Below are 55,602 nucleotides of genomic sequence, written 5' to 3'. Positions count from 1 at the left end.
TGACGCTAATTAACATCACGCCGGTTGCGGAGCAGTTTGGTCAGTTGCTGGGGCTGGGCGTGGGCAGCACCATTGCCGGAACCACCGACACCACCACCAAAGAGCGTGAACCGACTGATCCGACGTTGATGGAGGACGCGGAATATAAATGCGAGCAGACCAACTTTGATACGGTGCTGACCTACGCCAAGCTGGATCTGTGGGCCAAATTCCAGGACTTTCAGGTGCGCATCCGCGACGCCATCGTTAAGCGTCAGGCACTGGACCGCATCATGATCGGCTTCAACGGCGAGAAGCGCGCCAAAACCTCCAGCCGTGCTGATAACCCACTGCTGCAGGACGTTAACAAGGGCTGGCTGCAGAAAATCCGCGAAGACGCGCCCGATCACGTAATGGGCAGCGCAACCAAAGACGGCATCACCACCAAAGGCGCGGTGAAGGTAGGCAAGGGCGGCGACTATGCCAACCTGGACGCCGTGGTGATGGATGCCGTCAACGAGCTGATCGACGCCGTTTATCAGGATGATGACGATCTGGTTGTTATCTGCGGGCGCGAGCTGCTGTCCGACAAATATTTCCCGCTGGTCAACAAAGAGCAGGAAAACAGCGAGAAGCTGGCAGCCGATCTGATCATCAGCCAGAAACGTATGGGCGGCCTGCAGGCCGTGCGTGCGCCTTACTTCCCGGCGAATGCCCTGCTGATTACCCGTCTGGATAACCTCTCCATCTACTGGCAGGAAGACACCCGCCGCCGCTCTGTTATCGACAACCCGAAACGGGACCGGATTGAAAACTTTGAATCGGTTAACGAGGCGTATGTGGTTGAGGATTACCGCTGCGCGGCGCTGGTTGAAAACATCGAAATCGGTGATTTCAGCACGTCTGTGGCCTCGTCAGAAACGCCTGAAACAGAAACCGGAGAGTAACCATGAGCCTGAGTCCGGCACGGCAGCACCGCCTGCGTATTCAGGCAGAGCAGGCCGCTCGTGAGGGCGGCAGCGTTCGCCACGCAATGGGCTATGACCTGATGCTGCTGCAACTGGCAGAGGACCGTCGCCGCCTCAAGGGTATCCAGTCCACGGTGAAAAAGGCGGAAATCAAGGTGGAGCTGCTGCCGAAGTATGCCGCCTGGGCTGATGGCGTGCTGGCTGCCGACGGCACGCAGCAGGACGACGTGCTGATGTACGTGATGCTGTGGCGTATCGATGCCGGCGATTATGCCGGCGCGCTGGAAATCGGCCGCCATGCGCTGCGCCATGGCTGGGTGATGCCGCTGGGTAATCGCAATACACAAACCGTGCTGGCAGAAGAAATGGCAGACGCCGCGCAAAGCGCGCTGCTTGCCGCTACCGCTTTTGATGCCGATTTGCTTCTTCAGGCGCTGGATCTGACAACGGATTTCGATATGCCGGACCAGTCGCGGGCGCGCCTGCATAAAGCCATCGGATTGGTACTGAGTGAAAGCAACCCGGCATCGGCTCTGAATCACATTACCCATGCGCTACAGCTTGATCCTCGCTGCGGTGTGAAAAAAGAAAAACAGCAACTGGAGCGCAGACTGCGCAACGACCGCTAAAGAACGTGCCCCGCGCACGGGCGGCACGGGGTGGCGAAAGGCATTGCCACATCAAAACTCCGTCCACCGCCCACTTATTCAGGAGAAACCCGCATGAAGTTTGTTGCCCCCGAACAGGCACCGGAACAGGCGGAGGTCATCAAAAATACGCCGTTCTGGCCTGATGTGGATCTGTCGGAGTTTCGCAGTGTGATGCGCACTGACGGCACGGTGACGCAGCCACGTTTAAAGCAGGTGGTGCTGACGGCAATTTCAGAGGTGAACGCTGAGTTGTACGACTTCCGCCACCGCCAGCAGATGCTCGGTTATCGGTCGCTGGCTGAGGTTCCGGCGGAAATACTCGACGGCAAAAACGAACGAATCCGGCACTACCACAACGCCGTTTATTGCTGGGCGCGCGCCGTGCTCAATGAGCGCTACCAGGATTATGACGCCACCGCGTCCGGTGTTAAGCGAGGGGACGAGCTGGCAGAGGCCAGCGGTGATCTGTGGCGTGATGCCCGCTGGGCAATCAGCCGGGTGCAGGATGCCGCGCATTGTTCGGTGGAGCTTATCTGATGAAAGTGCGTGCGCACCAATATGACACGGTGGATGCGCTCTGCTGGCGGCATTACGGGCGCACCCAGGGCGTTACGGAACAGGTACTGCGAGCCAATCCAGGGCTGGCAGAGTATGGCCCACTTTTACCGCACGGGCTGCAGGTGGAACTACCGGACATTACGGCAGCCACCACGGCGCAGACCGTCCAGCTATGGGACTGAATAATGACGCTTGAAAGAATAAGTGCCTTTACTACGTACTGCATCGCCGTGGTGCTCGCGTGGCTGGGCGATCTGTCGCTCAAAGATGCCTCTACGGTCGGCGGTGTCCTGATTGGTGTGCTGATGCTGGCGATCAACTGGTACTACAAACATAAGACATACCTGCTGCTGCGCGCGGGTCAAATCACGCGGGAGGATTATGAATCCTTCAATCGTTAAACGCTGCCTTGTTGCTACGGTGCTGGCTATCGCCGCCACCTTGCCCGGTTTCCAGCAACTCCACACCTCTGTGGAAGGGCTGAAACTGATTGCCGATTACGAAGGATGCCGGCTGCAGCCTTATCAGTGCAGCGCGGGCGTATGGACTGACGGAATTGGCAACACGTCCGGCGTGGTGCCCGGTAACATCATCACGGAACGGCAGGCGGCGCAGGGGCTGATCGCCAACGTGCTGCGCGTGGAGCGGCGGCTTGAAAAGTGTGTGATGCAGCCGATGCCGCAAAAAGTCTATGACGCGGTGGTGTCGTTCACTTTCAACGTTGGCACCGGCAACGCCTGCGGCTCCACGCTGGTTAAATTACTGAACCAAAAGCGCTGGGCAGATGCGTGCCGCCAGTTACCGCGCTGGGTGTACGTCAACGGTGTGTTTAATCGGGGGCTGGAAAACCGCCGGATGCGGGAAATGGACTGGTGTCTGAAGGGTGCCAGCACGTGACGCGCACTCTGGTGATGGTATTGATGCTGCTGGCCGCGCTGGGCTGGCAGTCGTGGCGGTTCAAGAACGCCAGCCACACCATCGAGACGCAGGGCGCGACGCTGGCAAGCCAGGCGCAGGAGCTGGCGAAGAAAAACAGCCAGCTGATCGGCCTGTCCATTCTGACCGAAACCAACAGCCGGGAGCAGGCGCGGCTTTATGCAGCAGCGGAACAGACCACCGCGATGCTGCAAAGTCGCCAGCACCGCATTGAGGAGTTGAAACGTGAAAACGAAGACTTACGCCGCTGGGCTGACGCTCCTTTGCCTGCTGACATTATCCGGCTGCGCGAACGTCCGGCCTTCGCCGGAGGTGCAGCTTACCGTGAGTGGCTGTCCAAAAGTGACGCAGTGCCGCCTGGAAAGGTCAGCGCCGCGCAATAACGGTGATCTGAATGCGCTAATGGATGAAACAGAGGCCGCCTGGGCGCGCTGTGCCGACAAAGTGGACACCATAATTGCGTGTCAGGAGCGAAACAGTGAACAAGCCGCAATCCTTACGCCACGTGTTGAATAAAGCGGTGCCTTATGTACGCGATAACCCGGACAAACTGCATCTTTTCGTGGATAACGGATCACTGGTAGCAACTGGTGCCGGTTCCATGTCATGGGAATACCGCTACACCCTGAATGTGGTGATCGAAGATTTCAGCGGTGACCAGAATCTGCTGATGGCTCCGGTGCTGCTGTGGCTCCGTACCAACCAGCCGGACGCCATCAACAACCCGGAGCTGCGCGAAAAGCTGTTCACTTTTGAGATCGATATTCTGCGCAATGATATCTGCGATATCAGCCTTAACCTGCAGCTTACCGAGCGCGTGCTGGTCAATGCCGATGGCGCGATCTCAACGGTTAAGGCGGAGCAGGAACCCGACGAGGCAGAAGAAATGTGGACGGTAAAGCGTGGATAATCTGCATAAGGTGGATGACTGGCTGGCGGCTCTGCTGGCGAATCTGGAACCGGCAGCGCGTAAACGCATGATGCGTGAACTGGCGCAGGAATTACGCCGGAACCAGCAAAACAATATCCGGCTGCAGCGCAACCCGGACGGAACCGCTTACGAACCGCGCCGGGTAACAGCCAGAACCAAAAAAGGGCGCATCAAGCGCCAGATGTTCACCAAACTCCGCACAGCTAAATACCTGAAAACTGCCGCCAGCGCGGACTCCGCCACAGTGCAGTTTGCAGGGCAGGTGCAGCGTATTGCGCGGGTACATCATTACGGATTGCGAGATCGGGTTAGTCGCACAGGACCAACATTACGCTATACACAACGTAGATTGATAGGTTTTAACAGAGAAGTTTATGAAATAATTGGGGATTTGGTATGTTCATACATAAGGAACATCTAATAATGGCCTCCGAAAAGGATGATTGACAAGAGTGAAACTCTGATCGATGATTTAAGAATCGAAAAAGGTCGAGTTAAATATTGTGAAAGAATGGATACAAATACTTCAAGTTGTCCTCACATGGCCTACAGCTTTTATTTTGGCATTATGTATATTATATCGACCAATTGCCCAAATATTAAAACGTATTGTTGAAAGTAACACTGCAAAAGCTAAATTGGGATTTTTAGAACTAGAGATCGGAGAATTAGCAAAGAAAAGTAAGGAAGCAGTTGATAATTTCAACGAGCTTTCTATTACCATGGCCAAAACAAGACTTCTTGAATTAGAAGTTACTAAGGAAAATTTTTCTCGCAGTTTTTCATCGCAACAACAGGTGAAGCTTAATGGATTGATGTTAGAGCTTGAGAGAAAAATATGTCAACTGGAAGGAGGCGATAATGAAACTTTATCTTTTGAAAAATAAGATTTTCATTATTTTTTCGCCTTTGATGAATGTTGTTGTTAAAGTGTATGTTGAAAATGGATTGGTGTTTTCTGATATATATCATGGGAATAATGTTCAAAGAAAGGAATTGGATTGCGGTATTCCTATTTTCAATGAAAATATCATGGGTAATAATGCCGTCGAACATTTGCTTAATATGTTAAATTCAAACATAAATGACAATGTTTGGGACCTGCTTAACTACAATGATGCACAGACAGAAATGTATAATTCATTGGTGGTAAGCTCATCTCTTAGAGAACTTTTTCTCAGCTGTCCTAATTTGGCTTGGGCAATTATAATACATAACTATTATGATATGGGGTTTCATGTTATCGAATATTATTCTAGGATGAAAAGACGCCAACTGCTTTCAATTTTGACAAGATCTCCCACAGAAGAAAAAATTGTAACTATTATTAAAAAAACAGAAATGTTAGCCGGAAGAAAAGATGAGTTTTCTTGGTTGTCTCGCTGCCTAAGAGAAAGTGATATAATTGATGCCTATAAACATAAAGACAAAATAAAAGTTCAAGAGTTATATTTAGCATATAGATATCGTATATTTGCCGGTTCTGTATTATTGGGAAACATATGTAGTAAACAGAGAGAGTTTTTACGGGAATATAAAAAAGGAATGTGTACTCTTCATAAAATAGTTATGGATAGCATTCGAATTGGGGAAAACATTGGAATTAAAGATTCACGAAGTATAATTATGAGTTGTACTGATAGTGATGCTGTTATGTATTACCATGATAAATGGGCTTTGAAGTTGAGGGAGACGACTAAGTTGTTGCGTGATGATATATTTCTTGAGCGTCCTGCTTTGCTCGAGAATGAAGGGATTTATTTTATTGATTCAATTAATGCATTGATTATTGAAGGTAGAGAAATGGAGCATTGCTTAGCTTCTTATAAGGATAAAGTTATAAATAAAGAAAGTTATATTTTTAAGGTTATTTCTCCGGTAGGTGAGAGAGTGACTTTGGAAATAGGCTTTTCAAAAGGAAAGTTTTTTATCAAGCAAGCTAAAGGTTATCAAAATTGTGAACCTTCGAATTTCGTTCGAGGCTTTTACAATACTTGGCTGAAAGATGAAAACGCGAGACTGGAAAAGATCGAGGAAGATATAAAAATGTCCAAGCTTAGTTTACAAAGAGCCTGACAGGTTTTTTGTACCACAAGTGATACAAGTATAGGTTCTCCCTCTCTTTTTTGCGTTCGTTCATTATCAATAAATGAACGCACAACTTACCGAAATTATGCGCCTTATCACCAATCTGATCCGCACTGGCACCGTGACCGAAGTGGATCGGGAAAACTGGCTGTGCCGGGTGAAAGTGGGCGAACTCGAAACCAACTGGATTAACTGGCTGACCCTGCGCGCCGGCGGTGCCCGGACATGGTGGTGTCCGTCGCCGGATGAGCAGGTGGTGGTGCTGAGCATGGGCGGCAATCTGGAAACCGCTTTTGCGCTGCCCGCGATTTATTCCAATCAATTCGCACCGCCGTCGGATTCCGTGGACGGCTGCGTGACGCAATACCCGGACGGCGGCTGGTTTGAATACGAACCCGCCACCGGGCGCTGGTTCGTCAAAGGCATTAAATCCATGGTGATCGAGGCGGCAGATAATATCACCCTGAAAACCGGCGAGTTCTTAGTGGAAGCCAATACCACGCGCATTAACAGCGAGGTGGTAATCAATGGCGGCATCACCCAGGGCGGCGGCGCCATGAGTTCCAACGGGATCGTCGTGGATAATCACGCCCACATAAAAGTGAAAGCGGGCGGTGATACATCGGGAGGCCCGGTATGACGCTCTATATCGGCATGAGCCGGAATGACGGGCAGACGATGACTGACACGCAGCATCTGCGCCAGTCGGTGCGCGATATTCTGCTGACGCCGCAGGGCAGCCGGCTTGCCCGCCGGGAGTACGGTTCTTTGCTCTCCGCACTGATTGACCAGCCGCAGAACCCGGCGCTGCGCCTGCAGATCATGTCTGCAGTCTATGTGGCGCTGACCCGCTGGGAGCCACGGCTTACGCTGAATTCCATCACTGTCAATAGTAGCTTTGACGGCGCCATGCTGGTTGAGCTTACCGGTCAGCCTAATAGTGGCGCACCTGTTTCCTTTTCCGTATCCACAGGAGCAGCCAATGCCGGTCATTGATCTTTCCCAACTCCCCGCGCCGCAGATTGTGGACGTACCGGATTTTGAGACGCTGCTGGCTGAACGTAAGGCAGCATTCATTGTGCTTTATCCTGCTGAGGAACAGGCCGCCGTTCGGCGCACGCTGTCGCTTGAATCGGAACCCGTCACCAAGCTGCTGCAGGAAAGCACCTACCGCGAAATCCTGCTGCGCCAGCGTATCAACGAGGCCGCGCAGGCGGTCATGGTGGCGTATGCCATCGGCGGCGATCTCGAGCAACTCGCTGGCAACTACAACGTCAAACGCCTGACGGTAACGCCTGCTGACAACAACGCCGTGCCGCCGGTTGCAGCGGTGATGGAAAGCGACGAAGCCTTACGCCTGCGCGTTCCCGCTGCGTTTGAGGGGCTGTCCATGGCTGGCCCGACGGCGGCTTACGAGTTTCATGCCAAAAGCGCGGACGGGCGCGTGGCGGATGCCAGCGCAACCAGCCCGGCTCCGGCTGAGGTGGTGCTTACGATTCTAAGCCGCGAGGGTGACGGCGCGGCGGAAAACGATCTGCTGGCGTTGGTTGAGCAGGCGCTTAACAGCGAGAACGTGCGCCCGGTTGCAGACCGCCTGACGGTACGCAGTGCCGAAATCATCCCCTATAGCGTGGATGCGACGATCTTTCTTTATCCGGGGCCGGAAGCTGAGCCGGTGATGGCGGCGGCAAAAGCCAGCCTGCAGAAATATATCGCCAGCCAGACGCGGCTGGGACGTGATATCCGGCGCAGCGCCATTTATGCCGCGCTGCATGTTGAAGGTGTGCAGCGTGTGAAGCTGGCGTCACCGCTGAATGACGTAGTGCTGAATAAGACGCAGGCGGCATCCTGCACAGATTGGCGTGTTACCAACGGGGGCACGGATGAATAGCCTGCTGCCGCCCGGTTCGTCACCTCTTGAGCGCCGACTGGCGCAGAGCTGCAGTGGAATTACCGATTTGCAGGTACCGCTACGTGACCTGTGGAACCCGCCAACGTGTCCGGTCAGCTTTCTGCCGTATCTGGCGTGGGCCTTTTCCGTTGACCGCTGGGACGAAAGCTGGACGGAGAGCGTCAAGCGCCGGGTGGTGCAGGATGCTTTCTATATCCATCAGCACAAAGGGACAACCAGCGCCGTGCGGCGCGTGGTGGAGCCGTTCGGTTTCCTGATCCGCATCATTGAGTGGTGGCAGACCGGTGAAACTCCGGGGACGTTTCGCCTGGACATTGGCGTGCAGGACCAGGGCATTACCGAAGAAACCTATCTCGAGCTGGAACGCCTGATCAGCGACGCCAAACCGTGCAGCCGTCATCTTGTCGGCATGTCCATCAACCTGCAGACCAGCGGGCCGTATTTTACGGGCGCAGCCAGCTACAGCGGCGAAGAAATCACCATCTATCCGTATATCAACGAAACCATTATTTCCGGCGGCACTGCTTACGAGGGTGGCGCGGTCCATGTTACTGACACAATGAGAGTGCATCCATGAGCCAAAAATTCTATACCCTGCTGACGGAGATCGGCGCGGCGAAACTGGCAAGCGCCGCGGCGCTCGGCGTGCCGCTAAAAATTACCCAGATGGCAGTGGGCGACGGTGGCGGCGTGCTGCCAACGCCCAGCGCACAACAAACCACGCTGATTGGCGAAAAGCGCCGGGCTGCGCTGAACATGCTGTATATCGATCCACAGAACAGCAGCCAGATTATTGCAGAGCAGGTAATTCCAGAAACCGAAGGCGGTTGGTGGATTCGCGAGGTCGGGCTATTCGATGAAACCAACGCGTTGATCGCCGTGGGCAATTGCCCGGAGAGTTATAAGCCGCAACTGGCGGAGGGAAGCGGGCGCACGCAGACCGTGCGGATGATACTGATTACCAGCAGTACCGATAACATCACGCTGAAAATTGACCCCTCCGTGGTGCTGGCAACCCGTCAGTATGTGGATGATAAGGTGCTCGAGCTAAAGGTGTACGTGGATGACCAGATGGCGAAACATCTTGCCGCTGCTGATCCGCATCCACAGTATGCACCCAGGGAAAGTCCAAAGTTCACCGGCACACCAAAAGTGCCGACGGCGGCGGCAGGAAACAGCACCACGCAAATTGCCAGCACCGCCTTTGTACAGGCAGCGATTGCAGCGCTGGTTGGCTCCTCGCCTGGGGCGCTGGACACACTCAATGAACTGGCATCCGCGCTGAGTAACGATCCTGACTTTGCCACCACGATGACAAATGCGCTGGCGGGTAAACAGCCGCTGGACACCACGCTGACGGCGCTGTCAGGCAAAAGCATCGCCGGGATACTTTCATATCTTGGTTTAGGCGAAGCGGCGGAGCGGAACGGGATTACGGGGATTATCGCGTCACCAGGATATTTAAAAATCCCGATAAAGGATGGCGGCAATATGAAAACGCTCATATTGCAGTGGGGGATAGTTTCCAATGGCGGAACCGGACTGACTGGAGAGACAACTTATCCTGTGGTTTTCCCCGGTGGGATTTTAGGGGGGCTTCTTACCGCTCTCGATACTGTAAATGGAGGGTTTAACGTCTCATTCGGTCCTCGCTCATTAGCCGGTTTTACGGCAATTTTCCGCGATATTTCAACTACCGTTTATCCACACGTGCCTACGCGTTTACAGTCTGCAACTTACTGGATGCTGGGATACTAAAATGCCTAAATATATGTATAGTCCTTCACGAAATTTATTTTATGACGCTGATTTAGAGCGCGGATATTCTGATTCAGGAATATGGCCTTCTGATGCAATTGAAGTATCAGAGACTACTTTTTTGTCGTTTACCGGTTTACCTCCTGAAGGGAAAAGACGCCTTTCTGATAATGACGGGCTGCCCTGCTGGGGGGATTTACCGGGCCTGACGCAGCAAGAACAGGTCGCTATTGCAGAGGCGCAAAGACAAGAGCTAATAAACCAGGCCAATGACTATATCAACCGTAAGCAATGGCCCTATAAACTGGCACTGAATCGACTGTCGGAAAACGAAAAGAGAGAATTTAATATCTGGATAGATTATCTCGATGCGCTTGGCGATGTAGATACATCTCTCTCCCCCGATATTAACTGGCCTGTACTTCCCAACGATTAATCCAGTCCTCGCATCTGCGGGGATTTTTTTACCCCGCCCATTGTGCCATTTCTTAAACAAAGCCTGCCGCGTGCGCCGCGCGTATATCAACCAGAACATAGGCGCATCCCAGTAAACCAGAGAGACTGCCTTATGGCTCAGGATTACCACCACGGGGTGCGCGTTGTTGAAATCAACGAGGGCACCCGACCGATTACCACGGTGAGCACTGCCATCGTGGGCATGGTCTGCACCGGCGATGATGCCGATGCGTCCGTGTTTCCCCTTAATAAGCCGGTACTGCTTACCGATGTGCTCACCGCCAGCGGTAAAGCGGGTGAGTCCGGCACGCTGGCCCGTTCGCTCGATGCGATTGCCGACCAGGCTAAGCCCGTCACCGTCGTTGTGCGCGTGGCGCAGGGCGAAAGCGAAGCGGAAACCACCTCAAACATTATCGGCGGCGTAACGGCTGACGGTAAAAAAACGGGAATGAAAGCGCTGCTGTCGGCGCAGTCGCAACTTGGCGTTAAGCCGCGCATTCTCGGCGTGCCGGGGCATGACACGCAGGCGGTAGCCACGGAGCTGCTGAGCGTGGCGCAAAGTCTGCGCGGGTTTGCCTATCTCTCCGCGTACGGCTGCAAAACCGTGGAGGAAGCCATTGCCTACCGCGCTAATTTCAGCCAGCGTGAGGGGATGCTGATCTGGCCTGATTTCATCAATTTTGACACTGTGCTGAATGCAGACGCGACGGCTTACGCCTCCGCCCGCGCGCTCGGTCTGCGCGCCAAAATCGACGAGCAGACCGGCTGGCACAAAACCCTGTCTAATGTCGGCGTGAATGGTGTTACCGGCCTTTCCGCCGATGTGTTCTGGGATCTGCAGGACCCGGCAACCGACGCCGGGCTATTGAACCAGAATGACGTGACCACGCTTATCCGTAAAGACGGCTTCCGCTTCTGGGGTTCCCGCTGCCTCAGCGATGATCCTTTATTTGCCTTTGAGAACTACACCCGCACGGCGCAGGTACTGGCTGACACCATTGCAGAAGCGCACATGTGGGCGGTGGATGGCGTGCTTAACCCGTCGTTAGCCCGCGACATTATCGAAGGTATCCGTGCCAAACTGCGCAGCCTGAAATCGCAGGGCTACATCATCGGCGCAGACTGCTGGCTGGATGAGTCAGTGAACGATAAAGACTCCCTGAAAGCCGGCAAGCTCACTATCGACTACGACTACACGTCGGTGCCGCCGCTTGAAAACCTGATGCTGCGCCAGCGCATCACCGATCAGTACCTGCTGGACTTCTCCAGCCAGGCCAGCGCGTAAGGGGACACCATGGCTTTACCACGCAAGTTAAAACACCTGAACCTGTTCAACGACGGGAACAATTGGCAGGGCATCGTCGAGTCGCTGACGCTGCCGAAATTCACCCGCAAATTTGAAAAGTACCGCGGCGGCGGCATGTCGGGCGCGGTCGATGTGGATATGGGGCTCGATGACGGTGCGCTGGACACGGAATTTTCCATTGGCGGGATGGAGTCGCTGATCTTCAAGCAACTGGGTAAACCGACCGCTGACGCCGTGCAACTGCGTTTCACCGCCTCCATTCAACGTGATGATACTGGCGAAGTGCAGGCCGTTGAGCTGGTCACACGCGGACGCCCCAAAGAGGTTGATTCCGGCGAGCTGAAAACAGGGGAGAGCAACGCCAGCAAAGTCAGTTTCACCAACAGCTACGCCAGGCTGACCATCAATGGTGAGGTGCTGTACGAGGTTGACCTGATCAACATGATTGAAATCGTCAACGGTGTGGATTTGATGGAAGCACACCGCAACGCCCTGGGCCTCTGATAACACTTAACGGCGCGGGCTTCCGCGCACTGTTCCCGATTTAAGGACATAACCATGAGTGACAAAGCAAACGAAAAAACGGTGGTGCTGGATACGCCCATTCAGCGCGGAAAAAATCAGATCACAGAGGTAGTGCTGCGCAAACCGCAATCCGGCGCGCTGCGGGGCACCCGCCTGCAGGCCATCATGGATATGGATGTGAGCGCCATGATGACGGTGATCCCGCGCATCTCCACACCGACACTTACCCCGCAGGAAATGGCAGAACTGGACCCGGCGGACCTCACCGCAATGTCCGTGGAGGTGGTCACTTTTTTGTTGAAGAAATCGGTGCTTGCCGATTTGCCGACAGTCTGACCGTTGATGACCTGGTGGCAGACATTGCCACCATTTTCCACTGGTCGCCGTCCGTCACTGATGCTATGCCGCTGGCTGAGGTGCTGGAGTGGCGGCATAAAGCGATCCTGAGAAGCGGGGCCAGCGATGAGTGACAACAACCTGCGTCTGCAGGTGGTGCTTAATGCGGTTGATAAACTCACCCGCCCTTTCAAAAGCGCGCAGGCCAGCACAAAAAAGCTGGCTGCTGCGCTGAAATCCAGCAAAGAGACGCTTAAATCGCTGAGTGAGCAGGCCGGAAAAATAGATGGATTCCGCAAAGCGCGTTCACAGCTTTCCCTGGCTGAAAGGGATCTTGCAGCCGCAAAACAAAAAGCCGCAGCATTAGCGATTCCGCACGCCGCGAATACACGTGAAATGGCTCAGCAGATCAGGCAATTTGCACAAGCTAAAGCCCGCGTTAAGGAGCTGCAGAGCAAATATGATGGCCTGCGTCAGTCCGTTCACCTCCAGCGTAAGTCGCTTAAAGAAGCCGGCATCGACACGAAAAACCTAAGCAGTGAACAGAGGAGGCTGCGTAAAAGCGCGGACAAAACCAGACAGGCGCTGGACAAGCAACAAAAATCGCTGAAACGGCTGGGTGAGCAGCAGGCGCGCATGAATGCTGCGCGCGCGGACTATTCCCGCCGTCTCGAGGTTCGGGATCGCATTGCCGGAGCAGGAGCCACCACCACCGCAGCGGGAATGGCAATGGGCGCGCCGGTCATGGCGGCAGTGAAAAGCTATGCCAGCATGGAAGATGCGATGAAAGGTGTGGCAAAGCAGGTTAATGGCCTGCGTGATGATAACGGCAACCGCACGGCCCGGTTCTATGAAATGCAGGATGCCATCAAAGCTGCCAGCGAACAGCTACCCATGCAAAACGGTGCGGTGGATTTTGCCGCACTGGTCGAGGGGGGCGCCCGCATGAACGTGGCGAATCCCAGTGATTCATGGGCCGATCAAAAACGCGATTTATTAGTCTTTGCTGCCACGGCTGCCAAAGCCTCCACGGCGTTTGAACTTCCGGCGGACGAGCTCTCTGAAAGCCTCGGAAAAATTGCCCAGCTTTATAAAGTACCGACCCGCAACATCGGGCAATTAGGCGATGCGCTGAACTACCTGGACGACAATGCCATGTCCAAAGGGGCGGACATTATCGATGTTCTGCAGCGCATGGGCGGTGTGGCTGACCGTCTGGATTATCGCAAAGCCGCAGCCCTTGGTTCGACGTTTTTAACGCTGGGTGCCGCGCCGGAAGTGGCAGCCAGCGCCGCTAACGCGATGGTGCGCGAGCTGTCGATTGCGACCATGCAAAGCGACCGGTTCATGGATGGCTTGGATCTGCTGCAAATGAAGCCGGAAGTGCTGGAAAAGCAGATGACTAAGGATGCCATCGGCACTATTCAGCGCGTTCTGGCAAAGGTGAATAAGCTACCGGTGGATAAGCGCCTTTCTGTTATGACCATGCTGTTTGGCAAAGAGTTTGGCGATGATGCCGCGAAGCTGGCAAATAACCTGCCGGAGCTGCAACGCCAGCTCCAGCTCACGTCCGGTAATGCCTCCAGCGGCTCCATGCAAAAAGAGTCCAGTATCAATAAGGATTCGTTGTCCGCTCAGTGGCTGCTGGTTAAGACCGGGGCGGAAAACGCCTTTAGCAGTCTCGGTGAAACCCTGCGCGAGCCGCTGATGGCGATCATGGGCACCGTGAAGCAAGTAACCGGCGCATTTCGCCGCTGGATTGAAGAACACCCGAAGCTCGCCGGGGCGCTCCTGAAAGGCGTGGCTGCGCTGGCAGCTATTGCGGTTGTGCTGGGTTCGGTGATGCTGGCGGTATCCGCTGTGCTTGGCCCTCTGGCACTGATGCGCCTGCAATTCTCCATCCTGGGCATAAAAGGCGGTGGTGCGTTTGGCCTTATCACCAAAGCTCTTGGCGGCGTGGGTAAGGGGATTGTGTGGCTGGGCCGCCTGATGTTCGCCAATCCGATCCTCGCGGTGATTGGTCTGATTGCCATGGCGGCTATTTACATCTGGCAGAACTGGGACACGCTGGGGCCGAAATTCAAAGCCATGTGGGATGCCGTTTGCACTGCCACCACGGCAGCGTGGGAATGGATTAAACAGACTGCCAGCAACGCATGGGAGGGCATCAAGTCCCTGTTTTTCAATTACACCCTGCCGGGCCTGATTGCCAAAAACTGGGAGGCCATCAAGAGCGGAGTGTCGCAGGCGTGGGCCATTATCAGACAAGCAATCAGTGATAAGTGGGCCTCGATTCTGGCTGACGTTGCCGCGCTGCCGGCAAAATTCCAGGAGATGGGCAGCGCCATCATCGACAGCATTCTGAACGGCATCAATGCGAAATGGGAAGCACTGAAAAACAAACTCGCTTCCGTCTCGGGGTACCTGCCGGACTGGATGACCGGAAATGATAGCGTAGCGGGCAAAACGCAGGTGCGGGTAGTTGGCGGTGCGGCAGCCGCTGCGGTTCCGTTTGCCGGCATGTATGACAGCGGCGGTGCCATTCCGCGCGGGCAGTTTGGCATTGTGGGAGAGAATGGCCCGGAAATTGTTAACGGCCCGGCACAAGTGACCAGCCGCAGGCGCACGGCGGCGCTTGCTTCCGTGGTTGCCGGCATGATGGGGGTGGCAACCGCACCGGCAGAAGCCGTGCCGTTCCATCCGATGAGCCTGCCCGCAGCGGCGTACCGTGCGCCGTCTGAGCCAACGACCCGCCAGCCGCCATCGATGCATTTTGAAACCCATGCGCCGATCACTATCTATGCACAACCGGGGCAGAACGCACAGGACATTGCCCGCGAAGTGGCAAGGCAACTGGATGAACGGGAACGTCGCACCAGAGCGAAAGCACGCAGCAACTTCAGTGACCAGGGGGGATACGATTCATGATGATGGTGCTGGGGTTATACGTATTTATGCTGCGTACCGTGCCCTATCAGGAATTGCAGTATCAGCGCAACTGGCGGCACGCGACCAACAGCCGGGTGAACCGCCGCCCGTCGACACAATTTCTTGGCCCTGATAATGATTCCCTGACCCTTTCTGGTGTCCTGCTGCCTGAAATCACCGGCGGCAGGCTGTCATTGCTGGCGCTGGAGCAAATGGCAGAACGGGGTAAAGCATGGCCTTTAATTGAGGGCAGCGGCACCATTTACGGCATGTTTGTGATCGAGAACCTGAGCCAGACCAAAACAGAGTTTTTCGCCGGCGGTGAAGCGCGGCGGATTGAGTTTTCGCTGACGCTGAAACGCGTCGATGAGTCGCTGACCGAAATGTTTGGCAACCTGGGCGATCAGCTTCGTAATCTGCAGGAGACCGCCGCATCGACGATAGGCGATATCAAAAACACGGTGGGAGGATTACTGCCGTGAATTATGACCCTCATAGCAAAACGCCGGCTTTCAGCATCACCATTGCCGGCAACGATGTGACGGAATTGCTCGATGCTCGCCTGATGAGCCTGACGCTGACAGATAACCGGGGCTTTGAAGCGGACCAGCTTGATCTGGAACTGGATGATGCCGACGGGAAAATTGTCCTGCCGCGACGCGGAGCGATTATTAATTTGTCGCTGGGATGGAAAGGGCAGCCGCTTTTCCCCAAAGGGGCATTCACGGTGGATGAGATTGAACATACCGGCGCACCCGACAAGCTGACCATCCGCGCGCGCAGTGCCGATTTCCGCGAAACCCTTAACATTCGCCGGGAAAAGTCATGGCACCAGACAACCGTGGGGGCGGTGGTAAACGAAATTGCTGCCCGGCATAACCTCAAAATGGCGCTGGGTAAAGACCTGGCGGACAAAGTGCTGGATCACCTCGACCAGACCAATGAAAGCGATGGCAGTTTCCTGATGCGGCTGGCGCGCCAGTTTGGGGCGATAGCGTCCGTAAAAAATGGCAACCTGCTTTTTATCCGCCAGGGACAGGGAAGAAACGCCAGCGGTAAACCGCTGCCGGTTATCACCATAACTCGGCAGGCTGGTGACGGTCACCGGTTTACCCTGGCTGATCGCGGCGCGTATACCGGCGTGATCGCCAGTTGGCTGCATACCCGCGAACCGAAGAAAAAAGAGACAACCAAAGTTAAGCGCCGGCGAAAGAAAACCGCTGCGGCAAAAGAGCCGGAAGCAAAGCAGGGGGAATATTTAGTGGGTACGGATGAGAACGTGTTGGTGTTAAGTCGTACCTACGCCAACCGCAGCAATGCGGAGCGCGCCGCAAAAATGCAGTGGGAACGTCTGCAGCGCGGGGTGGCGTCATTCTCCGTGCAGCTCGCAGAGGGCAGGGCAGATCTCTACACCGAAATGCCGATAAAGGTGAGCGGCTTTAAGCAGCCGATTGATGATGCAGAGTGGACCATCACCACGCTGACGCACTCCGTCAGCCCGGATAATGGATTTACGACCAGCCTGGATCTTGAAGTGAAAATAGATGAGTTCGAAATTGAATGATTGGTTCCATAGTGAGAACAATAAGGTATCATTATTGCGAACTGGTTAAGAGTGAGGGCTGAAAATAATGATGAATTGTCCATTGTGCGGGCAGGCCGCGCATACCCGCAGTAGCTTTCAGGTTTCCAGCGAAACCAAGGAACGATACAACCAGTGCAAGAATATTGAATGCGGGCATACTTTCGTCACGCATGAAACCTATGTTCGCTCTGTATGCCGCCCGCAGAAAATCAGCGCGGCTCCGCCTCATCCAAAAGGGACGCAGGGGCAATTAGCTTATTGATTCTGACCCGCCGCTGGCGGGTTTTTTATTGCTTGAAGCTGCCATATTCAAACGCTGTCGGATTGTATTTTAGGCATATACTCTCAAATAAGAATTATCTCAAACAGCAAAGACTGAGGCTGGTCACTACAATTTTTTTTGATTAATCTTTCCCGATGCATATTACGTGAGATGGATTTTATGGATGCAAAAATGATAGCGAAGGGCATTCTCGATGGCCTGGCTTCAATTCCAGAGAGTGCTTATTTATCAGGAGTGAGAACGTGGGATTCACTGGGCGTTATAGACCGCAAGACCAGAGCCCGCAATGAAATTGAAAACGAGCGTTTTTTTCTTGTGCTCAAAAGTATGGCAACAAACGAGTCACCGCTCAGACAACTTGTGTCCACTGTAATAACTGATTTTTATAAGAAGTTGGACGAAAAAGGCAAACAGGCCATTAATGACAAGTTGCATTATGCTGATGCGAAATTGGGTAGTCGGGTAGGTGCTCAGGCTTTTATAACCCAGAAGATCGCAGAAATGATAATCCACCGTGTGCGCATGAAAAAAATCACACAGCGTCTGGTGCGTGTCGGTTCCGCTTTTACTTTCAACATTATTATGATTCAGGGGCTGATTGAGGAATCAGCAAGAGCATCGCGGCGGATGCAGTCCAGTTATCCAGAGACATATTACAAAGTATCTCCCATGAATCTGGATATGGTTTATTTTCTCGCTGAAAAAGAACTGGAACCTTATCTGATGTATATCCACAGTCACCCGATTCAGTGCAAAGGAATTGAAAATGAAATCTGCAAAATCCTCTCCCGCTAAGTTTTGCAAATTCATCGGGCTTCAATCTGCCAGTCTGGTTGAAGGGGTTTCGACCTGCATTTGTTCCTTTGCTGCTTTCGGTAGCCTGTTTGTTTTGGATGGCTGGTTTAAGTTGGCTGGATTTATAGGGTTCTTTATCCTGGCCTATCTGATCGCGTGGTTAATGGATGTTCTGAAAGGCGATGCGTAAAAGCATTTCGGCACAGAGGCGACACACAAACCAAAGGGGTTGCGTATTGATCCTGACCCGAAATCCTGTGCCATCCAGAAACAGAATGCCGGCATAATCTACACTCCCTGAACGGAGGTGGTGCCGTTGAAAAGCCTCCCGAACCATACCTCATGAACACTCACAGTCACCCCATGCAGTGTAAAGGGAGACAGGATGAAATCTGCAAAATCCTCGCAAAATAGCGTTTCTGAAAAAATATGGGTGCATGCGGTCAACATGTTCGATGCCCTGGGTACGGGGATCTTATCTATCGCGGCTTTTGCTTGCCTTGTAGTTCTTGATGACTGGGTTCTAAAGTTGGGCGGGTTTTTAGGCTGCTTTGCATTAATTTGCCTTGTTATCTATCTGTCGGACAAACTCAAAGGCAAGGGGAAGTAATTTTTGTATGTCGCCACTTTGTCGCCTTTTCTAAATTTCCACGACTGAAAGTGCTTGATTGCAAAGACAATAAAATTAAGGCAACAAAAAACCCATCAACCTTGAACCTAAGCGGCGGGGTTGATGGGCTCCACAAAATGGGGACATCAAAGAAAAGCAGTGGCACTAGTTATGACTGACGCCCCACAAAAAAGTTCTGCGCATAACTGAAATATTTCTCAGCTTCAGACTTATCCGAGACCCGGCCAGATAATGATGATCAATGTCCCCGCAAGCGTCAGTAGAACGTTAGCGATGGCGTAGGTTCCCGCATAGCCCAGCGCCGGGATATTGCTGCGCGCTGTATCGCTGATGATCTCCATTGCCGGGGCGCAGGTGCGTGCGCCCATCATCGCGCCGAACAGCAAAGCACGGTTCATTTTCAACACATACGCGCCAAACAGAAAACAAATTAACACCGGTACCAGGCTGACAATAAGCCCGGCAATCAACATCTGACCGCCCACTGCGCCAAGACCGTTGCCGATGCCGCTACCGGCGCTTAAGCCCACGCCCGCCATAAATACCATCAGGCCAAACTCTTTCACCATCATCAGCGCGCCCTGCGGGATATAGCCGAACGTCGGGTGGTTGGCACGCAGGAAGCCGAGCATGATCCCGGCGAACAGGAGGCCGGCGGCGTTACCCACGCCGAAGCTGAAAGAGCTGAACTGGAAAGTGATCATACCGATCATCAGGCCGACAATAAAAAACGCGCAGAAGGCGAGCAGGTCGGTGACCTGGCTGTGAATAGAGATAAAGCCGATGCGGTCGGCAATGGTTTTTACACGACGCGCGTCGCCGCTGACCTGCAAAACGTCGCCTTTGTTGAGCACAATATTGTCGTCAATCGGCATCTCGATCTGGCTGCGGATCACGCGGTTGAGGAAGCAGCCGTGATCAGTCAGCTTTAACTGCGCGAGACGACGACCGACCACGTTATGGTTTTTGACCACCACTTCTTCGGTGACGATACGCATGTCGAGCAGATCGCGGTCGAACACCTCCTTGCCGTTGCGAAAGCTCGGGTCAAGGCGCGCGTGCGCATCCGGGTAACCGACCAGCGAAATTTCATCACCCATTTGTAGCACGGCATCACCGTCGGGGCTGGCGAGAATGCCGTTGCGGCGAATGCGCTCGATATAACATCCTGTCTGGCGGTAGATCCCCAGCTCGCGAAGGTTTTTACCATCGGCCCATGCCACCAGCTCCGGCCCCACGCGGTAGGCACGGATCACCGGCAGATAAACTTTGCGGTGCGCATCGGTATCCAGACCGCGTTCACGAGCGATCTGCTGGGCGCTGGTCTGTAAATCCTGGTGCTGTAATTTCGGTAAATAACGTGCGCCGAAAATCAGGCTCACCAGACCAATCAGGTACGTCAGGGCATAACCGAGGCTCAGGTTATCCAGCGCGCTGGAGAGTTGTCCGTTTTCCATACCGGAATGGCGAAGCGTGTCGCCTGCGCCCACCAGAACTGGTGTCGAGGTCATCGAACCGGCCAGCATACCCGCCGTCAGGCCAATATCCCAGCCGAACAGTTTGCCAAGACCTAAAGCGATCAACAGCGCGCTGCCCACTAATACCAGCGCCAGCATGAGGTAATTCTTACCGTCGCGAAAAAAAATAGAGAAAAAGTTTGGTCCGGCTTCAACACCAACGCAAAAAATAAACAGCATAAAGCCAAGATTAAGTGCATCCGTGTTAATGCTGAAATGTTGCTGGCCTAATAATAATGAAACCACTAAAACGCCAATGGAATTACCAAGTTGAACAGAACCCAGTCGTAATTTACCGAGACAAAGTCCGAGTGCCAGAACGACAAACAATAACAGTATGTAATTCCCGTTTAACAAATCTGCGACGTTTATATTCACGGAGGCTAACTTCTTGTTTACTTGTAAGCTGTTGAAAGAAATGGTTATTTGAGCTAGTGTTTTGCTCATGCGCTGGCGTACGAAAAAAGCGGTGCAACACCAGACACTCCTCACAAAACAAAAACAGGCCGCTAGTTTAATCGTATTAGATTACAACGGCTAGTGAGAATCGCGTATTTACGTGGGTGCTTTTCTGGCACGGATTGCCGCAACGCTTTATCTGTCCGGACATTCTTTTGAACGAGTTGTTAGTGCGATAGAGAAAAAGTCAGGAGGCGTGTTTGAAGAACAGGCGAAGTCGGGTCGGCGTTATTTGCTGCGCATTACTTTTTATTGCGGTGTGTTTGTTGCTGGTCATAAATATGAAAGGCGCGCTACCCGTGTCCGGTAATCCTGAATTAGGCTTACTGCTTTTCACGCTTCCCGGTATTGTCGGTGGGCTGATTGCTCGCCGACGCAAAGCGATCGTGCCGCTTTTCGGCGCCGTGCTGGCAGCTCCATTCTGCTATGTGCTGATTTACCTGCATTTAGCCTCTTCGCAGTCGAACTGGCAGGTTATTGCCTGGTTGTTCAGCGCGATTTTCTGGTGCGGAATGGGCGGGTTATTCTATCTTTTCGTGCGCAAAATTCTGCGCTGTAAAAAATAAAACGCCCTCAGAAAGAGGGCGTTGCTCGGCTCAGGCAAACAGGCCGAAATGTTCTTTGGCGTAGGCCTCGAAATCGGTGCAGCCACCAATGTGTTTCTGGTCGAGGAAAATCTGCGGCACAGTTTCAACCGGTTTCCCGACGGTTTTTTCCAGGTCGGCTTTGGTGATGCCTTCCGCGTGAATATCCACGTAGCGATAGTTGAAATCATCACGCTCGGCGGTCAGTTTTTCTGCCAGTTCTTTTGCGCGTACACAGTATGGGCAGCCAGGGCGGCCAAAAATTACAGCAAACATACTCTCTCCCAAATCTGAAGGTAACTGCCGGTTATCATGACCATAACTGCGCGTAATGAAAAGCAGGTTATGCCTGTTGCTTTAATCTTTACAACCTTTCAGCGCAAATTGCGGATACTGCGACGGCGCAGGCTTCGCCTATACTGAGGGACTTGTTTATTTGGGAGATTATTCATGACACCAACTATTGAATTGCTGTGCGCCCATCGCTCCATTCGCCATTTTACCGATCAACCGATTACCCAGGCGCAGCGCGAGGCGATTATCGCCAGCGCGCAGGCGACATCCAGCTCCAGCTTTTTACAATGCAGCTCGATAATTCGCATCACCGATCCTGCGCTACGCCAACAACTGGTGACGCTCACCGGCGGGCAACAACATGTGGCGCAGGCGGCGGAATTTTGGGTGTTCTGCGCTGATTTCCATCGGAATTTCCAGATTTGCCCTGAGGCGAATCCAGGGCTGGCGGAGCAGTTGCTGCTCGGCGTAGTCGATACCGCGCTGATGGCGCAAAACGCCTTCACTGCGGCAGAATCGCTCGGGCTTGGCGGCGTTTATATTGGCGGAATTCGTAACAGCATTGAAGCCGTAGGTGAGTTATTGCAGGTGCCAAAACATGTGCTGCCGCTGTTTGGCCTGTGCCTTGGCTGGCCGGCGGATGCGCCGGATAAGAAACCGCGTCTGCCTGTGCAACTGGTGGTGCATGAAAACCGCTATCAGCCGCTGGATAAAGAGGTGCTGGCGCAATATGACGAGGAGATCGCCCACTACTATATGACGCGCGACAGCAATACGCGGCGTGACACCTGGAGCGACCATATTCGCCGCACCATCATTAAAGAGAGCCGCCCGTTTATTCTCGACTATTTGCATAAACAGGGATGGGCGACACGCTAATTCCCATTCATCCTGCACGTCGCTGCGTGTATCATACGCCTGCTTTGACAGGTCTTTTTAGAGAGGTGCAGGGTGAAAATTGCCATATTGTCCCGGGATGGAACGCTCTATTCGTGTAAACGCCTGCGCGAAGCGGCGATGCAGCGCGGTCATCTGGTTGAGATCCTCGATCCGCTTTCCTGTTATATGAATATCAGCCCGGCGGCCTCGTCCATTCATTACAAAGGCCGCCAGTTGCCGCATTTCGATGCGGTGATCCCGCGTATCGGCTCGGCCATCACCTTCTATGGCACCGCCGCGCTGCGTCAGTTTGAAATTCTTGGCAGTTATCCACTCAATGAGTCAGTGGCGATCACTCGCGCCAGAGACAAGCTGCGCTCGTTGCAGTTACTGGCGCGTCAGGGGATTGATCTGCCGGTAACCGGCATTGCCCATTCACCGGACGATACCAGCGATCTGATTGATATGGTCGGCGGCGCGCCGCTGGTGGTGAAGCTGGTGGAAGGAACGCAGGGCATCGGCGTGGTGCTGGCGGAAACCCGCCAGGCAGCGGAGAGCGTAATTGACGCTTTTCGCGGTCTGAATGCGCACATCCTGGTGCAGGAGTTTATTGCCGAAGCGAAGGGAACCGATATTCGCTGTCTGGTCGTCGGCAATGACGTGGTCGCCGCCATTGAACGCCGGGCGAAAGAGGGCGATTTTCGCTCCAACCTGCATCGCGGTGGCAAGGCGCTGGTGGCACATATTACCGAGCGTGAGCGTGAAATCGCGCTGGCTGCCGCGCAAACGCTGGGGCTGGATGTGGCTGGCGTCGACATCCTGCGCGCCGAACGTGGCCCGCTGGTGATGGAAGTTAACGCATCGCCCGGGCTGGAAGGCATCGAAAAAGCCACCGGCATTGATATTGCGGGTCGCATGATCCAGTGGATTGAACGCCAGGCAACGCCGGGTTTTTGCCTGAAAACCGGCGGTTGAGGCGATTTTCCCGCGCAATTAATGGTACGTTCTGGCCTTTTTGCGTAAGCTATGGCCAATTTTTTCGCTAAGAGAGCACTGCTTTATGGATTCACTCGTCGTTCCGGGTCTGGACACGCTGCGTCACTGGCTGGATGAACTGGGCATTAACTTTTTTGAGTGCGATAACTGCCAGGCGCTGCACCTGCCGCACATGCAAAATTTTGATGGCGTGTTTGATGCAAAAGTCGACCTTGTTAATGACGTTGTGCTGTTTACCGCTATGGCGGAAGTCAAACCGTCAGCACTGCTGGCGCTGGCCGCCGATCTCTCCGCCATCAATGCCAGCTCGTTGACCGTGAAAGCGTTTCTCGATATTCAGGATGATAATCTGCCGAAACTGGTGGTGTGCCAGTCTTTATGCGTCGGGCCGGCCATTACGTTTGAACAGTTCGCCTGGTTTATGCGCCAGAGTGAAGAGCAGATTTCAATGGTCATTATGGAAGCCAACGCACATCAACTGCTGTTCACGCCAGGCGAAGAAGAGATGGTGGCAGATGAAGAGTCACACAATTTTCTCCACTGACTCTGTGCAGCATTAACGCAGTCGCTGCCACGGCGGCTGCATAATAAATATTTTTATTCTGCTATTAACCTTTCCTTAAAGAATTTTTCACCGCTATTCCTCGCGTAACGGCTTATCACATAGACGTATCCTGCATAAAAAATTGATAAAAGGCGTTTTTTAATCTGACCTATAGCCTCAAACCCTGGCTACAGTTATTCTTGCGATGCTTAAAACAGCATGCGGTGTCAGCCGGAAGCGTTTTCTTCTCCGGGGCTGTGCAGAGTGACAAAATATGCATGATTCTTGCATATCTTATGATGCGTACATTTAGTTCGTATGTTAACGGACTTTCCAGAAGGAATGAGATATGACCGCCTTGAGCAAAAAATGGGTATCAGGTCTTGTCGCGGGTGCGTTGATGGCTGTCTCTGCCAGCACGCTCGCAGCCGAGCAAAAGACACTGCATGTTTATAACTGGTCTGATTATATTGCGCCGGACACCGTCGCGAATTTTGAAAAAGAGACGGGCATCAAAGTCATTTATGACGTGTTTGACTCCAACGAAGTGCTGGAAGGCAAACTGATGGCGGGCAGCACCGGCTTTGACCTGGTGGTGCCTTCCGCGAGTTTCCTTGAGCGCCAGTTGGCCGCCGGGGTGTTCCAGCCGCTGGATAAGAGCAAACTGCCGAACTGGAAAAACCTCGATCCGGACGTGCTGAAAATGGTCGCTAAGCACGACCCTGACAACAAATACGCTATCCCGTACCTGTGGGCGACCACCGGTATTGGCTATAACATTGACAAAGTGAAAGCCGCGCTCGGCAAAGACGCGCCGGTAAACAGCTGGGATCTGGTGCTGAAGCCGGAAAACCTGGAAAAACTGAAAAGCTGCGGCGTCTCATTCCTTGATGCGCCGGAAGAGATTTTTGCCACCGTGCTGAACTACCTCGGCAAAGATCCGAACAGCAGCAAAGCGGATGATTACAGCGTTGCCGCGACCGACCTGCTGTTAAAACTGCGTCCGAACATTCGTTACTTCCACTCTTCTCAGTACATTAATGACCTGGCAAATGGTGACATCTGCGTGGCTATTGGCTGGGCGGGTGACGTGTGGCAAGCGGCAAACCGTGCGAAAGAAGCGAAGAATGGCGTGAATATCAATTACACCATTCCGAAAGAGGGCGCGTTGGCGTTCTTCGACGTCTTCGCGATGCCGGCTGATGCCAAAAACAAAGACGAAGCGTATCAGTTCCTCAACTACCTGATGCGCCCGGATGTGATTGCCCATATCAGCGATCATGTGTTCTACGCCAACGGTAACAAAGCCTCGGTTCCGCTGATCAGCGCAGAAGTGCGTGATAACCCGGCTATCTTCCCGCCGCCGGATGTTTTCGCCAAACTCTTTACGCTGAAAGTCCAGGATCCGAAAATCGACCGCGTAAGAACCCGCGCGTGGACTAAAGTTAAAAGCGGCAAATAATTCAATCACCTGACAGGTGATAAGGCTGCACCGTGGCGGTGCGCCTGCCCCAAAAATGGACAGAGGTGATGCCGCCTCTGTCCAGTCATTTGTACGACAACTCGTTGAAACGGGTTGATGTTTTTGCCGGAGAGCACTTGAGTGAATGACGCTATCCCCCGCCCACAGGCGAAGAGCCGCAAGGATCTGACGCCGCTGCTGGAAATTCGCAATCTGACCAAATCCTTTGATGGTCAGCACGCCGTTGATGATGTCAGTCTGACGATTTATAAAGGTGAAATTTTTGCCCTGCTTGGCGCGTCCGGCTGCGGTAAATCAACGTTGCTGCGCATGCTCGCTGGTTTTGAGCTGCCTACCCACGGGCAAATCATGCTCGATGGCGTAGACCTGGCGCATGTGCCGCCTTATTTGCGCCCGATCAACATGATGTTCCAGTCCTATGCGCTCTTTCCGCATATGACCGTGGAACAGAACATTGCTTTCGGTCTTAAACAGGACAAGTTGCCGAAAGCGGAAATCGCCAGCCGCGTGGCTGAAATGTTGCACCTGGTGCATATGAGCGAATACGCCAAACGCAAGCCGCACCAGCTTTCCGGCGGCCAGCGCCAGCGTGTGGCACTGGCGCGCAGCCTGGCGAAACGCCCGAAACTGCTGCTGCTGGATGAACCGATGGGCGCGCTCGATAAAAAGCTGCGCGACCGGATGCAGCTCGAAGTGGTGGATATTCTTGAGCGCGTTGGCGTGACCTGCGTCATGGTGACCCACGACCAGGAAGAGGCGATGACCATGGCCGGGCGTATCGCCATCATGAACCGCGGTAAATTTGTGCAGATCGGCGAACCGGAAGAGATCTACGAGCACCCGACCACGCGTTACAGCGCTGAGTTTATCGGTTCGGTGAATGTGTTCGAAGGGCTGCTGAAAGAGCGTCAGGAAGATGGTCTGGTGATCGACTCCCCGGGGCTGGTGCATCCGCTGAAAGTGGACGCCGATGCGTCGGTCGTGGATAACGTGCCGGTGTTCGTGGCGCTGCGCCCGGAAAAGATCATGCTCTGCGAAGATCCGCCGGCCGACGGCTATAACTTTGCCGTCGGGGAAGTGGTGCATATCGCCTACCTTGGCGACCTCTCTATTTATCACGTGCGTTTGCAAAGCGGGCAGATGATCAGCGCCCAGTTGCAGAACGCGCATCGCTACCGTAAAGGCGCGCCAACCTGGGGTGATGAAGTTCGCCTCTGCTGGGATGCCGATAGTTGTGTGGTTCTGACGGTTTAAGGAGCGGCGATGAGTACACTGGAGCCACCGTCCCGCGTCGAAAAACCGGGCGGTTTCACTTTATGGCTGGGGCGCATGCAGATGCGTCACGGGCGCAAACTGGTTATTGCGCTGCCCTACATTTGGCTGACTTTGCTGTTTCTGCTGCCGTTTTTGATTGTGTTCAAAATCAGCCTTGCAGAGATGGCGCGGCAGATCCCGCCGTATACCGATCTTATCGAGTGGGCGGACAGCCAGCTGACGGTCACGCTGAATATCGGCAACTTCCTGCAACTTACCGACGATCCGCTCTATTTTGAAGCCTATCTGCAGTCGTTACAGGTGGCGGCGATCTCAACGCTTTGTTGTCTGCTGCTGGGGTATCCGCTGGCCTGGACTGTGGCGCACAGCAAACCGTCGACGCGCAATATTCTGTTGCTGCTGGTGATTTTGCCGTCATGGACCTCGTTTCTCATCCGCGTGTATGCATGGATGGGGATCCTGAAAAATAACGGCGTGTTGAATAATTTCCTGATGTGGCTGGGGGTTATCGATCAGCCGTTGACGATCCTGCATACCAATCTCGCGGTATATATCGGGATTGTTTATGCCTATTTGCCGTTTATGGTGTTGCCGATTTATACCGCGCTGACGCGTATCGATTATTCACTGGTAGAAGCCTCACTGGATCTCGGGGCGCGTCCGCTGAAAACCTTTTTCAGCGTGATTGTGCCATTGACCAAAGGCGGAATTATCGCCGGTTCGATGCTGGTGTTTATCCCGGCGGTTGGCGAGTTTGTCATCCCGGAACTGCTCGGCGGCCCGGACAGCATTATGATTGGCCGCGTGTTGTGGCAGGAGTTCTTTAATAACCGAGACTGGCCGGTGGCATCGGCGGTGGCGGTGATTATGCTGCTGTTGCTGATTGTGCCGATCATGTGGTTCCACAAACATCAGCAGAAACAAGGGGAGGACCACGCATGAACAACTTACCGGTAGTGCGCTCTCCGTGGCGCATTTTGATCCTCGTGCTCGGTTTTACGTTCCTGTACGCACCAATGCTGATGCTGGTGATCTACTCCTTTAACAGCTCAAGGCTGGTCACCGTATGGGCTGGCTGGTCGACGCGCTGGTATGGCGAGCTGTTTCACGACGACGCGATGATGAGCGCGGTGGGGTTAAGCCTGACCATCGCCGCTTGTGCGGCGACGATGGCGGCGGTGCTGGGGACTATCGCGGCGGTGGTGATGGTGCGTTTTGGCCGCTTTCGTGGCTCAAACGGTTTCGCCTTTATGATAACGGCACCGCTGGTGATGCCGGATGTGATCACCGGCTTGTCGCTGCTGCTGCTGTTTGTGGCGCTCGGCCATGCGATTGGCTGGCCTGCCGATCGCGGGATGCTCACTATCTGGCTGGCCCATGTGACCTTCTGTACCGCGTATGTGGCGGTAGTGATCTCTTCACGCCTGCGTGAACTGGATCGCTCCATCGAAGAGGCGGCAATGGATCTTGGAGCGACGCCGCTAAAAGTGTTCTTCGTTATCACGCTGCCAATGATCATGCCGGCGATTGTTTCCGGCTGGCTCTTGGCCTTTACCCTGTCGCTGGATGACCTGGTGATCGCCAGTTTTGTTTCGGGGCCGGGAGCGACGACATTGCCGATGCTGGTTTTCTCCAGCGTGCGCATGGGGGTGAACCCGGAAATCAACGCGCTGGCGACACTTATCCTTGGCGTGGTCGGGATTGTTGGTTTTATCGCCTGGTATTTAATGGCGCGGGCGGAAAAACAGCGGATCCGTGATATCCAGCGTGCAAGACAAGGCTGAACTTATTAGAATCGTGAAATTGTGTTGCTGATGCCGCGCTTGTCGCGGCATTTTTCACAGGGAAATCATCGGATTGGGGTTCTTCAAGAAAACCGCTCATCACGCGAAATTGAATGTGCCGGCACTGGTGCAGGTGGCGGCCATCGCCATTATTATGATTCGCTGCGTTGATGTATTGATGGTGTTTAATTTGCTGGGATGGCGCGGCCTGTTCGATTTTGTGCAGCGCAGCGCGCAGACCTGGAGCCTGACGCTGGTTTTCCTTGGCAGCCTGTTTTTAGTGTTTGTCGAAATACTCTGTGCTTTCTCGGTGGTGAAAGGGCGACGCTGGGCGCGCTGGCTTTACCTCGTCACACAGGTGGTGGCGACCGGTTATTTATGGGCTGCTTCGCTCGGGTATGGCTATCCGGAACTGTTCAGTATTGCGGGTGGTTCCCGGCGGGAGATTTTCCAGGCGTTAGTGATGCAAAAACTCCCCGATCTGCTGGTGTTATTCCTGCTGTTTGTTCCCGCGCCCAGCCGACGCTTTTTCCGCCTGCAATAACGGTGGTACAATCCCGGCCCCGCAAAATGAAAGGCTTTACTATGCAGTGCGCTCTCTTCGATGCTGGTCGTTGTCGTTCCTGTCAATGGATAGAACAACCGGTTTCACAGCAACTTACCGCGAAAATGGACGATCTCCACACGCTGCTGGACGGCTTGCCTGTCGCGCAGTGGTGTTCGCCAGTGAGTGGCCCGGAGCAGGGGTTTCGTAATAAAGCCAAAATGGTGGTCAGCGGCAGCGTAGAAAAACCGCTGCTTGGCATGTTGCATCGCGACGGTACGCCCGAAGATTTGACCGACTGTCCACTCTACCCGCAGACTTTCGCTCCGGTTTTTGCCGCGCTCAAACCGTTTATTGCCCGCGCCGGGTTAACGCCTTACAACGTGGCGCGTAAACGCGGTGAGCTGAAATACCTGCTGCTGACCGAAAGCCAGCAGGATGGCGGCATGATGCTGCGCTTTGTGCTGCGCTCGGAGGCGAAACTCGCCCAGTTGCGCGCGGCGTTGCCTGAGTTACAAGCACAATTACCGCAACTTAAAGTGATTTCCGCCAATATCCAGCCGGTACATATGGCGATCATGGAAGGTGAGACAGAGATTTTTCTCACCGGGCAGCAGGCGCTGGCGGAAAACTTTAACGGCGTGCCGCTGTGGATCCGCCCGCAGAGTTTTTTCCAGACCAACCCGACCGTTGCCAGCGCGTTGTACGCGACCGCCCGCAACTGGGTTCGGGCGCTGCCGGTTAACCATATGTGGGATCTGTTTTGCGGCGTCGGCGGTTTTGGTCTGCACTGCGCAACGCCGGAGATGCGCCTGACCGGTATTGAAATCGCCCCGGAAGCGATTGCCTGCGCCACGCAATCGGCACAAGCGCTTGGCTTACAAAATCTGCATTTCCAGGCGCTGGATTCCACCCAGTTTGCTACCGCTTCGCACGATATTCCTGAGCTGGTGCTGGTTAACCCGCCCCGGCGCGGGATTGGCGCGGCGCTGTGCGACTATTTAAGCCGCATGGCACCGCCGTACATCATCTACTCCAGCTGTAACGCCAGTTCGATGGCGAAAGATATTCGCCTGCTGCCGGGTTATCGCATTGAGCGCGTTCAACTGTTCGATATGTTCCCGCATACCGCGCATTACGAGGTGTTGACCTTGCTGGTTCGCCATCCCTAATTTTCGTCAATGCCATAACCGGACCCTAATGGCATAATGCTCTGGCGTAAATAAACAATGGATAATACGATGAAAATAAAAATGTTATTGCCGCTTATTGCGTTCGGCCTCGTGGGATGTACGTCTGTTAGGGTAACGCCGTTAGCGAAAACAGAAGCCATTAACCGGATCTGTATTCAAAAAAATGATGCAGTTAAAGTCAGCGATCTGCTGCCAGTTGTGCAGCAACGATTGGCTTATCATCATATCCAGTCGGTGGTGTTCAATGGTGAGCGCCCGGATAACTGCCCCTACATCATGAACTATACGGCGCGCCGTACCTGGGATGTGGTGCCATATCTATCCTCTGCCGAGTTTTCCATTAATCGCGACGGTGTGATTATTGCGTCGGCCGAATTCCATTTACGCGCTGGTGGCGGATTATCGCTGATGAAATGGCGCGGAACAGATTACAAAATCAATCCCGTTATCGACCGCCTGGTTGGCGCCTCCGACTGACGCTGCCTCTCCTACAGCCACATCACTTTAAAGGTGTGGCTATTTGAAATCGCGCATTCTGCCGATTATTTACGTTTATACGAGATTATATTCCCACTCTCTGCCGCAATTTTTGGTTTTTATACCAGGCTTAAGCATTAGCAGGTCAACTGATAATGCGGGGCAACATGAAAGATCAAAATCGGACAACGGGTATCGCGCCTTATGGCGGTTCGGCAGGTGGCTGGGGCGCGCTGAAAGCAGTCGCGGATGCACTGCGCGGGCAAATGTCGGTGAAACAGGACGTCATTGCGCTGTTCAAGGTTAATCAACCGCAGGGGTTCGACTGCCCCGGCTGCGCGTGGCCCGATCCGCAACATACCTCGTCGTTTGAATTTTGTGAAAATGGCGCGAAAGCGGTGTCGTGGGAAGCCACCAGTAAACGCACGACGCCGGAATTCTTCGCGGCGCATACGGTCAGTGAGTTATGGAACAGGAACGCGTTTGAGCTGGAAGGCGAAGGGCGTTTAACCCACCCGATGAAGTATAACGCCGCCAGCGATACTTATCAGCCCATCGACTGGGCTACCGCCTTTCGCGAGATTGGCGAACTTCTGCGCGGCTACGACGATCCCAACAGCGTCGAGTTCTATACCTCCGGGCGCGCCTCTAACGAAGCTGCTTTTCTGTGGCAACTGTTTGCCCGCGAATATGGCACCAATAACTTCCCGGACTGCTCCAATATGTGCCATGAGCCGACCAGCGTGGGGTTGCCGGAATCTATTGGTGTCGGTAAAGGCACGGTGGAGCTGGAAGATTTCGACTACTGCGATCTGGTGTTGTGCATCGGCCACAATCCTGGAACCAACCACCCCAGAATGCTTGGCACGCTGCGCGAAGTCTCAAAACGCGGCGCAACGATTGTGGCTATCAATCCGCTGCGCGAAAGGGGGCTTGAGCGTTTCACGTCGCCACAAAGCCCGATTGAAATGCTGGCGCTAAGCTCCACGAAGCTGGCTTCGACCTACTACAAAGTGCGGGTGGGTGGTGACGCGGCGATGCTGAAAGGGGTGATGAAAATCCTGCTGTCGATGCACGAAGAGGCGCTGGCGAAAGGTGAGCCTGGCGTGATTGATGAGGCGTTTATTCGCCAGCATACGCAGGGGTTTGAGGCGCTGAAAGCCGATCTCGACGCGACCGACTGGCAACACATTCTTAACGTCTCTGGCATGGAGCGCAAAGAGATCCAGAATATCGCCCGGCTGTACGCCGATGCCGAACGCACCATTATCTGTTACGGCATGGGGATCACCCAGCACCAGTACGGTACGCAGAATGTGCAGCAGATTGCCAACTTGCTGCTGATGCGCGGCAACATAGGTAAGCAAGGGGCGGGTATTTGCCCGCTGCGCGGTCACTCGAATGTGCAGGGCGACCGCACAGTGGGCATTACTGAGATCCCGTATCCTGAGTTGCTGGACAATATTGAAAAAGTGTTTGGTTTCAAGCCGCCACGACAACATGGACACGGCGCGGTGGCCGCTATCCAGGCGATGCGCGATGGCAAAGTGAATGCGCTGTTGTGCCTTGGTGGCAACCTGGCGGAAGCGATTTCCGATCCGCAAACCACCTTCCCGGCGATGCGCAAGCTCGATTTGGTGGTGCATATGGCGACGAAACTGAACCGCTCGCATCTGCTGTTAGGCAAACATAATTATCTGCTACCGGTGCTCGGGCGCACGGAAACGGATATGCAGGCATCGGGCGCGCAGAGCGTGACGGTCGAAGATTCGATGTCGATGGTACATGCGTCGCGCGGGAGTTTAACGCCAGCTTCGCCGCACCTGAAATCCGAGCCTGCGCTGGTGGCCGCGCTGGCGAAAGCAACTCTGCCGGATAGCGTGGTGGACTGGGAAAAAATGGTCAGCGACTACAGCACTATTCGCGATGCGATCGAAGCGGTTTTCCCGGCGTTTAGCAATTTCAACGAGCGGGTTAAAAAACCGGGAGGATTTCGTTTACGTAATACGGCTTCGGAACGCGTATGGAACACGCCCTCGGGCCTGGCGCAGTTCAAAGTGATGCAGGGAATTAACGAAGATCCGCGATCGCTGAAATGTCACGATTTGGTATTAACCACTTTGCGCAGCCACGATCAATACAACACTACGCTGTACGGGCTTAATGATCGCTATCGCGGAGTGACCGGACGGCGGGATGTACTGTTTATTAATGCCGATGAGGCAGAAACGCGGCAGTTACGCGTCGGTGACCAGGTGAATATTATCGCGCTCGATCCTGACGGTAACCCCACCTCGCGGCGCATGGATAACCTGACGATTGTGGTGCTGGATATGGCACCGGGTTCGGTCGGCGCCTATTACCCTGAAGCGAATATCCTGGTGCCGCTGGACAGCCACGATACCAAAAGCGGTATTCCGGCTTATAAAAGCATTCCGGTGGCGATGGAGCGTGTCGGGCGGGGAACGGAAACGGCGGGGGCGCTGCGTTAACAGGCCGGGAGCAACCCGCCTGGAAGGTAATTACTGCGGGAACCACTGATCGCTGATTTTCTGATAAGTGCCATCGGCTTTAATCGCTTTCAGCGCGGCGTTCAGTTTTTCCAGCAGCGCTTTGTTATCCGGGCGCACCGCAATGCCAAGACCCGTGCCGAAGTATTGCGGGTCGGTGACTTTCGGTGTCGCTACGCCCAGCTGCGGGTTGGTTTTCAGCCACTCGTTGACCACGGCGGTGTCACCGAACACGCCATCGATACGCCCGTTTTTCAGGTCAATAATCGCGTTCTGATAGCTGTCATAAGCCACGGTTTTTACTTCCGGGTGCTTGTCCTGCAGGTATTTCTGGTGCGTGGTGCCGTTTTCCATGCCGATACGTTTGCCTTTCAGATCATCAAAAGATTTAAAGGCATCTTTTTTGGCGATCACCAGTGCAGAGTTCGCGTAGTACGGGTCGGTGAAAGCGACCTGCTTGCTACGCTCCGGGGTGATGTCCATACCGGAAATCACCGCGTCATATTTTTTGAATTTCAACGACGGGATCAGGCTGTCGAAGGCGTGGTTGGTGAACGTGCAATCGGCCTGCATCTGTTTGCACAGCGCGTTTGCCAGGTCGATATCAAAGCCGACGATCTTGTTGCTCGCATCCATCGATTCAAACGGTGGGTAAGTGGCGGAAACACCGAAGTTAATTTTATCTGCCGCAGAAGCACCAGCGGCGAACGAAGCGAGAAGGGCGGCGAGTATCAGTTTTTTCATTATCGAACTCCTGTCGGTCAATCTTATTGTTGTTGCCGTGTCTAAAGCGTGACGCTAACCATGCCACTAAATGAATTTATATTCAATAAAAATGCTTAAATATATTTTTATGGAAATAAAAAAGGCGAGTAATGAAACCATTAGCTCACCTTTGTTTACTATTTATGCAATTAGTTGCGACGTTCAAATGCCAGCGCTTTACGCTCAATCAGGCGCATCATCAGCGTTAACAGACCGTTGACCACCAGATAAATCAGCCCTGCGGCACCGAAAACTGTGACGTCATAAGTGCGACCATACAGAAGCTGACCGTGGCCCATCACTTCCATCAGCGTGATGGTGTACGCCAGCGAGGTACTTTTAAACACCAGCACCACTTCGTTGGAGTAGGACGACAGCGCGCGTTTAAATGCATAAGGCAGCAAAATCGCCAGCGTATCTTTCTTGCTCATGCCGAGCGCGCCGCAGGATTGCCACTGCCCGTCCGGAATGGCGCGAATCGCGCCGTAGAACAGTTGCGTGGTGTACGCTGCGCTGTTCAGCGAGAGCGCCAGCAGCGCGCACAGCCACGGTTCCGAGAGCAGATGCCAGATAACCGGATAGTTTTGCAGCGACGGGAACTGCCCCGGGCCGTAGTAAATCAGGAAGATCTGCACCAGCAGCGGCGTACCGGTGAACAGCGTGATATAGCCGCGCACGATGTGTGTCAGCACCGGCGTTTTCAGCGTTAACACAATGGTGAACAGCAGCGATAAGATCAGCGCCACAATCAGCGACGCCACGGTGAGCGTCAGGCTGGTGTGCAGGCCTTTGAACAGCTCTGGTAAGAACTCGAGCATTATTCCGGCCTCCGTTCAAAGCGGGTCGCGCGCATATCGATGCGTTTAAGCACCCACTGGCTTAACAGCGTGATGACCAGGTAAATCACCGCCGCCACGATATACCAGGTAAACGGCTCCTGCGTACGGGTAGCAATGCTTTTGGTTTGCAGCATCAAATCGTTCACGCTTATCAGTGATACCAGCGCGGTATCTTTCAGCAGTACCAGCCACTGGTTACCCAGCCCCGGCAGCGCGTGACGCCACATTTGCGGCATCACCAGGCGGAAAAAGATCGCCCCTTTTGACAAACCCAGCGCCTGGCCGGATTCCCGCTGCCCGTCCGGTACGGCTTTTAACGCACCGCGCAAAGTTTGCGAGGCGTAAGCCGCATACAGCAGGGAGAGCGCAATCACACCGCACAGAAACGGGCTAACGTCGAAGTTTTCAATCTGCATCTGCACCGGGATTTGCACCACGCCCAGATTGATGGTGAAACCATCAGAGAGCGTCAGCAACAGCTGTGAAGAGCCGAAATAGATAAACAGAACCACCAGGATCTCCGGCAAGCCACGCAGTACGGTGACCAGCGCGGTGCCAATCCAGGCAATCGGGCGCCACTTAACGGACTCCCAAACGGCAAAGATCATCGCCAGAATCAGGCCGATGATCAGCGCACAAACGGCAAGGCCGACGGTCATCCCGGCGGCGCTTGCTAATGGAAACATTTCGTTCATTAAGGATTACTTCTGGAACCATTTGTTATAGATGGTCTGGTAAGTCCCATCTTTCTTCACTTTTTCCAGCGCGGCATTGAATTTCTGCTGCAGATCGGTGTTGCCCTGGCGTACCGCGATGCCCAGACCGGTACCAAAGTACTCTTTGTCGGTTACTTTATCGCCAACTGCCGCCAGTTTCGCGTCCGCTTTCAGCCACTCTGTGACCACCGCGGTGTCACCGAACACGGCATCAATACGGCCGTTTTGCAGATCCAGACGCGCGTTCTGGTAGCTGTCGTAAGGAACGGTGGTGATTTCCGGGTGCTTGTCGTTAATGAATTTCTGGTGGGTGGTGCCGTTCTGCACGCCAACACGTTTGCCTTTCAGCTGGTCAATGCTGGTGAATTTACCCTGCTGACCCACAAACAGCGCGGAGTTGTCGTAATAAGGCGTGGTGAACAGAACCTGTTTTTCACGTTCCGGGGTGATGTCCATACCGGCCATCACTGCGTCGAAACGGCGGAATTTCAGGCTCGGGATCAGGCTGTCAAACGCCTGGTTGGTAAAGGTACAGGTCGCGTCGATCTCTTTACATAGTGCGTTCGCCAGATCGACATCGAAACCGACGATTTTATTATTCGCGTCGGTTGATTCAAACGGAGGGTAGCTCGCTTCGGTGGCGAAACGGATAGTCTGGGCTGCGGTAGCGGTAAGGCTTACGCTTGCAAGTAGCGCGGCAATCAGTACTTTTTTCATTGTCATTAATCCCGATTCTTCAGTGAGATAGGTAATATTTAAACGCGTCGGTTTGCGGCGCGGCAAAGCAGCCCGCATCCCCTTGCTCAACAATGTGACCATTTTCCATGTACACCACGCGGCTGGCGGTTTTACGCGCCACTTCTACTTCGTGGGTCACGATAACTTGCGTGATGCCGGTTTCCGACAGCTCACGAATGATACTGACGATTTGCGCGGTGATTTCCGGATCGAGCGCGGCGGTAGGTTCATCAAACAACAGCACCTGCGGTTCCATCATCAGCGCGCGGGCGATAGCGACACGCTGCTGCTGACCACCGGATAAATGCAGCGGAAAACGGTCGCTATACGGTTTAAGGCGTAAACGCTCCAGCAGCTTTTCCGCGCGCGCCAGCGCCTGATCTTTGCTTAAACCGAGCACGCGGCACGGCGCTTCAATCAGGTTTTGCAGCACGGTCAGATGCGGCCAGAGATTATATTGCTGAAATACCATGCCCACGTTCTGGCGTAATTCGCGGATCGCTTTATCAGAAGGGGTTTTGGCAAAGTCGAAGTGATTGCCTGCAATGCTTAACTGGCCGGAACGCGGCATTTCGAGCAGGTTGAGTACGCGCAACAGCGAACTTTTACCCGCACCGCTTGGGCCGAGCAGCACCAGTGTTTCCCCTTGCGGGCAATCCAGCGTGATATCGAACAGCGCCTGGTGTGCGCCATAAAAGCAATTGATGCTGTTTAATTTAATACTCATCGAAGCAGTCTGATAGCAATTGAGGCCGCAAATAGTAACGTTGACAGAATAGTTATGCAATATTTGTGCGTTAAAACTTAAAAATAAACCAACTTCCTACATAAAGTTAGCACAAAATACCGGGCGGTGCGGGAACCAGGCATAAATGTCGGCATTCACCGCGGAATGCCAGACATTTTACGGGGGTTATCTATTGCTACATGAAATAATCACCGATGTTCTACCGACTGACGTAGCGTTCCGGCGGGCGCATGAACGGTGCCGCCGAGATAGCGCACATCGTCTACTGCCCAGCACTGGCCTTCGCGGATCATCAGCACTTCATCCCGCCAGCTTTGGTCACCTTTGGTGAGCGTGACGCGTAGCGGAATATTCCGTGCATCGGTATTCGGAATGGTCGATGCACTGGCGACGTCAGCCTTTTCAGGGGTGACGTTGCGACTGGAGAACGGATCCGCTTTTAAAAGCGTGGCATTGCGCGAATCACGGCTGGCGGCGGTGAGCATTTTACTCAGATCATCGCTCAGATAGGGGCGCAGCGCAGTCCAGTCGTTACCGGGGTGCGCGATGCGGTAGTCATAAAATTGCTGTGCTACGGAATCCGGGCCGCCTTCCACACACGGGCCAACGCGCGCGCCCGTATCCTTAAATGCTGGCGTCACCGTGGTGCAGGCGCTTAACAGCAGCGCGCATGGCAAGGCGAGAGTCAAAACTGAATAGCGCATATTGATTTCCTTATTTCTCTTCAGAAGTCACGACCTTTCAAGAATAGTGTATTGATCTGATAATGTGTGGTGTAACGCATTGAACGTTAAAAGGAGAAACAGATGCAGTTTTCAACCACACCGACGCTGGAAGGGCAACCGATTGTCGAGTACTGCGGGGTCGTGACCGGGGAAGCGATTCTCGGGGCGAATATTTTTCGTGACTTCTTTGCCGGTATTCGCGATATCGTCGGTGGCCGCTCCGGCGCTTATGAAAAAGAGCTACGCAAGGCGCGCGATATCGCATTTCGCGAACTCGGCGAGCAGGCTAAAGCACTGGGTGCAAATGCGGTGGTCGGCATTGACGTTGATTACGAAACGGTGGGCAAGGACGGCAGTATGCTAATGGTGTGCGTCAGCGGTACGGCGGTGAAAACGCGGGCATGAAAAACATCGCGTTACTGCTGCTGGCGCTGCTGCTCGCAGGTTGCGTCAGTGAAAAAGGCATCATTGATAAAGACGGTTATCAGCTTGATACCCGTCGACAGGCGCAGGCGGCGTATCCGCGTATTAAAGTGCTGGTTATTCACTACACCGCCGATGATTTTGATGTGTCGCTGGCAACGCTTACGGATAAGCAGGTGAGCGCCCATTACCTGATCCCGGCGGAGCCACCGCTGCATCACGGTAAACCGCGGATCTGGCAACTGGTGCCAGAGCAGGAGTTAGCCTGGCACGCAGGGGCAAGTTTCTGGCGTGGCGCAACACGCATCAACGACACCTCCATCGGCATTGAACTGGAAAATCGCGGCTGGCAACGTACTTCTGGCGGAAAACAATTCGCACCTTTTGCGCCCGCGCAAATTAATGCATTGATTCCTCTGGTAAAAGATATAATCTCGCGCTACCACATTGCGCCGCAAAATGTCGTCGCACATGCGGATATCGCGCCGCAGCGTAAAGACGATCCTGGCCCGTTGTTCCCGTGGCAAACGTTGTTTTCCCAGGGGATTGGCGCCTGGCCGGATGCGCAGCGTGTGGCGTTTTACTTAAATGGTCGTTCTGCGCATGAGCCGGTAGATACGGCTTCTTTGCTTGATTTACTGGCGCGGTACGGTTACGACGTGAAACCGCAGATGTCGCCTGCGGAGCAAAAACGGGTAATTATGGCGTTTCAAATGCATTTCCGTCCGGGGCTGTGGAACGGCATTGCTGACGCTGAAAGCCAGGCGATTGCCGAGGCATTACTGGAAAAATATGGCCAGGCGGGGTAATTCCCACGGCTTTTTTTATGACGAGGTCAATGGAGATGAGGTTTCGCATCATATCAGGCGCGCTGCTGATGGCGGCTTTTTCTGCCCATGCCGCGCCAAACCCGGTGACGGTGTTCAGCTGTGCTTACTGGGATAAGTCCACGGATAACGTGGAAAAACTCGATAAATGCGTTGAAGTGAAAGAGGGCAAGCTCAGATTCTTGCCCGCGTTGTTTGCGAAAACCCGCGACGTCGAAGGGATGTCGTGGGTCGGTCTGTATGACTATATGCGCGCCGCCGGGTTGATGGATGCCGATTACTATGTGCGTTCGCCGGACAGTTACCTTTCCGTTGTGCACTTTGATAATGGGCCGGACTGGTTTGTTGAAGGGCTGGTGCGCTCGCGCCAGAACGGCAAAGTAGGCTACTGGGACGACAATTTCCGTAACCGCATTGCACCGCAATTTGACTATGCCTGGCAGTTTAAAGAGGGCAGAGCGCTGGTGTGTAACGGCTGCAAACCGCAAAAGGATGGCGAGCATACCGCGCTGGTCGGCGGGGAGTGGTTCTACATCGATAAAAGCGGGCAGAAAATTTCTGACGTCAAATCCGGCCCGTTTTAAATCATTCAGCGATGCAGTTTGCCGTGGTCTTTTAACCAGTACGCCGTGCGTTTGATGCCTTCATCCAGCGTCACAATCGGCGTATAGCCCAGTTCCTGCTGGGCGCGGCTGATATCCAGCGTGAAATCAAAGTTGAGCTTCGACACGCCATAATGGGTGAACGCAGGCTCTTTGGCGCGTTTATCACCGAAATGCTCCATGCTGCGCGCTACCATATCCAGCATCGCGTAGGGCACCGAGCGAATCCGGCAGTGAATACCCAGTTCATCAATTAATGTCTGCACGATGCTGCGCAGCGAGCGCGGCTCGCCGTTAGTAATGTTGTACGCCCGCCCGGAAGGCAGCTTATCGCACTGAGGCTGGCTGGCAAGCCACATTGCCTGCACCGCGTTTTCGTAATAGGTCATATCCACCAGCGCATCGCCGCCGCGCGGCAACAACACGCTGCGGTAGTGGTGCATCATCTGCGCCAGACGTGGGATAAAGACTTTATCGTGCGGACCAAACAGGCTTTGCGGGCGCAAAATGGTGAAACGGGTATTCGGGTTCGCCTGTGCCAGCAGGTCGATCACCTGTTCACCGGCCGCTTTGCTGCGGGCAAATTCGTTGGCGAAGCGCGCCGGACGAAAGTCTTCATTGATATCGCGATGATGGTGATAGTCAAAATAGAGCGAAGGGGAGGAGATATGAATGAAATTGCGCACGCCCCAGGCGACGGCCCACTCACCGAGACGGCGAGTCGCGCGCACATTTGCCAGATCAAACGCTTCCTGCGTGCCCCACGGCGACGTGAAACTTGAGCAGTGCCACAGCGTGTCGATCCCGGCAAGCATCACTTTTGCCTGCGAGGAGACCAGTTCGGTCAGATCGGCGTGCACAAATTCAGCGCCCATTTTACTGAGTAACTTGCCCATGGCTTCGTTACGACCAGTGGCCCTGACGCTAATTCCTTTTTGCCGCAAATACTCGACCGCGTTTCGGCCTAAACCGCTGGTTGCGCCCGTGACCAGTACTTTCATATCGATCCATTGTGTTGAAAAGGCTTTATCGCGGGCATTCTTCCGTGAATTACGCTCTGATGCAATGGGATGACGAAAAGAAAAGCGGTTAAGCTCAGACTTTTTCTCTATTTTGTTCTGCCAGATGGGCAATACGCTGCGCCATGCCGCGAAAAATAAACAGATGCGCCGGGAACATCAATAACCAGTACCACAGCCCCTGCATACCGTGCGGATGCCACCATGCGCGGACATCCAGCAGCCGGTGATCGCCTTTATCGGTCAGCGTAAAGCTGAGCCGTCCCAGCCCTGGTGCTTTCATACCAAACAGCAGCGCCAGTTGCTGCTCGGGCTCGACGATGATCACTTTCCAGCTGTCTACCGCGTCACCGGTTTGCAAAAACGGGCGCGCAGGTCGACCATGCGGCAATTTGTGACCAATTAAATGATCAAGCGCCGCACGGGTTTGCCAGAGAATGTTGCCGAAGAAGTAGCGCTCCTTACCACCGATGCGGTTAACCACTTCCCATAATGCGCTCAGGCTGGCAGCGGTTTTCACTGTGTAACCCGCTTGCTTTGGGTAGTAACCATATTGCGGACGCCAGCGGGAAAACGCCTGCGGGTCGTAACCCCAGTCGCTGGAGTTAACCAGTTTTTCCTCCTCCTGCAGGGTGCGGCGCACCGCGTCGTCAAACGGGATCAGTATCTGCGGGATCAGGCGGCGCAATTCGGTATCATCTGCCAGCAAATCGTGCTTTAAGCCCTGAATTAACGCTTTGGCGATGGTCGGCGGCACAGAGGTGATGAGGTGTAAAAACCAGACGGAAATCAGTCGGGTGGGGAGGGGGATCGGGATCAGCGGGCGATGAACGCCGCTGACGCGCATAAAGTGATCGAACTGCTGCTGGTAGCTCAATACTTCCGGCCCGGCGGCCTCAAACACCCGGTGTTCCTGCGCGGGGTGCTGAAGCAGTTCGACCAGATAGTGCAGCAAGTTTTCCAGCGCAATCGGCGTGGTACGCGAGCGCACCCAGCGCGGCGGCGTTAACACCGGCAGGTTAAATACCATGTCGCGCATCACTTCGAAGGCGGCGGAACCTGCACCAACAATGATGCCGGCGCGTAATTCGGTAACGGGAATGCCCGCCGCACGCAGCAGATCGCCGGTGTATTGCCGGGCCAGCAGGTGGTCGGAATTCGTTTCGCCCTTCGCCTGTAACGAACTGAGAAAGATAACCTGCTTAACCGACGACCCCTGCAGCGCATCGCGCACATTCAGCGCGATTTGCCGTTCGTGGGCGACGAAATTGCCGCTTTCGCCCATGCTGTGTACCAGATAGTAGAGCGTATCGACATCGCGCAGTAACGCGGGCAACTCCTGCGGCCACCAGAGATCAACGCGATGGCAGCTTACGCCCGGCAGTTGCTGCTTTTGCAGGCGAGTTAAGTTTCTCGCGACCGCTTTGATCTGATGACCTTGCTGGCTGAGCGCTTCGACCAGCCGTTGTCCAATATAGCCGCTGGCACCAAGCACCAGGATCCGCTGCGCCACGTTCGCTCCTTAGTGCTGTAAAAAGGTCTGCCAGTGGCGAACCACCTCTGCCAGTTGCTGACGATTAACATCCAGATGCGTGACCAGGCGTACCACTGGCGAGGCGTTGATCAACACGCCGCGCTCGCGCAGATACGCGCCCAACGCTTGTACGTTATCGCCCACCCGAATAAACAGCATATTGGTGTCGTGGCGCATCACATCTGCGCCAATCTCTTTTAGTTGCGCGGCCAGCCACGCGGCATTCTCATGGTCTTCTTTCAGCCGCGCGACGTTGTTTTGTAATGCATAAAGACCCGCCGCCGCCAGAATACCGGTCTGACGCATACCGCCGCCGGTCATTTTGCGCCAGCGATTAGCGCGGGTGATATATGCTTTATCGCCCACCAGCAGGGAGCCTACTGGCGTGCCGAGACCTTTCGACAGGCAAATGGTGAACGAGTCGCAAAATTGGGCGACCTCTTTCAGCTCGCAGCCATATTCCACCAGCGCGTTGAAGATGCGCGCTCCGTCGACATGCAGCGACAATCCGCGTTCGCGGGTAAATTCCCACGCCTGTCGCAGGTAGTCGCGCGGCAGCACTTTGCCGTTGTGGGTGTTTTCAAGGCTCAGCAGTTTGGTGCGAGCGAAGTGAATGTCATCGGCTTTGATTTTCGCCGCGACTTTGTCCAGCGGCAGCGTACCATCGGCGGCGGCATCGATCGGTTGCGGCTGGATGCTGCCAAGCACCGCCGCGCCACCCGCTTCGTAGAGATAGTTATGCGCCCCCTGGCCGACAATGTACTCTTCACCGCGTTCACAGTGGCTGAGCAGGGCGACCAGGTTGGCCTGGGTACCGGTCGGCAAAAACAACGCCGCCTCTTTACCGCTGAGTTCGGCGGCGTAACGTTGCAGTTCATTGACCGTCGGGTCATCACCGTAAACGTCGTCCCCGACCGGGGCGGCCATCATCTGTTCCAGTATGGCGCGGCTCGGGCGGGTTACGGTATCACTGCGTAAATCGATCACGGCATTTCCTTATCTCACGATGGGTAATGCCCTCTGTTTTACCTGAGCCAGTTGGTTTTCGCCAGTTCGATTACCTCATCGCCGCGCCCGCTAATGATGGCGCGCATCATGTAGAGGCTAAAGCCTTTGGCCTGTTCCAGCTTGATTTGCGGCGGGATCGCCAGCTCTTCTTTCGCCACGGTGACATCCACCAGCACCGGGCCATCGATCGAAAAGGCGCGTTGCAGCGCGTCGTCAACATCGACCGATTTTTCCACGCGAATACCGGTAATGCCGCAGGCCTCGGCGATACGCGCAAAGTTGGTATCCTGCAGTTCTGTGCCATCCGTCAGGTAGCCGCCCGCTTTCATCTCCATCGCTACGAAACCGAGCACGCTGTTATTAAAAACAATAATTTTCAGCGGCAGTTTCATCTGCACGACCGACAGGAAATCGCCCATTAGCATGCTAAAACCCCCGTCGCCACACAGCGCAACCACTTGCCGTTGTGGGAATGTGGCCTGAGCGCCCAGCGCTTGCGGCATAGCATTGGCCATCGAACCGTGGTTAAAGGAGCCAATCAGGCGGCGTTTGCCATTCATTTTCAGGTAACGTGCAGCCCAGACGGTTGGCGTACCGACATCGCAGGTGAAAATGGCGTCATCATCAGCGAAGTGGCTGATTTGCTGCGCCAGATATTGCGGATGGATCGCTTTCTCGCTCGGTTTTGCCAGATCATCCAGCCCTTTGCGCGCCTGGCGATAATCCTCCAGCGCTTTGTCGAGGAATTTGCGCTCGGTTTTCTCCTCCAGCAACGGTAACAGAGCGGCAAGCGTGGCTTTGATATCGCCCACCAGCGCCATGTCTACTTTGCTGTGCGCACCGAGGCTCCCCGGATTAATGTCGATCTGGATTATTTTCGCATCAGTGGGGTAGAACGCGCGGTAAGGGAATTGAGTGCCGAGCAGCACCAGTGTGTCGGCATTCATCATGGTATGGAAACCCGATGAGAAGCCAATTAAGCCCGTCATTCCCACGTCAAAGGGATTGTCGTACTCCACATGTTCTTTGCCGCGCATGGCGTGGACAATCGGCGCCTTCAGCTTACCGGCAAACGCCAGTAACTCTTTATGCGCCCCGGCACAGCCGCTGCCGCACATTAGCGCAATGTTAGTGGAATAGCGCAGGAGTTGCGCCAGCTTGTGCAACTCCTGCTCGGCAGGGGTAACAACCGCCTGCGGGGCGCTATACCAGTGGCTGCTGGCGCTTTCCGGTGCAGGTTTCAGCGCGACATCACCCGGCAGTACCACCACCGACACGCCTTTGTTGAGAATGGCTTTGCGCATGGCGATCGCCAGCACCTGCGGTATCTGTTCCGGGTTTGACACCAGTTCGCAGTAGTGGCTGCATTCGCGAAACAGCTCCTGCGGATGGGTTTCCTGGAAATAACCGCTGCCGATTTCACTGGAAGGGATATGAGCGGCAATGGCCAGCACCGGAACATGGTTGCGGTGGCAGTCGAACAAGCCGTTAATCAAATGCAGGTTTCCTGGCCCGCACGAACCCGCGCAGACGGCCAGCTCGCCGGTGAGTTGTGCTTCTGCGCCGGCAGCAAAGGCGGCGACTTCTTCATGACGGGTCGGCATCCAGTCGATGGTGCCCATACGGTTCAGGCTGTCACTTAAGCCGTTAAGGGAATCGCCGGTTACACCCCAGATGCGTTTTACGCCTGCCTGCTCCAGCGTTTTGGCGATATACGCGGCCACTGTCTGTTTCATCTACGACGCTCCTTTTTGTGATCTTGCTTACAAGCTTAGACAATGAATGCGTCACAAAGCGGATTTAGAATGAGCTTTTATAAAACAGGGGTTTATTTTTGTTACAGATCGGAATAGTCTGACACGGGTCGATGAAAACAGGAATCATTTCAAATGGTTAAATCATTGTTAAACTCAGTTAATAAGATGTTTTCGCATGAAGATTTTGGCCGTCTGCTGCTGCGTTTGATGGTCGGCGGGCTGATGTTATTTCACGGGCTGCACAAATTAATTGGCGGTATTGATGGAATTGCGGGGATGCTGGCGGCGAAGGGGCTTCCCGGTTTCATCGCTTATGGCGTGCTGATTGGCGAAGTGCTGTGCCCGATCCTGATTATCCTCGGCGTACTGACGCGTCCTGCTGCGCTGGTGCTGGCATTCACCATGATTGTGGCCTGGCTGCTGGTTGGCGTGGGTAAAACCGGATCGCTGGATGCGACTGGCGCATGGGCGATTGAGAGCATGGTGTATTACTTTATTGCGGCGCTGGTGATTGCGTTTATCGGTGCGGGTCGTTACTCCGTCGCACCTGCCTGGAAGTAAACGGTTTAAGAAAGAGCGCCCTTCGGATGAGGGGCGCTTTTTTGTTGCAGATTATGCCAGCACTAAATCGCCTTGCGGGTGGCAGGAGCAGGCCAGCACGAAGCCGTCGGCAATCTCTTGTTCCGTTAGCGTCATGGTGCTGCTGACGGTGTATTCACCGGAAACTACCTGCGTTTTACAGCAACCGCAGACACCGGCGCGGCAGGCGGCATTGACCGGCATTTTATTGCTTTCCAGCGCATCCAGCAGCGTGCTGCCCACTGGCGCGTAGAAGGTTTTCATCGGCGAGAGTTTGCTGAATTTCAGCCCGCTGGTTGCGGCTTCAGCCACTGGGGTAAAGAATTTCTCTTTAAAGAAACGCGTCACGCCAAGCGCTTTGACTTCGCTTTCAACCCAATCCATATACGGCGCCGGGCCGCAGGTCATTACTGTGCGCGCCGCCAGTTCCGGCACCTGGCTCAGCAACTCGCGGCTCAGACGGCCAGCGGCAAAGCCCGCCGTGGCGTTATTTTCTGCCACCAGCGTGACCGGGTAATCACGCCATTCATTGGCAAAAATCACGTCTTCCGGCGAACGCACATTGAAGATCACCTGTACGTCAGCATGCGGACGGTAATGTGCCAGCCAGCGACGCATTGACATAATCGGCGTCACACCGCACCCTGCCGCCAGCAGCAACAACTTATCGTTCGGTTCGTTATCGCAGGTGAATTCCCCCTGCGCATCGGAAAGCCACAGATAATCGCCGCGTTTTACTTCCCGTGTCAGCCACTGAGAACCTGCGCCATTATCAATACGGCGGATGGTCAGCGTGATGTATTCGCTAACGCCCGGCGTTGAAGAGATGGTGTAGGCCCGCAGCGTATCCGCGCTGTTGCGGATACTCACCAGCGCATATTGCCCGGCGCGATAGGGGTAGTAATCGTGGCACAACAGCGACAGTGTCCAGACATCCGGCGTTTCCTGCTGGATATGGTGAACCTGCATACGCCACGGGCATTGAGGGGTTGGCATGGTCATCGTTAGCTCCTTATGCGCTCAGCAACTGCTGCATATCCTGTTCCACGGTCGTGACCTGGCGCAGGCCGAATTTCTCATTCAGCACCGCCAGCAGATCCGGCGTCAGGAAGCCCGGGGCCGTCGGCCCGGTGACAATATTCGTCACACCCAGCGAGAGCAGGGTCAGCAGGATAACAATCGCTTTTTGTTCGAACCAGGAGAGCACCAGCGACAACGGCAGATCGTTAACACCACAGCCCAGTTTTTCCGCCAGCGTCACCGCCAGGATGATGGCTGAGTAAGCATCGTTACACTGACCCGCATCAATCAGGCGCGGCAGACCTTCAATGTTGCCAAAGTCGAGTTTGTTGAAGCGGTATTTACCACAGGCCAGCGTCAGGATCAGGCAGTCATCCGGCACCTGGGTGGCGAAGTCGGTAAAGTAGTTACGCTCACCGCGCGCACCGTCACAGCCACCAACGAGGAAGACGTGACGCAATTTTTCACGGCTCACCAAATCAATCAGTGAATCCACCGCGCCAAGCAGCGTCTGGCGACCAAAACCGACGGTGATCAGGTGTTCGATTTCGCTGAACGGGAAGCCGGACATTTGCTGCGCCTGGCGGATCACCGGGGCGAAGTCGTCGCCTTCCAGATGGTTGACACCCGGCCAGCCGACGATGCTGCGCGTCCAGATACGGTCGTCATAAGAACCAACGGTCGGGTCGATAATGCAGTTGGACGTCATGACGATGGGGCCAGGGAAGCGGGCGAATTCCACCTGCTGGTTCTGCCAGCCGCTACCGTAGTTACCGACCAGATGTTTGAATTTGCGCAGTTCCGGGTAGCCGTGCGCCGGCAGCATTTCACCGTGGGTATAGACGTTTACGCCCGTGCCTTCGGTTTGTTGCAGCAGGTTGTAGAGATCTTTCAGGTCGTGGCCGGAAATCAGGATGCATTTCCCGGCAACGGCTTTGACGTTGACCTGAGTCGGCGTCGGGTGACCGTAAGTGCTGGTTTCACCGGCATCCAGAATGCTCATCACGCTGAAGTTCATCTGGCCAATTTCCATTGAACATTCGAGCAGGGCATTCATATCAGAAGGCCAGGTACCCAGCCACGCCATGATTTTGTGGTAACGGGCGTAGATATCGTTGTCGTACTGGCCCAGCACATGGGCGTGTTCCATATAGGCCGCCGCGCCTTTCAGGCCATACAGGCAGAGCAGACGTAAACCAAGGATGTTTTCGCCAATCGCCGCTTTGTCTTTGTTCGGCGTGAACTCTGCCGCCTGGCGCTGTAATTCGCCGAGATCGTCGCTGACCAGTTGCAGGTCGGCCATCGGGTTATCGACGTGGGCATTCGCATCGATAGCGAGGCAGAGCGCTTTCAGCGCTTCACGTTTGGCGATTGCCTCGCGCGCGTAGCCGACAATACGCACGGAATCGAAGTTAACGTTGGTGAGGGTAGAGAAGAAGGCGCGCGGCGCGAAGTTATCGATCTCATGGTCAATCAGATCGTACTCACGTGCTTTGCTGGCCCAGGCGGAGAGCCCTTGTAACGCGGCAATCAATAGATCCTGCAGGTCGGAGGTTTCGGCAGTTTTACCGCACATCCCCTGCGCGTACGCACAGCCGTTGCCCGCCGGAGTTCGGATGGTTTGTTCACATTGCACACAAAACATGGTCACACCTTTATGTTAAAGTTATATTTGAAATACATGTTTAAGATTATGCTGCTGTCGGCAGGCTTAAAAGCGATTTTGTCGGCAATTTAAGGGGATATTGATTTAGCGCAAGTTTGGCGGCAGGTATCTACCGCCAACGAAGTATCAGGCAGAGAAAAAGGCCATTAATAGCGGCACCAGCAAGCTGAGAATAAAACCGTGCACAATGGCGGCGGGCACCAGTTCCAGGCCACCGGAGCGCTGGAGGACCGGCAGGGTGAAATCCATCGAGGTCGCGCCCGATAACCCAAGCGCGGTAGAGCGGCTGCGGCGCACCAGACCCGGGATCAGCATGATGGCAATCAACTCGCGCGCCAGATCGTTAAAGAAGGCGGCGCTGCCGATCACCGGGCCGAACGACTCGGTAAGCAGAATGCCCGACAACGAATACCAGCCAAATCCCGATGCCATGGCAAGACCCGTTTTCAGCGGCAGGCCGAGGATCAGCGCATTAATCACGCCACCAATCAGCGAGCTGGCAGCAACCACCACGGCAATAATCATTCCCCGGCGGTTGAGGACAATCTGTTTCAGCGTCATGCCGCTGTTACGCAACTGAATTCCCACCAGCAGCAACAGAAAAATCAACGTGTATTCGCTGGCTTCCGTGGCGTAGCGTAAAAACGCCACCCCGGAAAGACCAATGGCGAAACCGATGACCACCACACCGCACAGACGCAGGGATTCCAGCGCCATCGCAATACGCGAAGGCAATTTTTCTTGCTGGTGTTGGTGATGCCACGGCAGTGTACGCTCCAGCCACAGCAGTGCAGCGGCGTTACACAGCAGGATCACCACCACGCTGACCGCCGAGTAATGCAATATCGCCAGTAAGTTCGCGCTGAGATTATCGAGAAAAGCGAGGCTTATCCCCATAAAAAAGAGGATCAGATAGACAATCCAGCTGAGTAATTTATTGATAAGTTTGAGCGCAGCAGTGTGACGCAGGGGAACCAGATAACCGATGACCAACGGCAGAAGAATAATTAACAGTCCTGAAAGCATGAAGCGCCCGAATCCTTGCAAAGTGAAAACACCGGGGAACACACTACCCAAAGGTGGAAAATGAGTAAAGCTGCAAAAAATAAGAAAGATTATGCAAAAGACCCGGCACAAAACCGGGTCTTTATCTTAAGCGCGTTTTTCCAGCAGCGTACGGTAGATAACGCCACCGAGGATACCGCCGATAATCGGCATCACCCAGAACATCCATAACTGTTCTAACGCCCAGCCGCCCTGGAAAATCGCCACGGCGGTGCTGCGCGCCGGGTTAACCGAAGTGTTGGTGACCGGGATGCTGATCAAATGGATTAATGTCAGCGCCAGCCCAATGGCGATAGGCGCAAAGCCGACAGGGGCGTTTTTATCTGTCGCACCGTGAATAACCAGCAGGAAACCGCAGCTCAGGACAATCTCAATAATAATGGCGGAATACATTGAGTAATGTCCTGGGGAATGTTCTCCGTAGCCGTTAGAGGCGAAACCGCTGGCTGCCGCATCGAAACCACTTTTACCGCTGGCAATTAAATAGAGCACTGCCGCGGCAATAATGCCGCCAACCAGCTGCGCGAGAATATATCCCACCACCTCTTTTGCCGGAAAACGACCGCCAGCCCACAGGCCGAGTGTGACTGCCGGATTAAAATGACCGCCGGAAATATGCCCGACGGCAAATGCCATGGTCATGACCGTTAAACCGAACGCCAGCGCCACCCCGGCAAAACCAATGCCGGTTTGCGGAAACGTTGCCGCCAGCACTGCGCTGCCGCAGCCACCAAATACCAGCCAGAATGTGCCAAAACATTCCGCCGCTAATTTTCTAAACATAGCCACCTCGATAAAAACAGAAACGGGCCCAGACCCGCGCCGTGTGTCAGACATCAATGGATGCGTGAATAAAAGCGTGCGTATTGTAGGGAGTTACAAAATAAAATAACCAGTTATAAAAACCAGTAAATTGATTTAAAATAGATAATTTATCGTAAGTTGTTGCTTTTAACTGGTGTTAAGTTTTTTGCTTATGTCAGTAAATAAGAAATATATGCTATTTAATATCGCGGTTCGTTTTTTTAAATATTACAACGATTGAGCCACTGCATATATTTCAATGAAATATTGCACTTAGCGCGTGTTCTGCCGCTTTTCGTCCCGCTATACTCCTTCAAGAATAGACGGAAAAGCCCAGAGATGCCGGAGGAAGAATGATTCTGGAGCGCGTGGATATTGTCGGCTTTCGCGGCATTAATCGTTTATCGCTGATGCTTGAGCAGAACAACGTGTTAATTGGGGAAAACGCCTGGGGTAAATCGAGCCTGTTGGACGCGTTAACCCTGCTGCTGTCACCGGAAACGGATCTCTACCATTTTGTCCGCGATGATTTTTGGTTCCCGCCGGGGGATCTGCAAGGGCGGGAACATCATCTGCATATTATTCTGACTTTTCGCGAATCCGAACCCGGACGCTACCGCACGCGGCGTTACCGCCCGCTGGCAGATTGTTGGGTTGCCGGGAATGACGGTTATCGCCGCCTGTTCTACCGGCATGAAGGCGAGCTTTCCGACGATGGCAGCGTAATGACGCTACGCGGTTTTCTCGATGCGCAAGGAGATTTGCTGCCGCTGGAAGACATTGATGAAAGTGCCCGCCATCTGGTGCGGCTGATGCCGGTACTGCGGCTGCGTGATGCGCGCTTTATGCGCCGCATCCGTAACGGCAGCGTGCCGGATACGCCGTTGCTGGAAAACACCGCGCGTCAGCTTGATTTCCTCTCCCACGAATTGATCTCCCGCCCGCAAAATTTAACCGACGCGCAGATACGCCACGGGCTGTCAGCGATGGTGCAATTGCTTGAGCACTATTTTGCCGAGCAGGGTAGCGGCGCTTCGCACCAGCGCCTGATGCGCCGCCGCTCTCATGATGAGCAACGCAGCTGGCGCTATCTCGACATTATTAACCGCATGATCGATAAGCCCGGCGGGCGGATGTACCGGGTTATCCTGCTGGGGTTTTTCGCCACGCTGTTGCAGGCGAAAGGTTCTGTCCATCTCGACCGTGACGCGCGGCCGCTATTGCTGGTGGAAGATCCGGAAACGCGGCTGCATCCGATCATGCTCTCTGTGGCCTGGCAGTTGCTGAATTTGCTGCCGCTACAAAAGATAACCACCACCAACTCCGGTGAGCTGCTGTCGTTAACGCCGGTTGAACATGTTTGTCGCCTGGTGCGCGAGTCTTCGCGTGTGGCGGCCTGGCGTCTTGGCCCTGGCGGTTTAAGCGCCGAAGATGGGCGGCGCATTGCGTTTCATATTCGCGTTAACCGGCCTTCTTCCCTGTTTGCCCGCTGCTGGTTGCTGGTGGAAGGGGAGACGGAAAACTGGGTTATCAATGAACTGGCGCGCCAGTGCGGCCATCATTTCGATGCCGAAGGGGTGAAAATTATTGAGTTTGCCCAGTCAGGCTTAAAGCCGCTCATTAAGTTTGCGCGCCGCATGGGCATTGAATGGCATGTACTGGTAGATGGCGACGAAGCCGGGAAGAAGTATGCCGCCACCGTGCGCAGCCTGCTCGATAACGACAGGGATCAGACGCGCGAGCATCTGACGGAACTGCCGGCGCTGGATATGGAGCATTTTATGTACCGGGAAGGGTTCGCCGATGTCTATCACCGTATCGCGCAGTTACCGGAAAATGTGTCGATGAATATGCGGCGGGTGATTATCAAAGCAATTCACCGCTCGTCAAAACCGGATCTGGCGATTGAAGTGGCACTGGAAGCGGGCAGACGCGGCGTGGAGTCGGTACCGCATCTGTTTCGGAAAATGTTTTCCCGCGTGCTCTGGCTGGCACGCGGGCGGGCAGATTAGTTCTGGCAGTGAGCGGCAGTCTGCGCCTGCAGACTGTCGAGCAGCTCGTAGCGGCGGCGATACTCAGAACGCTTTTTGCTGGCGATCTCTTCCATCGGTTTGCGCGGCATCACCAGCGGCAGCACGAAGTCGCCGTGCTGGTCGGCAACGGCACCCAGCGATTCCCAGAAGCTGTTGTAATCGGCATGCAGCAGCCCCTGTTTTTTCTTGCGATAACGCGCATTGCGGTAGATATGTGTTTCATTGCTGACGGCGCGGATCTCTTCCACTTGCAGAAATTGCGCCATCGTCATGGCCGTTTCCACCAGCAGACGTTTCGGGAATAGCCCATGACACGCTTTGGTCGCTACCTGAATCGCCTCATGCGGAACATGCGCTTTCGCGCCCTGCAGCCCACCAATATAGAGCGTGGGTTTACCAGTGAACTGGCACAATGCAAAAGTCAGTTCCGCGAGAATAGTGTCTTGCGCATCGCAGAATACCAGTGTCGCTTCACCCTCTTTATCCAGCATGAAATCTGAACGCAACCGCAGCGTATAGGCCTGCTCATCTTTACCGGTCAGCACAGCCAGCGTGAGGCCGGTTTTGCTGAGATAGCTGTTGATGAGTGAAGCGGGCAGCAGGCGAATCATGTTTTCATAGTGCCAGCAAATAGCTTGCGCCGTTTGCGTACGGTTCATATTGGTTGATAGCCACGGGCGATGTAAACGGCACGGCAGCCCAGGCTGAACGTGCAGCATCTGCGCCAGGAGAGGTTGCTGGACCAGGCGTGCCAGATAGCTGGCGGTGCTGACCGGCGTGGTCAACGAACGCAGCAAAAATTTACGGCGATAAGCCGGGTTCTGCCAGGCGCGGCCTGGCATTAGTTCACCGGAGATTAAACAACGGAAGAGCTGCCCGGCGGTTTTCGGCAAAGGCAGTTCAGCATGAGTAGCTTGAGCGATGGAGGACATTGTTGAAATCCGGATATCACTGAGATGATGCAATTTCAACAGCTGCTCTCTCAACGCCGTCTAAATGAATAATGGGGAAAATGCGAAGTTTTTGTTTCGTTGATGTTCTGTTTAGTTAAGATTGGCCTCTATAAACCGCATGTCCGATTATCTGGGATTTTTATGAAACTGAAGGGAAAACGCAGGACGGTAATGATTGTGCTGGCAGTGGTGGTTTTACTGGCGGCATTTTGGTTGTGGAGCAAACTCAATGCCCCGGTGGTTCAGTATCAGACGCTGATTGTGCGGCCAGGTGAATTACAACAAAGCGTGCTGGCGACCGGGAAACTGGATGCGCTCCGTAAGGTTGATGTTGGCGCTCAGGTAAATGGTCAGTTAAAAACGCTGTCGGTGAATATCGGCGATAAAGTGAAGAAAGATCAGCTCCTGGGCGTAATCGACCCCGATCAGGCTGAAAACCAAATTAAGGAAGTGGATGCGACCTTAATGGAACTTCGGGCGCAGCGCCGTCAGGCGCAAGCAGAACTGAAGCTGGCTCAAGTGACGTTAGCGCGCCAGCAACAACTGGTGAAAAGCAATTTGATCTCCCGCCAGGATCTGGACACCTCGGCGACGGATGTGGCGGTAAAAGAAGCGCAAATCGGTACCATTGATGCCCAGATCAAACGTAACCAGGCCACGCTGGATACCGCGAAAACCAACCTTGATTACACTCGTATTCTTGCCCCGATGGCCGGTGAAGTGACGCAAATTACCACGTTGCAGGGGCAGACGGTGATTGCCGTGCAACAAGCGCCAAACATTCTGACGCTGGCCGATATGAGCACGATGCTGGTGAAAGCGCAGGTTTCCGAAGCGGATGTCATCCACCTGAAGCCTGGGCAGAAAGCGTGGTTCACCGTGCTTGGCGATCCGGAAACGCGTTATGAAGGCGAGCTGAAAGATATTCTGCCGACGCCGGAAAAGGTCAACGATGCGATTTTTTACTATGCGCGTTTTGAAGTGCCAAACCCGGAGGGCGTGCTGCGCCTTGATATGACCGCGCAGGTGCATATCCAGCTCACTGGTCTGAAAAACGTGATCACCATCCCGCTGGCAGCACTTGGCGATCCGGTGGGGGACAACCGTTACAAAGTGAAAGTGCTGCGTAATGGTGAAACCCGCGAGCGCGAGGTGACGCTGGGCGCACGTAATGATACGGAAGTGGTGGTGACAAAAGGCCTGGATGCGGGTGAAGAAGTGGTGATTGGCGAGAAAAGCGGAGCGGCGCAATGACCGCATTGCTGGACCTGAATAATATCCGCCGCAGTTATCCGTCCGGCGATGGACAGGTCGAGGTGCTAAAAGGCATCACGCTGCGCATTAATGCCGGCGAAATGGTGGCGATTGTTGGCGCATCCGGCTCCGGTAAATCCACGCTGATGAACATTCTGGGTTGCCTGGATAAACCCACCAGCGGCACTTACCGGGTGGCGGGAACAGATGTGTCGTTGCTCAGTAGCGATCAGCTTGCGCAGCTGCGCCGCGAACATTTCGGTTTTATCTTTCAGCGTTATCATCTGCTTTCCCATTTGACGGCTGCGCAGAACGTCGAAGTTCCGGCGGTGTATGCGGGGACGGAACGTAAAGCGCGATTGGAACGCGCAAAAGCATTACTGACCCGCTTAGGACTGGGGGAGCGGGCGGATTATCAACCATCGCAGCTCTCCGGCGGACAGCAACAGCGCGTGAGTATTGCCCGCGCGTTGATGAATGGTGGCCAGGTGATTCTGGCCGATGAACCGACCGGCGCCCTCGACAGCCACTCAGGCGAAGAGGTGATGGCAATCCTGCATCAGTTGCGTGATCGCGGGCATACGGTAATTATCGTGACGCATGATCCGCAGGTGGCCGCGCAGGCTGAGCGAGTGATTGAAATTCGTGATGGCGAGATAATTAGTAATCCGCCAGCCAAAATGGAAGCCGCCGCGCCCGCAAACCATGATGCGATCATGACGCAAGCCGGGGGCTGGCGGCAGTTCGCCAGCCGTTTTCAGGAAGCGTTGACCATGGCCTGGCGCGCCATGGCGGCTAACAAAATGCGCACCTTGTTGACCATGCTCGGCATTATTATCGGTATCGCTTCGGTGGTCTCGATTGTGGTGGTCGGTGATGCCGCTAAACAGCTGGTGCTGGCGGATATTCGTTCGATAGGCACTAATACTATTGATGTCTATCCCGGCAAAGATTTTGGTGACGACGAGCCACAGTATCAGCAGGCGCTGAAATACGACGATCTGCAGGCGATTCAAAAACAGCCCTGGGTTAAATCTGCCACACCTGCCGTTTCACAAAACCTGCGTTTGCGCTACGGCAATATTGATGTGGCGGCGAGCGCCAATGGCGTGAGCGGGCAATATTTTAATGTGTATGGCATGACGTTCAGCGAAGGCGCCTCGTTTAATGACGAGCAACTGAAAGGCCGGGCGCAGGTGGTTGTGCTCGACAGTAACACCCGCCGACAGTTATTTCCCAATAAAGCCAGCGTCGTCGGCGAGGTGATCCTGGTTGGCAACATGCCGGCGACGGTAATTGGCGTGGCAGAGGAAAAGCAGTCGATGTTTGGCAGCAGCAAGATACTGCGCGTCTGGCTGCCGTA

The 55,602-nt window shown here is 54.3% G+C and carries 65 protein-coding genes and 1 pseudogene (2 of these 66 running past the window's edge); 49 read left to right on the top strand and 17 right to left on the bottom strand.

The window, feature by feature from the left end; all coding sequences use genetic code 11:
- The 30 genes and pseudogenes from M8Q36_RS22255 to M8Q36_RS22115 form a co-directional block, all read left to right on the top strand.
- A protein-coding gene (locus M8Q36_RS22255; protein WP_249882406.1) for a phage major capsid protein, P2 family crosses the window boundary here: on the top strand, positions 1-926 show its 3' portion. It extends 154 nt beyond the left edge of the window; only the last 926 of its 1,080 coding nucleotides appear in the window; the start codon falls outside the window, past its left edge; its stop codon occupies positions 924-926.
- Positions 927-928: 2 nt separating this feature from the next.
- A complete protein-coding gene (locus M8Q36_RS22250) occupies positions 929-1,576 on the top strand; it encodes a phage terminase small subunit (protein ID WP_249882405.1) in 648 nt (215 codons plus the stop codon).
- A gap of 93 nt (positions 1,577-1,669) precedes the next feature.
- Positions 1,670-2,134, top strand: a complete 465-nt coding sequence (locus tag M8Q36_RS22245) for a head completion/stabilization protein (RefSeq protein ID WP_249882404.1) — start codon at positions 1,670-1,672, stop codon at positions 2,132-2,134.
- On the top strand, positions 2,134-2,337 hold the full coding sequence (locus M8Q36_RS22240; protein ID WP_249882403.1) for a tail protein X: 204 nt from the start codon (positions 2,134-2,136) through the stop codon (positions 2,335-2,337). The genes M8Q36_RS22245 and M8Q36_RS22240 overlap by 1 nt, the downstream gene beginning before the upstream one ends.
- A 3-nt stretch (positions 2,338-2,340) precedes the next feature.
- Complete coding sequence (locus M8Q36_RS22235) at positions 2,341-2,556, top strand: HP1 family phage holin (RefSeq protein ID WP_045506575.1); 216 nt, start codon at positions 2,341-2,343, stop codon at positions 2,554-2,556.
- Entirely contained in the window at positions 2,537-3,052 is a 516-nt protein-coding gene (locus tag M8Q36_RS22230) for a lysozyme (protein WP_249882402.1), read from the top strand. Before M8Q36_RS22235 ends, M8Q36_RS22230 begins: the two co-directional genes overlap by 20 nt.
- 14 nt (positions 3,053-3,066) lie before the next feature.
- Positions 3,067-3,474, top strand: a complete 408-nt coding sequence (gene lysB / locus M8Q36_RS22225; RefSeq protein ID WP_283946125.1) for an Rz-like lysis system protein LysB — start codon at positions 3,067-3,069, stop codon at positions 3,472-3,474.
- Positions 3,359-3,607 carry an Rz1-like lysis system protein LysC gene (gene lysC, locus M8Q36_RS22220; RefSeq protein ID WP_249882833.1) on the top strand — a complete coding sequence of 83 codons (249 nt, stop codon included), beginning with the start codon at positions 3,359-3,361 and terminating at the stop codon, positions 3,605-3,607. The genes lysB and lysC overlap by 116 nt, the downstream gene beginning before the upstream one ends.
- Positions 3,570-4,001, top strand: coding sequence for a phage tail protein (locus M8Q36_RS22215; RefSeq protein ID WP_249882400.1), 432 nt, complete (start codon positions 3,570-3,572; stop codon positions 3,999-4,001). The genes lysC and M8Q36_RS22215 overlap by 38 nt, the downstream gene beginning before the upstream one ends.
- Positions 3,994-4,443: a phage virion morphogenesis protein gene (locus M8Q36_RS22210; RefSeq protein ID WP_249882399.1), complete on the top strand. Its 450-nt coding sequence runs from the start codon at positions 3,994-3,996 to the stop codon at positions 4,441-4,443. Before M8Q36_RS22215 ends, M8Q36_RS22210 begins: the two co-directional genes overlap by 8 nt.
- Before the next feature lie 82 nt (positions 4,444-4,525).
- Positions 4,526-4,909, top strand: a complete 384-nt coding sequence (locus M8Q36_RS22205) for a hypothetical protein (RefSeq protein WP_249882398.1) — start codon at positions 4,526-4,528, stop codon at positions 4,907-4,909.
- Complete coding sequence (locus M8Q36_RS22200; protein WP_249882397.1) at positions 4,884-6,098, top strand: PcfJ domain-containing protein; 1,215 nt, start codon at positions 4,884-4,886, stop codon at positions 6,096-6,098. Before M8Q36_RS22205 ends, M8Q36_RS22200 begins: the two co-directional genes overlap by 26 nt.
- A gap of 73 nt (positions 6,099-6,171) precedes the next feature.
- Complete coding sequence (locus M8Q36_RS22195) at positions 6,172-6,750, top strand: phage baseplate assembly protein V (RefSeq protein ID WP_249882396.1); 579 nt, start codon at positions 6,172-6,174, stop codon at positions 6,748-6,750.
- Positions 6,747-7,106, top strand: coding sequence for a GPW/gp25 family protein (locus tag M8Q36_RS22190; RefSeq protein ID WP_249882395.1), 360 nt, complete (start codon positions 6,747-6,749; stop codon positions 7,104-7,106). The genes M8Q36_RS22195 and M8Q36_RS22190 overlap by 4 nt, the downstream gene beginning before the upstream one ends.
- Positions 7,093-8,001 carry a baseplate assembly protein gene (locus M8Q36_RS22185; RefSeq protein WP_249882394.1) on the top strand — a complete coding sequence of 303 codons (909 nt, stop codon included), beginning with the start codon at positions 7,093-7,095 and terminating at the stop codon, positions 7,999-8,001. The genes M8Q36_RS22190 and M8Q36_RS22185 overlap by 14 nt, the downstream gene beginning before the upstream one ends.
- Positions 7,994-8,599 (top strand): phage tail protein I, encoded by a 606-nt coding sequence (locus tag M8Q36_RS22180; RefSeq protein WP_249882393.1) that lies wholly within the window; start codon positions 7,994-7,996, stop codon positions 8,597-8,599. The genes M8Q36_RS22185 and M8Q36_RS22180 overlap by 8 nt, the downstream gene beginning before the upstream one ends.
- Positions 8,596-9,447 (top strand): annotated as a pseudogene (locus tag M8Q36_RS22175) (phage tail protein); the annotation flags it as partial. The gene M8Q36_RS22180 and the pseudogene M8Q36_RS22175, both read left to right, overlap by 4 nt.
- 66 nt (positions 9,448-9,513) lie before the next feature.
- Positions 9,514-9,780, top strand: coding sequence for a gp53-like domain-containing protein (locus tag M8Q36_RS25635; RefSeq protein ID WP_459077347.1), 267 nt, complete (start codon positions 9,514-9,516; stop codon positions 9,778-9,780).
- Position 9,781: 1 nt separating this feature from the next.
- Positions 9,782-10,216: a tail fiber assembly protein gene (locus M8Q36_RS22170; protein ID WP_249882392.1), complete on the top strand. Its 435-nt coding sequence runs from the start codon at positions 9,782-9,784 to the stop codon at positions 10,214-10,216.
- 132 nt (positions 10,217-10,348) lie between these two features.
- Positions 10,349-11,521, top strand: coding sequence for a phage tail sheath protein (locus tag M8Q36_RS22165; protein ID WP_249882391.1), 1,173 nt, complete (start codon positions 10,349-10,351; stop codon positions 11,519-11,521).
- Between the two features lie 9 nt (positions 11,522-11,530).
- Positions 11,531-12,046 carry a phage major tail tube protein gene (locus M8Q36_RS22160; protein WP_249882390.1) on the top strand — a complete coding sequence of 172 codons (516 nt, stop codon included), beginning with the start codon at positions 11,531-11,533 and terminating at the stop codon, positions 12,044-12,046.
- Between the two features lie 54 nt (positions 12,047-12,100).
- Positions 12,101-12,403 (top strand): phage tail assembly protein, encoded by a 303-nt coding sequence (locus M8Q36_RS22155; protein WP_017456120.1) that lies wholly within the window; start codon positions 12,101-12,103, stop codon positions 12,401-12,403.
- Positions 12,404-12,417: 14 nt separating this feature from the next.
- Positions 12,418-12,537 carry a GpE family phage tail protein gene (locus tag M8Q36_RS22150; RefSeq protein ID WP_017456121.1) on the top strand — a complete coding sequence of 40 codons (120 nt, stop codon included), beginning with the start codon at positions 12,418-12,420 and terminating at the stop codon, positions 12,535-12,537.
- Positions 12,530-15,331, top strand: a complete 2,802-nt coding sequence (locus tag M8Q36_RS22145; RefSeq protein ID WP_249882389.1) for a phage tail tape measure protein — start codon at positions 12,530-12,532, stop codon at positions 15,329-15,331. The genes M8Q36_RS22150 and M8Q36_RS22145 overlap by 8 nt, the downstream gene beginning before the upstream one ends.
- Positions 15,328-15,813, top strand: a complete 486-nt coding sequence (locus M8Q36_RS22140) for a phage tail protein (protein ID WP_249882388.1) — start codon at positions 15,328-15,330, stop codon at positions 15,811-15,813. The genes M8Q36_RS22145 and M8Q36_RS22140 overlap by 4 nt, the downstream gene beginning before the upstream one ends.
- Entirely contained in the window at positions 15,810-16,895 is a 1,086-nt protein-coding gene (locus M8Q36_RS22135) for a phage late control D family protein (protein ID WP_502825484.1), read from the top strand. Before M8Q36_RS22140 ends, M8Q36_RS22135 begins: the two co-directional genes overlap by 4 nt.
- A gap of 67 nt (positions 16,896-16,962) precedes the next feature.
- On the top strand, positions 16,963-17,178 hold the full coding sequence (locus M8Q36_RS22130; protein WP_072051601.1) for an ogr/Delta-like zinc finger family protein: 216 nt from the start codon (positions 16,963-16,965) through the stop codon (positions 17,176-17,178).
- A gap of 180 nt (positions 17,179-17,358) precedes the next feature.
- A complete protein-coding gene (locus M8Q36_RS22125) occupies positions 17,359-17,994 on the top strand; it encodes an Ssp6 family T6SS pore-forming effector (protein WP_249882387.1) in 636 nt (211 codons plus the stop codon).
- Positions 17,966-18,184 carry a hypothetical protein gene (locus M8Q36_RS22120; protein ID WP_017456127.1) on the top strand — a complete coding sequence of 73 codons (219 nt, stop codon included), beginning with the start codon at positions 17,966-17,968 and terminating at the stop codon, positions 18,182-18,184. Before M8Q36_RS22125 ends, M8Q36_RS22120 begins: the two co-directional genes overlap by 29 nt.
- Positions 18,185-18,379: 195 nt before the next feature.
- Positions 18,380-18,604 (top strand): hypothetical protein, encoded by a 225-nt coding sequence (locus tag M8Q36_RS22115; protein WP_249882386.1) that lies wholly within the window; start codon positions 18,380-18,382, stop codon positions 18,602-18,604.
- Positions 18,605-18,834: 230 nt separating this feature from the next.
- On the opposite strand, the gene M8Q36_RS22110 is transcribed toward M8Q36_RS22115, so the two are convergent.
- Positions 18,835-20,520, bottom strand: a complete 1,686-nt coding sequence (locus M8Q36_RS22110) for an aspartate:alanine antiporter (RefSeq protein WP_020457185.1) — start codon at positions 20,518-20,520, stop codon at positions 18,835-18,837.
- A gap of 281 nt (positions 20,521-20,801) precedes the next feature.
- On the opposite strand from M8Q36_RS22110, the gene ybjM reads away from it, so the two are divergent.
- Positions 20,802-21,167, top strand: coding sequence for an inner membrane protein YbjM (gene ybjM / locus M8Q36_RS22105; RefSeq protein ID WP_249882385.1), 366 nt, complete (start codon positions 20,802-20,804; stop codon positions 21,165-21,167).
- A gap of 30 nt (positions 21,168-21,197) precedes the next feature.
- On the opposite strand, the gene M8Q36_RS22100 is transcribed toward ybjM, so the two are convergent.
- On the bottom strand, positions 21,198-21,461 hold the full coding sequence (locus M8Q36_RS22100) for a GrxA family glutaredoxin (RefSeq protein WP_017456131.1): 264 nt from the start codon (positions 21,459-21,461) through the stop codon (positions 21,198-21,200).
- Positions 21,462-21,635: 174 nt separating this feature from the next.
- On the opposite strand from M8Q36_RS22100, the gene nfsA reads away from it, so the two are divergent.
- The 11 genes from nfsA to M8Q36_RS22045 all read left to right on the top strand — a co-directional run bounded on the left by nfsA (position 21,636) and on the right by M8Q36_RS22045 (position 33,146).
- The gene (nfsA, locus tag M8Q36_RS22095; protein ID WP_249882384.1) at positions 21,636-22,358 is read left to right on the top strand and encodes an oxygen-insensitive NADPH nitroreductase; all 723 of its coding nucleotides are present in this window, start codon (positions 21,636-21,638) and stop codon (positions 22,356-22,358) included.
- A 72-nt stretch (positions 22,359-22,430) separates the two neighbouring features.
- Entirely contained in the window at positions 22,431-23,333 is a 903-nt protein-coding gene (gene rimK / locus M8Q36_RS22090) for a 30S ribosomal protein S6--L-glutamate ligase (protein ID WP_249882383.1), read from the top strand.
- An 85-nt stretch (positions 23,334-23,418) separates the two neighbouring features.
- The gene (locus M8Q36_RS22085; protein ID WP_249882382.1) at positions 23,419-23,898 is read left to right on the top strand and encodes a type III secretion system chaperone family protein; all 480 of its coding nucleotides are present in this window, start codon (positions 23,419-23,421) and stop codon (positions 23,896-23,898) included.
- 349 nt (positions 23,899-24,247) lie between these two features.
- Complete coding sequence (gene potF, locus M8Q36_RS22080; RefSeq protein ID WP_249882381.1) at positions 24,248-25,360, top strand: spermidine/putrescine ABC transporter substrate-binding protein PotF; 1,113 nt, start codon at positions 24,248-24,250, stop codon at positions 25,358-25,360.
- A 141-nt stretch (positions 25,361-25,501) separates the two neighbouring features.
- Entirely contained in the window at positions 25,502-26,635 is a 1,134-nt protein-coding gene (potG, locus tag M8Q36_RS22075; RefSeq protein ID WP_045506612.1) for a putrescine ABC transporter ATP-binding subunit PotG, read from the top strand.
- Positions 26,636-26,644: 9 nt separating this feature from the next.
- On the top strand, positions 26,645-27,598 hold the full coding sequence (potH, locus tag M8Q36_RS22070) for a putrescine ABC transporter permease PotH (RefSeq protein ID WP_249882380.1): 954 nt from the start codon (positions 26,645-26,647) through the stop codon (positions 27,596-27,598).
- Positions 27,595-28,440 (top strand): putrescine ABC transporter permease PotI, encoded by an 846-nt coding sequence (gene potI / locus M8Q36_RS22065; protein ID WP_017456138.1) that lies wholly within the window; start codon positions 27,595-27,597, stop codon positions 28,438-28,440. Before potH ends, potI begins: the two co-directional genes overlap by 4 nt.
- Before the next feature lie 73 nt (positions 28,441-28,513).
- Complete coding sequence (locus M8Q36_RS22060; protein WP_249882379.1) at positions 28,514-28,984, top strand: YbjO family protein; 471 nt, start codon at positions 28,514-28,516, stop codon at positions 28,982-28,984.
- Between the two features lie 41 nt (positions 28,985-29,025).
- Positions 29,026-30,156 carry a 23S rRNA (uracil(747)-C(5))-methyltransferase RlmC gene (rlmC, locus tag M8Q36_RS22055; protein ID WP_249882378.1) on the top strand — a complete coding sequence of 377 codons (1,131 nt, stop codon included), beginning with the start codon at positions 29,026-29,028 and terminating at the stop codon, positions 30,154-30,156.
- 69 nt (positions 30,157-30,225) lie between these two features.
- A complete protein-coding gene (locus tag M8Q36_RS22050) occupies positions 30,226-30,654 on the top strand; it encodes an Sbal_3080 family lipoprotein (RefSeq protein WP_249882377.1) in 429 nt (142 codons plus the stop codon).
- Positions 30,655-30,821: 167 nt separating this feature from the next.
- Entirely contained in the window at positions 30,822-33,146 is a 2,325-nt protein-coding gene (locus M8Q36_RS22045; RefSeq protein ID WP_249882376.1) for an FdhF/YdeP family oxidoreductase, read from the top strand.
- A gap of 30 nt (positions 33,147-33,176) precedes the next feature.
- On the opposite strand, the gene artJ is transcribed toward M8Q36_RS22045, so the two are convergent.
- The 6 genes from artJ to M8Q36_RS22015 form a co-directional block, all read right to left on the bottom strand.
- Complete coding sequence (gene artJ / locus M8Q36_RS22040) at positions 33,177-33,908, bottom strand: arginine ABC transporter substrate-binding protein ArtJ (RefSeq protein ID WP_017456141.1); 732 nt, start codon at positions 33,906-33,908, stop codon at positions 33,177-33,179.
- 170 nt (positions 33,909-34,078) lie between these two features.
- Positions 34,079-34,747: an arginine ABC transporter permease ArtM gene (artM, locus tag M8Q36_RS22035; protein WP_017456142.1), complete on the bottom strand. Its 669-nt coding sequence runs from the start codon at positions 34,745-34,747 to the stop codon at positions 34,079-34,081.
- Positions 34,747-35,463, bottom strand: a complete 717-nt coding sequence (gene artQ, locus M8Q36_RS22030; protein WP_017456143.1) for an arginine ABC transporter permease ArtQ — start codon at positions 35,461-35,463, stop codon at positions 34,747-34,749. Before artQ ends, artM begins: the two co-directional genes overlap by 1 nt.
- A gap of 6 nt (positions 35,464-35,469) precedes the next feature.
- The gene (gene artI, locus M8Q36_RS22025) at positions 35,470-36,201 is read right to left on the bottom strand and encodes an arginine ABC transporter substrate-binding protein ArtI (protein WP_017456144.1); all 732 of its coding nucleotides are present in this window, start codon (positions 36,199-36,201) and stop codon (positions 35,470-35,472) included.
- A 19-nt stretch (positions 36,202-36,220) separates the two neighbouring features.
- A complete protein-coding gene (artP, locus tag M8Q36_RS22020) occupies positions 36,221-36,949 on the bottom strand; it encodes an arginine ABC transporter ATP-binding protein ArtP (protein ID WP_020457200.1) in 729 nt (242 codons plus the stop codon).
- A 209-nt stretch (positions 36,950-37,158) separates the two neighbouring features.
- Complete coding sequence (locus tag M8Q36_RS22015) at positions 37,159-37,674, bottom strand: lipoprotein (protein ID WP_020457201.1); 516 nt, start codon at positions 37,672-37,674, stop codon at positions 37,159-37,161.
- 102 nt (positions 37,675-37,776) lie between these two features.
- On the opposite strand from M8Q36_RS22015, the gene M8Q36_RS22010 reads away from it, so the two are divergent.
- The 3 genes from M8Q36_RS22010 (at position 37,777) to M8Q36_RS22000 (ending at position 39,529) form a co-directional block, all read left to right on the top strand.
- On the top strand, positions 37,777-38,100 hold the full coding sequence (locus M8Q36_RS22010; protein ID WP_065368906.1) for a heavy metal-binding domain-containing protein: 324 nt from the start codon (positions 37,777-37,779) through the stop codon (positions 38,098-38,100).
- Entirely contained in the window at positions 38,097-38,927 is an 831-nt protein-coding gene (locus tag M8Q36_RS22005; protein WP_249882375.1) for an N-acetylmuramoyl-L-alanine amidase, read from the top strand. The genes M8Q36_RS22010 and M8Q36_RS22005 overlap by 4 nt, the downstream gene beginning before the upstream one ends.
- A 68-nt stretch (positions 38,928-38,995) precedes the next feature.
- A complete protein-coding gene (locus M8Q36_RS22000) occupies positions 38,996-39,529 on the top strand; it encodes a WG repeat-containing protein (RefSeq protein ID WP_249882374.1) in 534 nt (177 codons plus the stop codon).
- Positions 39,530-39,534: 5 nt separating this feature from the next.
- On the opposite strand, the gene M8Q36_RS21995 is transcribed toward M8Q36_RS22000, so the two are convergent.
- The 4 genes from M8Q36_RS21995 to poxB all read right to left on the bottom strand — a co-directional run bounded on the left by M8Q36_RS21995 (position 39,535) and on the right by poxB (position 44,844).
- Positions 39,535-40,548 (bottom strand): 3-beta-hydroxysteroid dehydrogenase, encoded by a 1,014-nt coding sequence (locus M8Q36_RS21995; protein WP_249882373.1) that lies wholly within the window; start codon positions 40,546-40,548, stop codon positions 39,535-39,537.
- A 94-nt stretch (positions 40,549-40,642) separates the two neighbouring features.
- On the bottom strand, positions 40,643-42,079 hold the full coding sequence (locus tag M8Q36_RS21990; protein WP_249882372.1) for an SDR family oxidoreductase: 1,437 nt from the start codon (positions 42,077-42,079) through the stop codon (positions 40,643-40,645).
- A 9-nt stretch (positions 42,080-42,088) separates the two neighbouring features.
- On the bottom strand, positions 42,089-43,087 hold the full coding sequence (gene ltaE, locus M8Q36_RS21985) for a low-specificity L-threonine aldolase (protein ID WP_249882371.1): 999 nt from the start codon (positions 43,085-43,087) through the stop codon (positions 42,089-42,091).
- 38 nt (positions 43,088-43,125) lie between these two features.
- Entirely contained in the window at positions 43,126-44,844 is a 1,719-nt protein-coding gene (poxB, locus tag M8Q36_RS21980; RefSeq protein WP_249882370.1) for a ubiquinone-dependent pyruvate dehydrogenase, read from the bottom strand.
- 153 nt (positions 44,845-44,997) lie between these two features.
- Here poxB and M8Q36_RS21975 point away from each other — a divergent pair, with 153 nt between their 5' ends.
- Entirely contained in the window at positions 44,998-45,426 is a 429-nt protein-coding gene (locus M8Q36_RS21975; protein WP_175272596.1) for a DoxX family protein, read from the top strand.
- 51 nt (positions 45,427-45,477) lie between these two features.
- Here M8Q36_RS21975 and hcr read toward each other — a convergent pair whose 3' ends face one another.
- From hcr to aqpZ, 4 genes are all read right to left on the bottom strand, one after another.
- Complete coding sequence (hcr, locus tag M8Q36_RS21970) at positions 45,478-46,446, bottom strand: NADH oxidoreductase (RefSeq protein ID WP_249882369.1); 969 nt, start codon at positions 46,444-46,446, stop codon at positions 45,478-45,480.
- 10 nt (positions 46,447-46,456) lie between these two features.
- On the bottom strand, positions 46,457-48,109 hold the full coding sequence (gene hcp / locus M8Q36_RS21965) for a hydroxylamine reductase (protein WP_249882368.1): 1,653 nt from the start codon (positions 48,107-48,109) through the stop codon (positions 46,457-46,459).
- A gap of 147 nt (positions 48,110-48,256) precedes the next feature.
- Entirely contained in the window at positions 48,257-49,156 is a 900-nt protein-coding gene (locus tag M8Q36_RS21960; protein WP_017456157.1) for a LysO family transporter, read from the bottom strand.
- Between the two features lie 126 nt (positions 49,157-49,282).
- Positions 49,283-49,978, bottom strand: a complete 696-nt coding sequence (gene aqpZ, locus M8Q36_RS21955) for an aquaporin Z (RefSeq protein WP_020457212.1) — start codon at positions 49,976-49,978, stop codon at positions 49,283-49,285.
- 374 nt (positions 49,979-50,352) lie between these two features.
- On the opposite strand from aqpZ, the gene M8Q36_RS21950 reads away from it, so the two are divergent.
- Positions 50,353-52,011, top strand: a complete 1,659-nt coding sequence (locus M8Q36_RS21950; RefSeq protein ID WP_249882367.1) for an ATP-dependent endonuclease — start codon at positions 50,353-50,355, stop codon at positions 52,009-52,011.
- Here M8Q36_RS21950 and M8Q36_RS21945 read toward each other — a convergent pair.
- A complete protein-coding gene (locus M8Q36_RS21945) occupies positions 52,008-52,964 on the bottom strand; it encodes a VirK/YbjX family protein (protein WP_249882366.1) in 957 nt (318 codons plus the stop codon). The genes M8Q36_RS21950 and M8Q36_RS21945 overlap by 4 nt on opposite strands.
- Before the next feature lie 162 nt (positions 52,965-53,126).
- Here M8Q36_RS21945 and macA point away from each other — a divergent pair, with 162 nt between their 5' ends.
- Together macA and macB are read left to right on the top strand one after the other, a co-directional pair.
- Positions 53,127-54,239 (top strand): macrolide transporter subunit MacA, encoded by a 1,113-nt coding sequence (gene macA / locus M8Q36_RS21940; protein ID WP_249882365.1) that lies wholly within the window; start codon positions 53,127-53,129, stop codon positions 54,237-54,239.
- Positions 54,236-55,602: the 5' portion of a macrolide ABC transporter ATP-binding protein/permease MacB gene (gene macB, locus M8Q36_RS21935; protein WP_249882364.1), read on the top strand. It continues 580 nt past the right edge of the window; only the first 1,367 of its 1,947 coding nucleotides appear in the window; its start codon is at positions 54,236-54,238; its stop codon lies off the right edge, out of view. The genes macA and macB overlap by 4 nt, the downstream gene beginning before the upstream one ends.

This window comes from Kosakonia sp. R1.Fl (genome assembly GCF_023516815.1).
Classification (GTDB): Bacteria; Pseudomonadota; Gammaproteobacteria; order Enterobacterales; family Enterobacteriaceae; genus Kosakonia.
This window is presented reverse-complemented; position numbering and strand designations above follow the sequence as displayed.

Excerpts from the sequence above, each read along its gene's own strand:
- M8Q36_RS22250 (WP_249882405.1), top strand. The coding sequence starts at position 929 with ATGAGCCTGAGTCCGGCACGGCAGCACCGCCTGCGTATTCAGGCAGAG.
- M8Q36_RS22245 (WP_249882404.1), top strand. The coding sequence starts at position 1,670 with ATGAAGTTTGTTGCCCCCGAACAGGCACCGGAACAGGCGGAGGTCATC.
- M8Q36_RS22240 (WP_249882403.1), top strand. The coding sequence starts at position 2,134 with ATGAAAGTGCGTGCGCACCAATATGACACGGTGGATGCGCTCTGCTGG.
- M8Q36_RS22235 (WP_045506575.1), top strand. The coding sequence starts at position 2,341 with ATGACGCTTGAAAGAATAAGTGCCTTTACTACGTACTGCATCGCCGTG.
- M8Q36_RS22230 (WP_249882402.1), top strand. The coding sequence starts at position 2,537 with ATGAATCCTTCAATCGTTAAACGCTGCCTTGTTGCTACGGTGCTGGCT.
- lysB (WP_283946125.1), top strand. The coding sequence starts at position 3,067 with ATGGTATTGATGCTGCTGGCCGCGCTGGGCTGGCAGTCGTGGCGGTTC.
- M8Q36_RS22200 (WP_249882397.1), top strand. The coding sequence starts at position 4,884 with ATGAAACTTTATCTTTTGAAAAATAAGATTTTCATTATTTTTTCGCCT.
- M8Q36_RS22195 (WP_249882396.1), top strand. The coding sequence starts at position 6,172 with ATGAACGCACAACTTACCGAAATTATGCGCCTTATCACCAATCTGATC.
- M8Q36_RS22190 (WP_249882395.1), top strand. The coding sequence starts at position 6,747 with ATGACGCTCTATATCGGCATGAGCCGGAATGACGGGCAGACGATGACT.
- M8Q36_RS22185 (WP_249882394.1), top strand. The coding sequence starts at position 7,093 with ATGCCGGTCATTGATCTTTCCCAACTCCCCGCGCCGCAGATTGTGGAC.
- M8Q36_RS22180 (WP_249882393.1), top strand. The coding sequence starts at position 7,994 with ATGAATAGCCTGCTGCCGCCCGGTTCGTCACCTCTTGAGCGCCGACTG.
- M8Q36_RS25635 (WP_459077347.1), top strand. The coding sequence starts at position 9,514 with ATGAAAACGCTCATATTGCAGTGGGGGATAGTTTCCAATGGCGGAACC.
- M8Q36_RS22170 (WP_249882392.1), top strand. The coding sequence starts at position 9,782 with ATGCCTAAATATATGTATAGTCCTTCACGAAATTTATTTTATGACGCT.
- M8Q36_RS22165 (WP_249882391.1), top strand. The coding sequence starts at position 10,349 with ATGGCTCAGGATTACCACCACGGGGTGCGCGTTGTTGAAATCAACGAG.
- M8Q36_RS22160 (WP_249882390.1), top strand. The coding sequence starts at position 11,531 with ATGGCTTTACCACGCAAGTTAAAACACCTGAACCTGTTCAACGACGGG.
- M8Q36_RS22155 (WP_017456120.1), top strand. The coding sequence starts at position 12,101 with ATGAGTGACAAAGCAAACGAAAAAACGGTGGTGCTGGATACGCCCATT.
- M8Q36_RS22145 (WP_249882389.1), top strand. The coding sequence starts at position 12,530 with ATGAGTGACAACAACCTGCGTCTGCAGGTGGTGCTTAATGCGGTTGAT.
- M8Q36_RS22140 (WP_249882388.1), top strand. The coding sequence starts at position 15,328 with ATGATGATGGTGCTGGGGTTATACGTATTTATGCTGCGTACCGTGCCC.
- M8Q36_RS22130 (WP_072051601.1), top strand. The coding sequence starts at position 16,963 with ATGATGAATTGTCCATTGTGCGGGCAGGCCGCGCATACCCGCAGTAGC.
- M8Q36_RS22125 (WP_249882387.1), top strand. The coding sequence starts at position 17,359 with ATGGATGCAAAAATGATAGCGAAGGGCATTCTCGATGGCCTGGCTTCA.
- M8Q36_RS22120 (WP_017456127.1), top strand. The coding sequence starts at position 17,966 with ATGAAATCTGCAAAATCCTCTCCCGCTAAGTTTTGCAAATTCATCGGG.
- M8Q36_RS22115 (WP_249882386.1), top strand. The coding sequence starts at position 18,380 with ATGAAATCTGCAAAATCCTCGCAAAATAGCGTTTCTGAAAAAATATGG.
- M8Q36_RS22100 (WP_017456131.1), bottom strand. The coding sequence starts at position 21,461 with ATGTTTGCTGTAATTTTTGGCCGCCCTGGCTGCCCATACTGTGTACGC.
- nfsA (WP_249882384.1), top strand. The coding sequence starts at position 21,636 with ATGACACCAACTATTGAATTGCTGTGCGCCCATCGCTCCATTCGCCAT.
- M8Q36_RS22085 (WP_249882382.1), top strand. The coding sequence starts at position 23,419 with ATGGATTCACTCGTCGTTCCGGGTCTGGACACGCTGCGTCACTGGCTG.
- potF (WP_249882381.1), top strand. The coding sequence starts at position 24,248 with ATGACCGCCTTGAGCAAAAAATGGGTATCAGGTCTTGTCGCGGGTGCG.
- potH (WP_249882380.1), top strand. The coding sequence starts at position 26,645 with ATGAGTACACTGGAGCCACCGTCCCGCGTCGAAAAACCGGGCGGTTTC.
- potI (WP_017456138.1), top strand. The coding sequence starts at position 27,595 with ATGAACAACTTACCGGTAGTGCGCTCTCCGTGGCGCATTTTGATCCTC.
- rlmC (WP_249882378.1), top strand. The coding sequence starts at position 29,026 with ATGCAGTGCGCTCTCTTCGATGCTGGTCGTTGTCGTTCCTGTCAATGG.
- M8Q36_RS22050 (WP_249882377.1), top strand. The coding sequence starts at position 30,226 with ATGAAAATAAAAATGTTATTGCCGCTTATTGCGTTCGGCCTCGTGGGA.
- M8Q36_RS22045 (WP_249882376.1), top strand. The coding sequence starts at position 30,822 with ATGAAAGATCAAAATCGGACAACGGGTATCGCGCCTTATGGCGGTTCG.
- artJ (WP_017456141.1), bottom strand. The coding sequence starts at position 33,908 with ATGAAAAAACTGATACTCGCCGCCCTTCTCGCTTCGTTCGCCGCTGGT.
- artM (WP_017456142.1), bottom strand. The coding sequence starts at position 34,747 with ATGCTCGAGTTCTTACCAGAGCTGTTCAAAGGCCTGCACACCAGCCTG.
- artQ (WP_017456143.1), bottom strand. The coding sequence starts at position 35,463 with ATGAACGAAATGTTTCCATTAGCAAGCGCCGCCGGGATGACCGTCGGC.
- artI (WP_017456144.1), bottom strand. The coding sequence starts at position 36,201 with ATGAAAAAAGTACTGATTGCCGCGCTACTTGCAAGCGTAAGCCTTACC.
- artP (WP_020457200.1), bottom strand. The coding sequence starts at position 36,949 with ATGAGTATTAAATTAAACAGCATCAATTGCTTTTATGGCGCACACCAG.
- M8Q36_RS22015 (WP_020457201.1), bottom strand. The coding sequence starts at position 37,674 with ATGCGCTATTCAGTTTTGACTCTCGCCTTGCCATGCGCGCTGCTGTTA.
- M8Q36_RS22010 (WP_065368906.1), top strand. The coding sequence starts at position 37,777 with ATGCAGTTTTCAACCACACCGACGCTGGAAGGGCAACCGATTGTCGAG.
- M8Q36_RS22005 (WP_249882375.1), top strand. The coding sequence starts at position 38,097 with ATGAAAAACATCGCGTTACTGCTGCTGGCGCTGCTGCTCGCAGGTTGC.
- M8Q36_RS22000 (WP_249882374.1), top strand. The coding sequence starts at position 38,996 with ATGGCGGCTTTTTCTGCCCATGCCGCGCCAAACCCGGTGACGGTGTTC.
- M8Q36_RS21995 (WP_249882373.1), bottom strand. The coding sequence starts at position 40,548 with ATGAAAGTACTGGTCACGGGCGCAACCAGCGGTTTAGGCCGAAACGCG.
- poxB (WP_249882370.1), bottom strand. The coding sequence starts at position 44,844 with ATGAAACAGACAGTGGCCGCGTATATCGCCAAAACGCTGGAGCAGGCA.
- M8Q36_RS21975 (WP_175272596.1), top strand. The coding sequence starts at position 44,998 with ATGGTTAAATCATTGTTAAACTCAGTTAATAAGATGTTTTCGCATGAA.
- hcr (WP_249882369.1), bottom strand. The coding sequence starts at position 46,446 with ATGACCATGCCAACCCCTCAATGCCCGTGGCGTATGCAGGTTCACCAT.
- hcp (WP_249882368.1), bottom strand. The coding sequence starts at position 48,109 with ATGTTTTGTGTGCAATGTGAACAAACCATCCGAACTCCGGCGGGCAAC.
- M8Q36_RS21960 (WP_017456157.1), bottom strand. The coding sequence starts at position 49,156 with ATGCTTTCAGGACTGTTAATTATTCTTCTGCCGTTGGTCATCGGTTAT.
- aqpZ (WP_020457212.1), bottom strand. The coding sequence starts at position 49,978 with ATGTTTAGAAAATTAGCGGCGGAATGTTTTGGCACATTCTGGCTGGTA.
- M8Q36_RS21950 (WP_249882367.1), top strand. The coding sequence starts at position 50,353 with ATGATTCTGGAGCGCGTGGATATTGTCGGCTTTCGCGGCATTAATCGT.
- M8Q36_RS21945 (WP_249882366.1), bottom strand. The coding sequence starts at position 52,964 with ATGTCCTCCATCGCTCAAGCTACTCATGCTGAACTGCCTTTGCCGAAA.
- macA (WP_249882365.1), top strand. The coding sequence starts at position 53,127 with ATGAAACTGAAGGGAAAACGCAGGACGGTAATGATTGTGCTGGCAGTG.